This is a genomic window from Dyadobacter sp. HNCC25DJ186, assembly GCF_056895235.1.
Window position 1 is genome coordinate 518,217 of sequence record NZ_JBXHAS010000002.1, and the last position, 57,671, is coordinate 575,887.

Sequence of the window (57,671 nt, forward strand, 5' to 3'; positions counted from 1 at the left end):
CATTCGTCTTTTTTAGAATTATTAAGAAAATTAACAAATATTAATGTGATTTAACACGTTGACATAGAGTAGTTAACCAGTTTTTATTAAAACTCCGTGGAACATTTTTTGGTGGTTTGCTCTGAATAATTGAAATTTGGCACTGGTAACTCAAACAATTCATGGGCAAAGTAATTGCAATTGCAAACCAAAAAGGCGGAGTAGGTAAGACTACTACTGCAATTAATCTCGCTGCCAGCCTGGCAGCATTAGAATTTCGTACCCTTATTATTGACGCAGATCCGCAGGCGAATTCAACCTCAGGACTGGGATTTAATCCTCAGGAAATGCAGAACAGCATCTACGAATGTATGGTAGAAGATGTGCGTACGAGCGAGGTGATATTGGAAACAGATTTTCCTAACCTCAATCTATTGCCTTCGCATATAGATCTTGTCGGGGCGGAAATAGAGATGATCAATCTCAAAAATCGTGAGCAGCGCATGAAAGATGCGATTGCCGAAGTACGTGACGATTATGATTTCATCATCATTGATTGCTCGCCTTCGCTCGGTTTAATAACGATTAATAGTTTAACAGCGGCAGATTCAGTCATTGTACCTGTTCAATGCGAATATTTTGCATTGGAAGGTTTAGGGAAACTTCTGAACACCATCACCATCATTCAGTCACGGTTGAATACAAACCTTGCGATTGAAGGCATTCTTTTAACCATGTACGACCTGCGTTTACGTCTGTCTAATCAGGTGGTTAATGAAGTAACCAGTCATTTTGAATCGTTGGTATTCAATACAATTATTCCCCGAAATATTCGCCTGAGTGAATCGCCAAGTTACGGTATCCCTGTTTTGGCGCAGGATGCAGACAGCAAAGGTGCCATCAGTTATCTTAATTTGGCCAGAGAAATCCTGACTAAAAACGGATTGCTGTCTACGGATGCACATCAGGGAGTTAATTGATCAATTGTATCTAGGGGAGATCATAGCGCAGAATGGAAACAAGCAATAAAAATAAAAAAATGACCGGTCTGGGTCGCGGCCTCGGAGCATTGTTGCAGGACTCGGACAAGGTCAATAATACGCCGCGCCCAAACACGAGGCCGTCTTCAATGGATGCTGTCGGGTCCATGAACGAAATCGAGCTGGACCAAATTGAAGCAAATCCTTACCAGCCAAGGACAAAGTTTGATCAGGAAGCGCTTCAGGAATTAGCAGATTCGATTCGGGTGCAGGGCATTATCCAGCCGATTACCGTCAGACAACTAGGTCCGGACCAGTACCAGCTGATTTCTGGTGAGCGGCGTTTGCAGGCATCCAGGTCTCTTGGCATGTTGCGTATTCCTGCTTATGTGCGTACCGCTAATGACCAGCAAATGCTGGAAATGGCGCTTATCGAAAATATCCAGAGAGAAAATCTTAACGCTATTGAGATTGCATTAAGTTATCAGCGACTAATTCTGGAATGTAATTTAAAACAGGAAGAGCTCGGTATCCGCGTCGGTAAAAACCGGACAACGGTCAATAATTATATCCGTCTTCTGAAATTGCCGCCTGTGATTCAAGCTGCCCTACGCGATAACCGGATCAGTATGGGACACGCACGTGCGATTATCACAATTAACAGCGATCAGATTCAGTTAAAGATTTTTAATAAAATTATTGAAGAAGGCTGGTCGGTGCGAAAGGTAGAAGAAGAGGTTCGGAAACTTGGTATGATGAGCAGCATGTCTTTTGAAACAAAAAAACCTGTTGCGCTCAATCAGGAAATAAAGTCATTGCAATTTCAACTGTCTTCGTTTTTTGGGGCGAAGGTTTCTGTAAAAAGCAGTGATGACCACAAGGGCGAAATCAAAATTCCTTTTGGTTCGCAGGATGAATTGAAAAAGATTTTGGAAACATTGAAATTCGAGGGGAAGGCTTGAAAAAGTGGTTTTTAATCGGCATTGTTCTTTTTATCTCAGGTAGAGGAAATGCTCAGACTGTCAGACCGGATAGTGAAAAGGGAAAAGCCGTTAAAATCGTAGTTTCCGATACGTCAGCGATTGTGAAAGGGGATACGTCATTGTTAAAAACTGACAAAAAATGGGTTCCTAATCCTAAAAAAGCTACTAAATTGGCAGCTATTTTGCCTGGATCCGGTCAGATCTATAACCGGGATTATTGGAAGGTTCCATTAGTTTATGCAGCTTTTGCAGGTGGTACCTGGACGGCAATTTATTGGAATGTTCGGTATCAGGATTTCGTAAGAGGATATAAAACCTTTTATAACCTTGATAAAACAAGTGCAAAATATGGTCAGCTGAAAGATGGCGTAACGTCCGATACCCGCTTACCGGTATTCTATCGTGGAGGTATCTTAAATGGAGAACGGGTTGATTCACTTGCTTTGACAGTCGATCAGGTAAGAAGAGAAAAAAATCGGTACAGACGTTTTCGCGAAACGGCGATTGTTTTCACCGTCGCACTTTACGCACTTTCCATTATCGAAGCAAACGTGGCCGCACATTTGAAAACTTTTGATTTGTCGGAAGATTTGTCTTTGAGAGTAGCGCCAAAGGTGCAACAGCCAAATATGACCAGACCGACACCCGGAGTTAGTTTGGTCTTTAATTTTAAGAAATAGATTATTTTTTAACGTATTGATTGGAATTTAAGTTTTTAAAATGAAAATATTATTGCTGGGTTACGGTAAAATGGGTAAAACAATCGAAAAGATTGCTCTTGAAAGAGGCCACAGTATTGCCGGGAAAATCGATCTTCAAAACAGGTCCGAAATGGACGCTTTGGAAAAAGATGATGTTGATGTTGCCATAGAATTCAGCTCGCCGGAATCAGCTTATTCAAATATTACCTATTGTCTTAAAAAAGGATGGCCAATCGTATGCGGGACAACGGGTTGGCTGGAACACCGGACAGAAATTGAGCAGTTATGTAAAGATGAACAGGGATCATTTTTCTATGCTTCCAATTACAGTATCGGCGTTAATCTTTTTTTTCGCTTGAATCGTCATCTCGCCAAATTGATGAATGGCCAGGGATATCAGGCTTCCATGACTGAAATTCACCACATTCATAAACTTGATGCGCCAAGTGGCACTGCGATTACCCTTGCGGAAGGTGTGGCGGCTGAGAACAAAGTGATTCAAGGGTGGAAACTTGCTCCGGAAATGGAAGGTGGCTTTATCACGATCACTGCCGAACGGGAAGGGGAGGTTCCGGGTACACATATCATACGGTATGAGTCAGACGTGGATACGATTGAAATTTCGCATACCGCTCACAACCGGGCCGGTTTCGCGCTCGGCGCCGTGGTTTCAGCTGAATGGTTACCTGGAAAACAAGGTGTATTTGGTATGGACGATCTCTTAAAAAATTTAGATTAATACACGTAACGCTCAATAATTCTAATATGGCTTTTGATAAGGGAACAAACTCTGGCACATCACCAAAAAATAAAAAATCGGCAGTTCGGGAGTGGTTTGACTCTGTCCTTTTTGCAGTAATTGCAGCCACACTTATCCGCTGGCTGTTTTTTGAAGCATTCACAATTCCTACGCCTTCTATGGAGAACAGCCTTTTGGTTGGCGACTTTTTGTTTGTAAGTAAATTGCACTACGGCACGCGTACGCCAAAAACTCCTTTGCAAGTACCATTAACGCACCAGACTATCTGGGGTACAAATATTCCTTCCTACACCGATGCTATTCAATTACCTCAATTTCGACTACCCGGTTTCAGTGATGTAAAACGTGGCGATGTGGTCGTGTTTAATTACCCGCCGGAACTACAACATCCGGTTGATTTAAAAACCAATTACATTAAAAGGTGTATGGGACTCCCCGGAGATAAACTGGAAGTTCGGGATCTTCAGGTATTTGCAAACGGAAAAGCCGTTGAAAATCCTGTAAGAATGGAAAATGAATATTTTGTTGCAACGACAACAAGTGTTAATGAAGCGAAAGTTTTCAAGGATAATGGAATTTCAGAATACAATTCTTACCAGGAAACCTTTAACGATACCATCGCCAGTAACGATCAATCCGGTTACCTGGTTTTTACAACGGTTGAATTGGCGGCAAAATTGAAAACTTATGATTTCGTTAAAGGAGTTACTTTGGTGAAGGCTTCAAAAGAAATAAGTGAGCCTATGTTATATCCAAACTCTCAGCTCTTCAAATGGAACCGCGACAATTATGGCCCGATCACAATTCCTGCGAAAGGTATGACAGTTCAGCTTAATGCCGAAAACATTGCTTTGTACGGACCAGTAATAAAAAATTATGAAGGTAACGAAGCAGTTGAGCTGGAAGAAAACAGTATAAAAATCGCAGGTAAAGCAATTACGACGTACACTTTCGATCAGGATTATTATTTCATGATGGGAGATAACCGCCACAACTCTGCGGATTCTCGCTACTGGGGATTTGTTCCAAAAGATCATATTGTTGGAAAAGCGGTGTTTGTATGGATGTCGATTGATCCTGCACCTACCAGTTTCTTCGGTAAAATCAGATGGAGCAGATTGTTCCGCGTGATTAACTAAAGAATATCGAATGTACAGAAAGGGAAGGGATGTTAAATGCATTTCTTCCCTTTTTTATTATATTATCATGTTATATAATAAAATTATATATAGTTGTTTGTTTATTATAATGATTTGTTGCAATATTGTGATCAAAATATAGCAATCATGATAACCTTTCCTAAAAAAGATACTATCGCCGAAGCAATCAATAGAAAGAAAACGAAGTCTGCGTTTCGGGAGTGGATGGATTCTGTTTTTTTTGCCGTCATCGCTGCAACATTAATCAGATGGCTGTTTTTTGAAGCCTTCGTGATTCCTTCATCCTCTATGGAGCACACGCTTTTGGTTGGCGAGTATCTTTTTGTGAGCAAGCTACATTATGGAACCCGTACGCCAATCACACCGCTACAAGTTCCGCTTACGCACCAGACCATCTGGGGAACTGTTATACCTTCTTATCTGGAATGGATAAAATTGCCTGAAATGAGACTGCCAGGTTTTTCTGATGTGAAAAGAGGTGATGTTGTTGTGTTTAATATCCCCTCTGAAAATCCGGGTGTTTATCAGAAATACAGCAACGTGTTACCAAATTTGAAACCGCATCCGATCGATCTGCGCACAAATTATATCAAAAGATGTGTAGGGCAGGCAGGAGATCGATTGGAAATTAGGGATGGCCAGGTTTATGTAAACGGAACAGCGGGTAAAAACCCAGCCGGTATGCAAAGTGATTATTTCGTTTCATCCGGCACAGCAATTAATGAGTTGAATATTTTCAGAAAAAACGGAATTACTGAATATTCTCCATATACGGAAACCTTTGACGATACCTTATCAGGCAATGATGAGAATGGATACATTGTGAAAACCACGGCGGAAACGGCTGAAAAATTAAAATCCTACGATTTTATAAAACGAGTTCAATTGTCTGTTTCGCCAAAAGGGGTGAAAGAAAGTTATCTCTTCCCAAATGCCGATTTCCTTGCTTGGAACAAGGATAACTATGGACCCATTGTTGTGCCAAAACAAGGAATGACAATTGAATTAACCGCTGCAAACATTGCCCTGTATGGCGAGATAATTCAATTTTTTGATGGAAATCAAAATGTAACTAATAACGATGGGGTATTAAGTCAGGCGGGGATTCCGATTAAAAAATACACATTTAGGCAGGATTATTTTTTTATGATGGGAGATAACCGTCACAACTCTGCCGATTCACGCTATTGGGGGTTTGTACCAAAAGATCACATCGTTGGAAAAGCGGTATTCGTATGGATGTCAATTGATCCTGATCCTTTGCGTTTTATAGACAAGATTCGCTGGGAAAGGTTGTTCAGTGTGATTAATTAAGCAAAAAAGCTTCCCGGGCCGGGAAGCTTTTTTGATATTTCACAACTAAATATTAGTCTTCTTGTGAGAAGATTAATGCGCTGTATGGTGGAATTTCAAGCGACGCGAACTGATGCAGATTATCAAAATCTCCCTGCATCGTATCAATATCAAAAACGCCAAGATTTGAGAATTCCTGATCGTAATAGGTATTGTCGCTATTGAAACGAAGTTTCCATTGGCCCTCTCTTGGGAAACCAACTTTGTAGTCGTGGAAGGTTTCAGTCGAGAAATTCAATACAACGACCACACTGTCTTTTGGGCCGCCATTTTTGTATCTGTGCATCACAATTATTTTTTTGTCATTATCTGCACGTATAATTTGCACGTCCTGGCCTTGTAAGCCTTCGGTTACTCCATACCAGTTTCTGCGAAGATGAATCAAATCACGATGCAGATTTGTGTATCCTGAGAATATTTCCTGTCTTGACCAGTCAAGCGGATCAGTATCTGAAAACCATTTATCTTCTAAAAGTGGTTGTCCCTGGAAGATCATAGGGATACCGGGAGACGTCATTACGAGGGCAACACCCAAAGCAGCCCTTTTTTTAGAATACCAGTTATTGACATCTCCATCGGCGATTTCTTCTGCTACTCTCGCCTGGCCATTTGAAACCTCATCGTGAGATTCTGTATAGATGATCCGCTGGAAAGAATCTGAATTATACCGGCTCGTGATCGCATCCACAACACTTGGAATATTCCGATCCTGATCGTTGGCAGTAATGATGGCGTCTCGCACAGAATGAACAAATTCTGCATCCCATTGAGAACCATAACCCATACCATCGTTTTCGACGGAATTTGTTACCATGTCCAGAGAATGCATATCCTCTGCGATGGTGATGTGATTTGGGAAATTTTCGCTGATGTCTTTGTTAATCCACTGCATCAGGGAGATTCCTTCTTCAAGATCATTGCCAGGATTTCCGTCGGCCTTAACATTTCTGATATAAACAACCATGTCCATACGAAGACCGTCGATGCGGTAATCGCGCAACCACATCATCGCGTTATCGTGTATATATTGTCTAACCTCACCACGTCCAAAATCAGGTCTGGTTCCTCCCCATGGCGTTTCAGCCTTCCAGTCGTTGTAGAAATAAATTCCTCCACCTTCATTTTCAGACCAACCGTCAAATCTCCACAGATCAAGATCAGACGGGCCAAAGTGATTGTAAACAACATCCAAAATAACGGCAATACCGTGTTCGTGTGCAGCTTTTACAAACGCTTTCAAACCGTCAGGCCCGCCGTAGTCAGATTCAATCGCAAATGGATTGGATGGATTATAGCCCCATGAACGGTCGCCGGGAAATTCTGTACAAGGCATAATCTCTATAGCATTAATTCCCAGGCTTTTAAGATAATCCAGTTTTTCGATGGCAGTGTAAAACGTGCCTATCTGATTTTCCTCTTTTACATGGAAAGTTCCTACGTGCAATTCATAGATGACCAGCTCATTCCAGCTTGGCATTACATAATCGACATCTTGCCAATCGTACCTAGCGTGGTTGTAAACTACGCTGTTGCCCACTGAATTTGTTACTTTTAAGGCATAAGGGTCATTACGTTGAAAGTCGCCATTAGGTGTTTTTAAGGAAAACTTGTATTCATCGCCCTCCTTTGAGTTTTCGACCAGGAGACCCCAGTTTCCATTTTCTTCTTTGTGCATTGGGTGGGCTTCCGCATCCCAGTCATTAAATGTTCCGACAATGGAAACACTGTCTGCATTTGGTGCCCATACTCTGTAATGAACTCCTTCCGGGTGGCAGATTGCACCCATCCCTTCAAAATTTTCTATGATGTCGGTATTGTCTGTATTTAGGTTTTCCATGTAGGGATTTGACTTTTTAAATTTAAGATCTGAGTGGCAAAATCCGTGCCACGTATATATCCGGAATTCTTGCCGCGTATATATGTATTTATTATGCCTGGAAAAACTGAATTTTGAATCAATATTTTTTAATTTGCGATTAAAACACACACTACTATGTTGGAATCACCGGAAAGTGAAAAGCTTTGCACACTGGCTTTGGTCAACACACCTGGCATCGGCGCAGTCAGTATACGGCAGTTGATCAGTTACTGCGGAAGTGCTGAAAAAGTATTTAAAGCAGATTACAAAACCCTGATCAAAATTCCGGGTATTGGCGACAAGGTTGCACGGCTTATACTTAAGAAAGACGGCATTGCGGAGGCAGAAAAGGAATGGAACGAATGTGTTAAAAGCGGTGCAGATCTTCATTTTTTCTCTGATAAAACTTATCCCAGTCGGTTGAAATCTCTTTACGATGCACCGGTGATGCTCTATTCAAAAGGTAATTTTGACTATAATCATCATCGTACGGTTGGTATCGTCGGGACCAGGCAAATAACAGACTATGGCAAAAGTGTAACTGAGAGTATCATTAAAGATCTTGTACCTTTTAATCCTGTCGTTGTTAGTGGTCTGGCATACGGAGTAGACATTACAGCGCATAGAGCCTGCCTTAAACATGAATTGGCAACCATTGGCGTTATGGCAAGCGGACTGAACGTAATTTATCCGGCTACACATCAGAAAACTGCCCGTGAGATGCTGGAAAATGGTGGTTTAGTGACGGAAAACGCTTTAAATACCAAACCGGACTTTATGCGTTTTCCGGCGAGGAACAGGATCATTGCAGGATTAAGTGATATCACAATCGTGGTGGAATCTGCGAAAAAGGGTGGAAGTTTGATTACAGTGGAATTTGCGCAAAATTATCACCGGGAGGTATTTGCAGTACCAGGAAATCTGAACAATCCCCAGTCGGAGGGATGTAACCAGTTGATTCGTGAAAACAAAGCTGCAATTTTCACTTCTGTAAATGAAATGGCGGAGGCGATAGGCTGGAATTCGAAGAACAAAGAAAAGGATTTGCGTGTTACAAGTTTGAAAGATGCTGAAAATACGAACCTGGTGTTTGAGGGATTTACACAAGATGAAGGGCAAATTTTATCTCTCCTAAAACAGCAGGGAACTATGCAACTGGATGAATTATCGTGGCAAAGTAGTATGCATCTGAACAAACTGGCAACGTTATTATTAAACCTTGAATTTCAGGGAATTGTTAAATCCTTTCCGGGGAAGAAATACGGATTAATTTGAATGATGATAAAAAGTACGATACAATTAATTAAACAGGGTGAGGGGTTAACCGTTGAATTTAAAAGGACAATTGACAGTCCGTATAAAATTGCCAAGACAATAACATCGTTTGCCAACACTTCGGGAGGAGTTTTACTTGTCGGGGTTGGAGATAATCGTGAATTATTCGGGATAACTTCCGAGCTTAGTGAGCTGGAAAAATTGGAAAAAGCCTGTACGGAATTAATTGACAAAATGGTTCCTGTCAGATTTAAATCCGAAAAGCTCGACAACAGAACACTTTTAAGAATAGAGATCGATGAAAGCCAGGAACGTCCGCATTATGCAATTAATGAGAAGGGTCAGCGCATGATTTATATCAGGGTAAAAGACAAAAGTGTCCCAACATTAAGGCTTTTTATTGAAGGACAAAGCGACTTTGATACCCGAACATTGCTGGATTCGAGGCACGTGAGGACTTTGGTTCAGTATTTAAAGGAATATGATTCTGTTACTGCCAAAGTGTTTTCAAGAATAATAAACATCTCCGAAAAAAGGGCAGAACGCCTACTGAACGATCTTGCGGAGAAACAGGTATTATTGCGATTGAAAAAGGGGAAACCGGAATTGTTCAGTCTAAAATGGGTTGAATAAAGGATATAAATTAAAAAAGGCTTTGAATCGGAAATTCAAAGCCTTTTTTAATACTGTCAATAATTTACTCAATACCCACAAGTTCCAGTTCAAAGATCAGATCCTGACCGGCCAATGGATGGTTTGCATCAAGAAGTACATGTGTTTCTGTAACTTCCTTAACGATAACCGGTATAACCTGACCATTACCATCCTGGTGCATATTTAACGTAATACCAACTTCAAGTGGAATATCAGCAGGAATCTGGCTGCGTTCAAAATTAACGATCATATCTTCATTCAAAGGTCCGTATGCTTCTTCATTTGGAATATGAATTGTTTTTTTATCTCCAACTGCCATACCGGTAACGCCGTCATCGAACCCCTTGATTACTTGTCCGCTCCCCAATAGAAAAGACAATGGTTCACGTCCTGCCGAAGAATCAAACAGTTGGCCATCCGGAAGGGTGCCTGTGTAGTGTACCTGGACAGTATCACCTGCTTGTGCTTGTTTCATTTTGTTAAATATAATGTTTAAAAAATAGATTAAAAGTGATGCTTGTGTATACTCGAAGATCTTTCTTATCAATAAGCTCTTGCAAACACAACGCGTCTCGATGAGGGGTTGCCTGAATAAATACAAACACCTTCTTCCTCTTCGGAATTTAAAGGAACGCAGCGGATAGTTGCTTTAGTTTCTTCTTTAATTTTTTCTTCTGTTTCGGAAGTTCCATCCCAGTGCGCCAGAATGAAACCACCTTTGGTATCTAAAACCTTATTAAACTCTTCGAAAGTATCTACCTTGAAAGTATTTTCTTCGCGGAAAGCAAGGGCCTTATTATAAATTGATTCCTGAATATTATCAAGTAGAGCGCTGATGTGTTCAGTGATTCCGTCCAGTGAAACTGTTTCTTTTGTTTTGGTATCACGGCGTGCGATTTCCACTGTATTATTTTCCAGATCACGAGCACCCATAGCTAAACGAACAGGAACACCTTTTAATTCATATTCAGCGAACTTGTAGCCAGGTTTGTAAGCATCGTTGTTATCAAACTTAACACTGATACCTTTTTTCCTCAGTTCCTTTGTTATCTCGCTCACCTTCTCAGAAATCTGGGCAAGTTGTTCTTCATTTTTATAAATCGGAACTATCACGACCTGAATAGGAGCAAGTTTCGGTGGCAGGACCAATCCGCTGTCATCAGAATGTGCCATAATCAGCGCACCCATCAAACGCGTGCTTACGCCCCATGAAGTACCCCAAACGTATTCGAGTTTTCCTTCCTTATCCTGGAATTTGACATCGAAAGCATTTGCGAAATTTTGTCCGAGAAAGTGGGATGTTCCGGCCTGAAGAGCTTTTCCGTCCTGCATTAGTGCCTCAATGCAATAAGTATCCACTGCACCTGCGAAACGTTCATTGGCTGTTTTTACCCCTTTCACTACCGGAAGTGCCATCCATTCTTCTGCGAATTGAGCATAAATTTCAAGCATTTGTTTCGTTTCAGCAACCGCTTCGGCCGATGTTGAATGCGCAGTATGTCCTTCCTGCCAAAGAAATTCTGTGGTTCTTAGAAATAATCTGGTACGCATTTCCCAACGCACCACATTTGCCCATTGATTTATTAACAGGGGCAGGTCACGATACGACTGAATCCAATTTTTGTATGTACTCCAGATCACCGTTTCCGACGTCGGGCGTACAATTAATTCCTCTTCCAGTTTGGCTTCGGGGTCAACGATCACTCCACCGCCATTCGGGTCGTTTTTTAATCTATAATGTGTTACAACAGCACATTCTTTGGCAAATCCTTCTACGTGAGAAGCCTCTTTGCTTAGATATGATTTTGGGATGAATAAGGGAAAATAGGCATTCTGATGGCCTGTTTCCTTGAACATATCATCCAATGCGCGCTGCATTTTTTCCCAGATAGAATAGCCGTAAGGTTTGATTACCATACAACCTCTCACAGCGGAAGTTTCAGCCAAATCGGCCCTTTTTACAAGTTCATTGTACCATTCAGAGTAATTTTCACTGCGTGTTGGTAAGGCTTTACTCATTCTTCGTAAATATTATGTAATGGAAAGCAGTATGACGGTTTGTCAACTCGCTTTTTTAATCAAGTTGCAAAGATAGTTTTTTATGTTAACTTTGGAATTAATGTCATAATAATGATGTTTTATTAGAGTCTGGTACAAAATTTTATGTATATTAGAGACAACATTATAAACTACAAAGAGCCATGGGGAGCATGAATAACTTAAAATATCTCTCAGTGATGTTACTGTTTGGGGTTGGTGCCTGTACCAACAACCAATATGCATCTCAGGGTGGATATGATGACCTTTACGGAGGGAATCCAAATTCGGGAGAAATAAGACGTGATACACGTGCGAGAAGCGGGCGTTCACAGGAAGAGTTGTCTCGTTCAACCAACCCGGATTATCAGGGGTCAGACGAAGAGCAGCTAGAAGGTAGTGCGGATTATTATGATGATTCGTATCTTTCAGCCAGAGGCGTGCAGCGAAACCTGAATGATAATGTCGGCTACAACGCTGGTTTTACAGATGGTTTTAATCAGGCAACGCGCTTGTCCGGGGCCTATGGATTTAATCCATATTCCAATTTTAACCCGTATTTTGGCGGAAGCGGTCTAAGTCTTGGCTTAGGTTTTGGTTTCGGCAATATGTTTAGAATGAGACCGTCGATTGCGATGGGCTATGGTATGGGAATGGGTTACGGCATGGGAGGAATGGGTTATGGTATGGGTGGCTTCGGTTACTCGCCTTACTCAATGTATGGTTATAGCCCTTTTGGTTATGATCCATTCTACGGTGGTTTTGGTTCAGGACTTTATGGATACGATGCATTTGGGTATGGTTACGGAGGTTATGGTTATGGATACAATCCATGGGCTTACAGCGCGCCGGTTATCATTGTGAATAATACGGATCGTAGAGGTTATGCGAGAACATACGGTAATCGTGTATCTGGTAATGGTGTTAGGTCTTCTGATCGTTACAATTCTAATTTTGTGAATACGCCTCGTTCATCCAATGCAGTTGGTCGCAGCAGCTCCAGGAACTCAGGAGAATACATCGCTCCAAGATCTAATGCGCGTACTTATTCAAACACGGGACGCGGAATTTCTGATGCAACCGGAAATTCGAATGCGAGAACTTATTCAAGAGACAATAGTTCGAATAATGCCAATACTTATTATTCTCGTCCGCGTCAGTCGTCCGGAAGTAATTATTCCGATAACAGCGTGAACACCTACACGCCGCGTTCATCAAGAACGAACAGCAACAATTCGTATAGTGCACCTTCGAGAAGCCAGTCTAATTATTCTGCTCCTTCAAGAAGTACACAAACGTATCAGGCGCCAACCAGAAGTTATAATGACGCGCCGTCAAGAAGTAACAATACGTACAGCGCGCCGGCAAGAACTTACAGTGCACCAAGTTATAGTGCACCAAGTGGTGGTGGAGGTGGTGGACGTTCGTCGTCTTCAAGAGGTCCACGCTGATAATCTGGAATGATTTTTCTTGTTTGAAAATATAATTAGGCCCTGCAAAATGTCATATTTTTGCAGGGCCTTCGTTTAGTAACCAGTATATAAAATAAAAATTACTCTCGCCATGACAAAACCCAAAATTTGGATCGGATTATTTTGTAGTCTAACGGTTTCCGTTCCAACCTTTGCACAATATGCGTCCGATGCTTTCAGATATTCAGAAATTAATCAAACAGGAAGTGCCCGTTTCCAGGGGATTGGAGGTAACCATGCATCCCTGGGTGGCGATCCCAGCTCTATCAGCGGAAATCCGGCGGGACTTGGTTTTTACACGCGATCCGAAGTGAGTTTGAGTCCGTCGCTCACTAATTTTGGTACAAAGTCTTCTTACATCGACAATTCTACTTCTGACAGCAAATCGAACTTTAATATTGCTCAGGCATCCTTGGTTATTACCAGCCAACCCAGTTTTCAGAGAAAATGGAAAAGATCATCGCTTGGGATTTCTTATTCCCGTCAGCAATCTTTTCAGAATAGGTTCAGTTATTCAGGATTAAATAATCGAAGTGCGTATGTAGATAAGGTTATTGACAATGCGAATAACGCCAGTCTTGCTCAATCTACTCTTAATCAGGACTATTTACCCGGGACATCTACCGAGCTACCTTTGGCATATTCTGAGGCAGCCGCTTATTTTGGCATGCAATACATATATCCAACCACGAATGCAGGTCCTCCTTATGCAAGAGATGACAGACAGAGGTCGTCAAATCAATCAGGTGTATTCGATTCAAAAGGGGGCCAGACGCAATGGACTGTGGCTTATGCCGGCAATTATGATGATAAGTTGTATATCGGTGGCTCCGTAGGTTTCACGAGAATCAAGTATGATTATTCACATTCTTTCACGGATACTTATGTTAATCCTACTGTCTTTAGAAACGCAACCCAGTATGATGAATTGTCAGTTTTGGGTAACGGAATTAATGCAACGTTAGGTGTAATTTACAAAGTGTCTCCGATTTTACAATTTGGAGGATCCCTTACTACTCCTACTTTTACCAGAATAAAAAGAGAAACTTTTAATCAAAGCCTATACGCGGAATACATTAGAGGATCAATAGTGGATGATAATGGAAATGATATAGGGCCGATTGAAGACTCGATACCGGTAGCAACAAATGAATTTAGATATTCGATAGTGAGTCCTTTTCGTGGATCTTTGGGGGTTACGCTATTCTTGTCTAATAAAGGTTTTATTACAGGCTCACTTGAATACGTAGGCTATGGGAATATGGGTGTCAGAACGAATTTCTACAATACCAGCGCCGACAACAACGCGTTCCGGGATGATTACAAGGCCGAAATTAAGGATACTTACAAAGGTGCTGTGAATGCACGTTTAGGCGGTGAATATCGCGCTGGGATCTGGCGAGGAAGGTTGGGGCTGGCTTACCTCTCAGATCCATACAAGTTTGAGTCGGATGATATTAAGAGAGATAGACTTCTTTTTTCCGCAGGAGCTGGCGTTCGCAACAGTCGTTTCTTCGCAGATATTTCAGGAACGTACAGTGCTTTTAAAACCAGTTATACTCCTTATGTTTTGAATAACCCCCAGGATTATGCGTCGGCAAGGATTAATAACAATACAGTCAATGTAGTGTTATCAATCGGAACATTTTTCTAAGAAGACACCATACCAAAAAAGCAGAGCTCAAATCGGGCTCTGCTTTTTTTTATAATAATGGCTGAACGATCTGTGTCAACTGTGCCACATCGCTGTCTCCCGATAGCGTATAATCCGCCCGGGAATAAAAGGGGAGCCGTTGCTGATATTTTTGTTCAAGTTCTTTTTCAAGAGAAGCTGCGCCCGACAATAGTGGCCGGTCATCTTTTCCGTGATGCTGGATACGTCTGGCAAGTTTACTGGGGTGAACATCCAGGAAGATACTAATCCCGCTTTTTTTGATAAAATCCATGTTGTCAAAAAAACACGGAGCACCGCCGCCAGTCGCTACAACCACACGGCGATTTTCAATTGTGTTTTTTAAAATACGACTCTCAACCTCGCGAAAATAGGATTCACCCTTTTGACTAAAAATTTCCTGAATTGTCATATTCTGATCTTTCTCGATCAGTTTATCCATATCGACAAAACGATAATTCAAGAGCCGCGCCAGTTTTTTTCCCAAGGTAGACTTACCCGACGAGGGCAGCCCGATAAGAAATATGTTTTTCATCAATTAAATACTCTTGGCGTAATATTATTTCGCTACATCTTCTAAAACCTCCTCCGGCGTCGGGGTGTCATTGTAATGCCATTTTCCCTTCACCGTTCCTTCATTCAAAAGCCACAGACCGGGATTTGAACGGGAAATTGTTTTTAAAACCGTTGCATCGACATAATAGTAAGGGAGCGACAGCTGGTGCCGAGCCAGGAATTCTGTTATTTCAGCACTGCTGGCCGAAGTGAGGACAATCGGCTCAACTCCTTGTTTTTTTACCGCATTAACAAGTTTTTGAATGTCAGGAAAAGCGGCTGTGTTAATATCAGTGAGGTTTTTAATAATCAGGAAAAGTTTTTTGCCCTTAAAAGACTGTTCGGTAAAGTCACCCTCGTCATTCCAGACTCTGAAATCGGTGATTGTTGGTTTTGCGTCTTCATTCATGACAATCATATCTTTGAAAACCATCGTGGTGTCCGTTGGATATTGCTCAAACTCCAACTCTTTACCGCCTTTGGTAAAAATATATTTGTATCTCAAAGGCTCAGAAGGCTTCATTTGGGCCGGGATATTTGCCCCGACACGGTAGGCCAGAAGATCAAATATTGGCAAATGTCTTAGTGAGTAGACAGCAATTCCCAAAGATACCAGTGTTGAAAGAGCAACGATAAAACCGGTTGGCTGCGACTTGAATATTTTTCGTTTATAAATGATAAATACGATCAGAATCAGAAGAAAAATATCCTTTCCAAAGGAAGTCCACGGCGTGAGTTTTATTGCAGCACCAAAACATCCGCAATCAGTAACTTTATTGAAGTATGCAGAGTAAAACGTCAGGAACGTGAAGAATACGATGATCAATAATAAAAGCCAGGAAACTGTTTTTGGTTTATATCCAACGAGCAGTGCAATCCCCAACACAACTTCTGCTGCGCAAAGAAATACGGAAAAGTAAAGTGCAAATGGTATGAGGGCTTCGAAAAAGTGTTGGAAAGCAGAAAAATCTGTTGCAAAAACTTCAAAATATTCTTCGAGTTTATATTGAGTCCCGACGGGATCATTTAGTTTTATTAATCCTGAAAAGATAAATAACAGACCTACAATACCTCTGGAAATGTGCGCAAGAATTTTCATTTAGACAATTTTGTTAGGCAATTGTATTATTAATTTGTTTGAAGGCCGTTTGATTTGATGAGGCAGAAAACCGAATAATTTATAATATCCTGGTACCCCGATCTGACACCTTCGGAAACAAGCGTAAATCCTTCATTATCTTCAATTTGTTTGATTCGAAGTAATTTCATCAGAATAATATCAGTCATCGAACTGACACGCATATCTCTCCAGGCCTCTCCATAGTCATGATTTTTATCGAATAGCAGCTGTCGCACAATGCCAACCTGATTGTTGTAGAGCTGTGTAAGTGCATCGGCGTTAATATCATTTTTGTCGGATCCAAGTTCAATCTGGATCAGGGCCATAACGCAGTAATTAATAATTCCGACAAATTCTCCGGAGATATCATCGTTTACTTTCTGAACACCTTTTTCCTGGATCGTCCGGATTCGCTGTGCTTTGATAAAAATTTGATCTGTTATAGAAGGAATGCGCAAAATACGCCATGAAGTTCCGTAATCTTTGTTTTTTTTTGTAAAAAGATCTTGGCAATACTGAATGATTTCCTGATATTCCGCTTCGGTCGATTTCACGCGTACTTATTATTTTTGGCTTAATTAAATCTTAAAAAGGTATAGCAGGCATATTGGATGGCAGCTCTGAAATCAAAGGAAAGTCCTGGTCGAAAGTATTTGAGCGATAATTTGACCGTCTGTCATTAATTAAGAAAAACACGCTTTTCATTCCAATATCATTGCTATTATATGGCGCAAGTTAGTAAAAAAACGATCAAAATTCAGGGAAGACTACTGGATCTTTCTGTACCAAAGGTGATGGGGATTTTGAATATTACACCAGATTCGTTCTATTCGGGTAGCCGGATGAAGTCGATGGAGGAGGTGACGGATAGTGCCGGGCAAATGCTGGAAGATGGCGCATTGATGCTTGACATCGGCGGTTACTCCACAAGACCGGGAGCGCGCGTAGTGGGGATTGAGGAGGAGCTTGACCGTGTTGTTCCGGTGATAGCGCAGTTAAATAAGTATTTCCCGGAACTTATAATTTCCGTTGATACCTTTCGTTCAAAAGTGGCATACCAGTCTGTATTAAACGGCGCGGATATTATAAATGATGTAGCCGGTGGAAATCTGGACGACGAAATGTACAAGACTGTTGCCGAACTTGGTGTTCCCTATATATTAATGCACATGCGCGGCACTCCGGAAACAATGAGCAAACTCACTGATTATGATGCTCTGATACCAAACGTACTGCGTGAGTTGCAGGGTAAACTGATTCGTTTACGGGATATGGGCGTTGCAGACGTCATTGTTGATCCTGGTTTCGGTTTTGCCAAAACCATTTCTCAGAATTTTTCTTTGATGAAAGATCTGTCAGAATTTCATAGGCTGGGTTGTCCGTTACTGGTAGGAATATCCCGAAAAGGTTTGATTTATAATACTTTGAAAATCACTGCAGCAGAAGCTTTGAACGGAACCACGATTTTGAATACGATTTCTTTACAGCATGGAGCGTCAATTTTACGCGTTCATGATGTAAAACCTGCGGTTGAAGCTGTAAAACTGTGGAAGGCGACTGGTGGTATGAAAGAAAAAATTGTAATTTAGTCTCGAAATAATATTGATTTTATTATGCGTGTTGGTTTTTTGAATGTTAACTGGACTGATATTCTGGATGTATTTCTGGTGTCAATACTTCTTTATCAGATTTATTTTCTTGTTCGGGGCAGTATAGCAAGCAGGGTATTTTTAGGATATTTATTTGTCTATGTATTTTACCTTGTTGTTAAAGGACTTGGATTGGGGCTGCTTACAGCGATTCTTCAATATTTCATGGGTGTTGGAGCAGTGGCACTCATCGTAATATTTCAACAGGAGATTCGCCGTTTCCTTCTCATCATTGGAAAATCTACCATATACACGAATAATGAGTTTCTAAAAAAGATCCTGGGAAATACGGTGCTTGATCTTAAAAACAAAAATCTTAGGGAAATAATCGATGCCAGCAAAACCATCGCGTCAAATTTTAATGGTGCTTTGATTGTTGTTAATAAACGTGATGATCTTGGGAAATTCATTGAAACAGGAGAATTACTGGACGCAAGGGTTTCCAAACCGCTAATAGTTTCTCTTTTCAACCAATATAGTGAACTGCATGACGGCGCTGTCGTTATCGTTGACGGACGTTTAAAAGCTGCGCGTTGCGTGTTGCCCGTCGCTGATGGCGTAGATGTTCCATCCTCACTTGGGTTTCGTCACCGTGCTGCTATGGGAATGAGTGAAGCGACTGACGCTGTGGTGATTGTGATTTCTGAACAAACAGGTAAAATTTCAATTGCAGTGGAAGGTGAATTGCTAAGTAATATACCGGTGGCAGAATTGGAAACACGCGTTGCTGAGTATTTATCGTCGGATGTTCAGCGACTGGTTAAATAGGAATCAAGCTTTTCCTAAATTTATTTCTTACTTAAGTTGCGTTTTTAATATCGTATGCCTATTTTTGCAGACCGATTCTAAGAATTGAAAAATATCATCATTATACAATGGCAAATCATAAATCAGCATTAAAAAGAATTCGTGCCAACGAAACGAAACGCTTGCGTAATCGTTACCAACACAAAACTACTCGTTCTTACGTAAAAAAACTACGTGAAACGACTGACAAAACTGTTGCAATAGAAGTACTCAAAACTGTTTCTTCTATGTTGGACCGTTTGGCTAAGAAAAACATTATCCACAAGAAAAAAGCGTCTAACCAAAAATCGAAATTGGCTAAATTAGTTAATTCGTTGGCGGTAGCAGCATAAGCAGCTTTTTACTAAGATATTTGCCCCGGTAGTTTACTATCGGGGTTTTCTGTTTTATCAGGATAGGTGAATATTGAAATGAATAAAAGTATTTCAGGATAAAGTTGACCTAAAAGATGAAAGGTTAACTGAGATCGAAAAACGGGGCACACCAGCGAGTAAATTTTGTGTATTAAATCTTTTATACTATATATTGCAATCTGTTAAAAGAAACCTTGTGAAACCTGAAAACAGGCTCACAAGGTTTCTTTTAATAATAATCAGTTTAATGTTTATTAAAAACTCAATTATCTAAAACTTTCTTTTTCTATGAAAAAAGTCGCATTATTTGCCGGTTTGGTAGCTATAGGAGCGGTTCCTGCGGTTGCTCAATCGCCTATTAATTTTAACGCGAGAGGCCTGGTGGTTGTTTCTGATGCTGATATGTCAGCCTCTGCGGTAGTTGATGGGAAGCTATTAAGAGACAACACAGCAAAAGATCTGTTAACATCAATCAAATTTCCGATCGAGAGAAGTAAGTCGGTGGGGACAGCGTTGGTTTCGAACTCAGCGCTGGGATCGGGAAAAACAATGGCAGTTCCGGCAACGGGCGGGCTTGCCTACGTATTGGAAAGTCGGTTACGTCCGGATGACGGCGTTGCAGAATACAAAGATGCGGCGTTGGAATTTCCGGCAGGAGAAAAACTTTTTGTCGTAGATATTACAAATTTGGCGGCACCCAAAGCGAAGTTCGGTTTTCCGGTTGGGAGATATCCCACAGCAATCGACATTAACAAAAACGAACTGATCATTTCAACGCGCCAGCCAGGAAAAGACTTGGTTTTTATTGAATCTGCGCCGGATGGAAAGCCTGCAAGATTTCTAAATTTGCCTTCTGGTATTGATTCGACAAATAAAATTGTTGATGTGACATGGCACCCATCTGGTGACTTTATTGCCTTTACGCTAGGAACAACCCACGAGGTAGGGCTGTATAAAGTGATTCGTGAAGCTGGCAAATTGAAAAACGTCGAGCTTGTGGGTAAGCCTGTCGTCGTTGGAACCGAGCCCGGTTTTGGGAAATTTTCGCCTGATGGCAAACATTACTTTGTTGTAGATTCCAAAGGTGCGGCTGGTAAAGCTACGGGCGAAGGTGAATTGTTTGTGGTTGACTTCTCGATGGACGGAGCAGTGGAACACAAAATTGCCAGCAAAACTGCCATTGGCGTGAATACGGGTTCTTTTGCAATCAGCCCTGATGGTACTTCTCTGGTCACTGTAAATGCTGCTAAGAGTGGTAGCCCTTGGTCAGAAGCGGGTGCAGCGACGGGTGCTTCATTGAGCCTTTATAAACTGGCTGCTGATGGCGCATTAACAAAAGTTTCAGACTACCCATTTGAAGGCATCTACCCTCAGAGTGTAGCTTTTGACAAGGACGGATCAAACCTCGCTGTTTCTGTTTACGAATATCTTGACTATGGAAATGGGACAGGCGGTGTTGAGTTCTGGACCGTCACGAAAGGCGATGCACCAGTGTTGAAAAAACAAGGTGCCAAGGTAAGTGTGGGAAAAGGAGCGCATACGTTACGCGTTATCCCTTGATCTGATACCAAATAAATTAAGGAAGAGGCCGGTGTTCCATCGGCCTCTTTTGTTTGGGAAGTTTATAGAAACTCAGGATATCCTAGTTTTCTATCATAGATTATCCCTCTAATTTTCGTAATTTTGCACTTTCATTCATAAAATCAATTTTAAGATGATTACGGTTCAGAACGTATCCTTGCGGTACGGCAAAAGGGTGTTGTTTGATGAAGTAAATATAAAGTTTGTACCTGGAAACTGTTACGGGATTATAGGAGCGAATGGCGCAGGTAAATCAACATTTTTGAAAATTCTTTCAGGCGAAATCGAAGCTCAGACAGGTTTGGTAAGCATGAATCCCGGAGAACGGATGACTTTCCTGAAACAGGATCAGTTTGAGTTCGACGCATATACAGCCATGGATACAGTGATTTTGGGACACGAACGTCTTTATAAAATCATGAAGGAGCGTGAGGCCATCTATGAAAAAGAAGATTTTACAGATGCTGACGGTGAAAAAGCCGCAGACCTTGAAGCCGAATTTGCTGATTTAAATGGCTGGGAAGCTGAAACAGAAGCTGCGCAATTATTAAGCGGTTTAGGGATTGGTGAGGAAACGCATGGTACCCTCATGGGTGATTTGAATACGAATATTAAAGTTCGTGTTCTGTTGGCACAGGCACTGTTTGGAAATCCGGATGTGCTGCTTCTGGATGAACCTACCAACAACCTTGACGTAGAGATGGTGTTGTGGCTGGAAAACTTCCTTGCCGACTTCAAAAATACGGTGATTGTTGTTTCTCACGACAGACACTTCCTGGATGAAGTTTGTACGCATATTGTCGATATTGATTTCAGTAAGGTTCAAATGTTCTCGGGTAACTATTCATTCTGGTATGAATCCAGCCAATTGGCGATGAAACAACGTCAGGATCAGAATAAAAAATCCGATGACAAACGTAAAGAACTTGAAGAATTTATTCGTCGTTTTAGCGCAAATGCATCTAAATCCAAACAGGCGACTTCTCGTCAGAAATTGTTGGAAAAGATAACGATTGAAGATATTAAGCCATCATCACGTAAATATCCTTACATCGCTTTTAAGTCAGAACGTGAAGTTGGAGATCAGATTTTATCTATTGACGGGCTTTCTAAAAAGACTGAGGATGGAGTGACATTGTTTAACAACATGAGTTTCAGCGTTAACAAAGGAGATAAAATTGCCTTTGTGAGTCGCAATACTTTGGCTATCAGTGCATTTTTTGACATTTTAAATGGTGAACAAAAAGCGGACAAAGGAACTTTCAACTGGGGCGTTACAATTACCAAGTCGTATTTCACAAAGGATCCAACATCCTTTTTTGATGTCGACTTAAATTTGGTGGATTGGCTTCGTCAATATTCGGAGGAAAAAGATGAAAGTTTTATTCGCGGTTTCTTAGGCCGTATGCTTTTCTCCGGAGAAGAATCGCTTAAAAAAGCAAAAGTGCTCTCAGGAGGAGAAAAAGTTCGGTGTATGTTGTCTCGAACGATGCTCTCAGGCTCCAATGCGCTGATCATGGATGACCCGACTAACCACCTTGACCTTGAATCAATCACAGCATTGAACAACGGTTTGATTGATTTCTCTGGTTGTCTATTGTTCTATTCTCATGATCACCAGTTCGTACATACGATCGCGAATCGTATCATCGAAATTGGACCAAAAGGAATTTTGGATAAGCTGATGTCTTATGATGATTTCCTTAAAGACGAGACTGTTAAAGCACAGCGGAACGCTTTGTACTAGTATATTGATAAAACATAAAAACAGCGGCCATCAAATTTTTGATGGCCGCTGTTTTTATAAATAAGTTTACTGATTATTCTTTTGTAAATCCGTATTGCTTCAAAACTTCCTCTGGTGGCCCGGACCACATATTCGGCGTATTCCCAACATAACCAATGTCATCGATACCAATTTTAGTGGTGTAGAATCCGGATGCCGTAAGATTTCTCATCAAATTGAAAAATGCAACACCTTGACTATAAATAGGTTTAGCATTTTCAGGATAAGCGATATCGTCAACGATTTGAATTCTTTGTGCCGGCGTAAGAAGTGTAAAAGTTTTCTGGAAACGCTTGCTCGACTCACGGTCCAGCCACTTCAAACCACCGCGCATAGGTACCTGATGCTGGGGCATATCCTTCACGATAAATTCAATAAAGGCCGGAACTCCTGCATCGGACGCGCTTCCGGATTTCGAATCAGCTGGAATAATGATGTCTGCCAAAACTTTGATTGTCGCTAACTCTGAAACTGTGAAGAACTTTTCCTTCATCAGCCGGGCATCGCGAATTGCTTCCTCTTTCTGGCGTCCTCCCGGAATTTTAAGAGGAGTTTCCGGCGGCAATTGACTTTCAATTTCCCGCGCTTCTGCAAGGGTTTCCTGCGGGTTCATCGCCGCAAATCCCAGGGAGCTCAGTGTTAATGCTTTTAATGAATCTCTGCGTTTCATCTTTCTATAATTTAAACCACGACGACGTGACTATTATATATTCTTTTGTTTGATCTGTTCAATGATGTGGTCCGATGCTCTCCATGACAATGCAAGAATCGTCCATGTTGGGTTTTTATCCGCCTGGGATACGAAAGATCCTCCATCTACAACATATACGTTTTTAGCATCATGCGCTTGTGAAAATTTGTTCAAAGCAGAAGATTTTTTATCATCCCCCATACGAACTGTTCCTACTTCATGGATAATACGGCCCGGAGCAGCGATACCATAATTTGTGTCAGCACCTGGCTTATTTCCCAGCGCAACACCGCCAAGCGCATGGATCATTTCCTCAAATGTCTCATGCATGTGTTTTGCCTGCTTGATCTCGTAGTCTGTCCAGTTATAGTTAAAACGCAAAACCGGAATACCATATTTATCAACGACATTCGGGTCGATCTCACAATAATTATTTACGTTTGGAACTGCTTCTCCACGTCCGGCCATTCCTACATAGGCACCATAGAAGCGGCGATAATCTTCTTTAAGTGAAGCTCCGTAACCTCCGGCCTGTTTGGTCGTTCCGTTAGCAGTCGGATATTTTCCATTTAAACCCTCAATACCAGAACCGAAACCGTAACTTGGCATACCCATACCGCCACCGTATTCGATGTGATATCCACGAGGGAAATCCAGTTTTTTATTATCAAGCCACCAGGGCGTATACACGTGCATACCACCAACGCCGTCTTCGTTGTAACGCTTGCGATCCATCAGATTTGGAAGGAACGCGCTACGTGAAGCACCCGTTGAATCGTGAAGATATTTACCAACAACACCGCTGGAATTGGCAAGTCCACCTTCGTGACGGCTTGATTTGGAGTTTAAAAGCAAACGGGCAGATTCACCAGCACTCGCCGCCAAAACAACAACTTTTGCTTTGATCGTATGCTCCGTAAGTTTTTCGCGGTCGACATACGAAACGCCAGTTGCCAATCCTGAATTAGGATCTGTCAAAATCTCGCGCGCCATCGCGTTGTTAATCAACGTGACATTACCGGTTTTTAATGCCGGAATAACCAACACGGATGAAGAAGAAAAGTCAGCATACGCCTGGCAGGAACGACTGCACTGGCTGCAATAAAAGCAAACGCCACGCTGATCGTTAATTGGTTTAGTAAGGATAGAAAGACGCGATGGGATAACCGGAATATTGGCTGCTTTCCCTGCTTTCTTTAAAAAATGCTCGTGCAAACGTGGCGGAGGCGGTGGCAGGAAAATTCCATCCGGCTCATTATGAATATTTTCAACCGTTCCAAAAACACCGATCAGCTTATCAACCTGGTCATAGTACGGTTTTACGTCATCATAACTAATTGGCCAGTCGTCGCCAAGCCCATCGATGCTGTGTCTTTTAAAGTCATTTGGACCAAAACGCAGAGAAATTCTTCCCCAGTGATTGGTCCGTCCGCCCAGCATGCGGGAGCGAAACCAGTCAAATTTTGTACCATTTTTATGTGTATATGGTTCTCCTTCGAGTTCCCAACCTCCCCATGCAGCATCAAAATCTCCAAAAGGGCGGGTGGTGCTTGCACCGCGGCGAGGAGATTCCCAAGGCCATTTTAATTGGGTAATGTATTTAGGATCAGCCGGATCAAAATATCCACCAGCTTCCAGGAGTGCTACTTTTGCACCAGCTTTTGCAAGCTGATATGCAGCCATCCCGCCTCCTGCTCCTGATCCAATAATGCAGACATCAAAAACAGCAGGTTGTTCTTTAATTTGGAACATAGTCAAGGATTGATTTAGAAAATACTATTTATTCAATAAATATAAACACGTAATGCATAACAGTAGCAGATCTGAAAACTTTTCAAACTAATTTAAAAACAGTCTAAATGGCAGGATATCCAGTTGGCGGTCGCGCAATAAGAAATTTTGACAAAACGATTTAGCAGAATGTTAACATAATATTATTAAGGTGCTATTTGGAAATATTTGGTTAACATAAAAAGCGGTTGTCAAATGACGTTTATAAACGTTTTACTTACCTTTATAGTCTAAAAAAAGAGCATTACATTTTGGCTATCATTGGTAAGGATATAAATCTGGCGAAGGAATTTCTTAGAAAGAATCAGTTAGTTGCGATTCCCACTGAAACAGTATACGGGCTGGCTGGAAATGCGCTCGATGAAAAAGCGGTTTTGTCCATTTTTGAAACAAAAAAAAGACCGTCATTTGACCCGCTGATTGTTCACACGGATTCGCTGGATAAACTACGCGAATATGTAACAGAAATACCTGAACAGGCATATCAATTAGCCGAAAAATTTTGGCCCGGGCCGTTAACGCTATTGCTTCCTAAAAAAGACAATATTCCTGATCTTGTTACATCCGGCCTGGATACCGTGGCGGTTAGAATTCCGGATCATTCATTGACACTCCGTTTGCTGGCGACACTGGATTTTCCATTGGCCGCGCCAAGCGCAAATCCTTTTGGTTATATCAGCCCAACGACAGCCCAACACGTAAATCAGCAATTGGGTGATAAGATACCCTATATTCTCGATGGGGGAGAATGTGGTATCGGGATAGAATCCACAATTATTGGTTTTGTTGATCAAATTCCAACGGTCTATAGATTAGGCGGTCTGGCGATTGAAGATATTGAAAATGTGATCGGTAAAGTGGTTCTGATGTCACATTCTTCATCGAATCCGAAAGCTCCAGGGATGTTAAAGAGTCATTATGCACCCCGAAAACCTTTCTTCTTGAAAGATAGAAATGAGATGCCTAAAACGGATGACGACACTTCGGCGTATCTTTTGTTTGATCATTTTATTGAAGAAATCGATAGAAAAAATCAACGTTTGTTAAGCCCGTCGGGAGATTTGAAGGAGGCAGCACACAATTTATTTGCTTTCCTCAGAGAGCTCGATGCCCAGGCATTCGACCAGATTTTCGCAGAATTTGTTCCAGATCATGATCTTGGAAAAGCCATAAATGACCGTCTGAAAAGGGCAGCAGCGCTTGATTGATTTGTGCTTAACTTTTGAAGAAATAGGAATGGAAATTCATTAAAAAAACCTCATCGGTAGCTCGTGTGATGGCAGTATATAACCAACGAATAAATTCGCTATTGATTTGTTCTTCAGGAAGGTAACCCTGGTCAATAAAAACCGCGCTCCACTGGCCACCCTGGGCTTTGTGGCAGGTGAGGGCGTATGCGAACTTAACCTGCAAAGCATTCAGATAAGGGTCTTTCCTGAGTGCTTCTGAGCGCTCCTTTTTAGATTTAATATCCAAATAATCCTCCAAAACACTTTCATAAAGTTTTCGGTTATCCTCGGAAGATAGGGCAGGGGAAGCCGAATGAAGCGTGTCAAGCATAATTTTCGCTTCAAACTCGGGCTGTTTGTCGTAATCCGTCAGACGCAATACAACGTCCGCGAATCGGAACCCGTGTATTTCCTGAGTTTTTTTAATTTTAAGAAGTTCGACGAAATCGCCGTTAGCGATAAACCCGGCGGGTGAATCTTCATCAAGTACCGAGTAATTATTCCGTACAACCATTAGCCGGTCACCTGCGTCGAGCTCTTCCTCTGAAAAATTAATTTGCCGACGTATATATTCATTGTACTGAACAGCTGATTTATTGGAACGCGTTAAAATAATCGTGTTTTCCTGTCCGTGTTTATCAAAAGCATAACGAAGTCCTTCTTCCAGTTTTTCACCTGTCATCCGGAATGTATCGCGGTACGATTTCGTCGTAATTTGGATGTCCGGCTTTTCATTTTTCAACTGATCACGTAATTCTGTGGCGTTGTACAGGATACCCGATTGCTCGTCCTGGCGCATAACTTCCGTCAATTCCTCTTCAAACACTGACATGTAAAAATTTTTCTCCAGATAAGCCTTGTCCAACGCGGGACTTAACGCCTTTCCGACCGGAGGCAGCTGGGCCATATCACCGATCAGCATCAGCTTATTGCCCGGGTTTTCGAAAACGAACTCAATCAGATCGGCCAAAAGGCTTCGATTGCCATAATCCGCCTCATCACTGATCATCGAAGCTTCATCAATAATAAAAAGTGTATTGTCGTGATAATTTTTTTGCCTCTGAAAAGCCAGGCTTCCTGAGAAGGAATCTGCGGTTTGTTTGTAAATTTTTTTATGGATCGTCAGTGCAATTTTTTCCGAATAATTGGACATTACTTTTGCAGCTCGTCCGGTTGGAGCGAGCAAAACCGATTTTAATCCATAATTCTTCAATACCTGGATCAAGGTGCTAACAATGGTCGTTTTACCGGTTCCGGCATAACCTTTTAATAAAAAGCAGTCACGATAACGTTCCAAACCAGATTCTTCAATTAAAAAATCGTCCGTTTTTGAAAAGAAACGAAGTTGTCCTTTAGTAGGTCTGAACGGAAATTTTTTAACTAGTCTCTGGGACGGTAACATTTGATTCGCTTCCATAATCGCGAAACTACGCGATGGAAAGGGAATATCAAAGTCGACCGCCAGTAACAAAAATATACTTTGATTTTATTGGACTTTTTCTTAGTAAATTCTTATATTAGTTTTCGAGTTCATCTTTTCATCCTAACCTGTAGATCTATGCAAGTATATCAAGTGCTCGCCAACAAGTCCATCGATGCTATTTTCTCAATCACAAAAGAGACAACCGTTTTCCAGGCATTGGAGCTTATGGCCGAAAAAAATATCGGTGCTGTCCTGGTTATTGAAGATGGAGAACTGATCGGTATATTTTCTGAACGTGATTACGCGCGAAAAGTAATCCTGATGGGCCGGGCCTCCCGTGATACACTGATTGGAGATGTAATGACCGACAAAGTAATTACCGTCGAAACGGACCAGAAAATTGAAGATTGTATGCAGATTATGTCTGATAAGCATATCCGCCATTTACCCGTTAACAGAAAAGGCGAGCTTGTAGGAATTATATCTATTAATGATATCGTTTCTGCCATTATTCGCGAGCAGAAAGCTCACATCAAATCCCTTGAAGGTTATATTTCTGGTACCCCATACGCTTGATCAAATATTATTGCAAAAGTCTAATCCCGGGCAATGGTTTGGGAGAGGAGACCTTATTGCTTACAAACTATAAACTTGTCAAACTTGACAGGTTCCTTATATTTGTTGCTGCAATGATAATTTGAATTGGAAGCGGGAAAACAAGCATTACAAAACTTATACGGAAACAGACTGCGTGTACGCGTTTGTGGGATCTGTATACAAGACGATCAAATCTTACTGGTTCGACACACTTCTGTTGGCTCCGAAAATACATTTTGGAGTCCTCCCGGAGGTGGAATGGATTTTGGAGAAAATGCTCCTGCTGCGCTTGTCCGCGAATTTTCGGAAGAGACCGGATTGGAAGTAGAAGTTGGTCGGATGCTTTTTGTAAATGAATTTATTCTTCCACCTTTACATGCGGTTGAGATTTTCTTCAAGGTGGAAATTGTTTCAGGATTTATGGCGAAAGGCTTTGATCCCGAGTTTTCGGCTGAAAACCAGATTCTTCAGGAAGTCCGTTACCTGACTATGAAGGAAATAAAGCAACTTCCCGAAAATCAAGTGCATAATGTATTTCAAAAATGCGAAACCCTGAATGATCTTCTTTTATTGCAAGGATATATAAATAATCAGGATTGAAAACAAGCATAAAATTTATTAAGAATCACTTAAAATCAGATTGTGGCACAAATTGAAAACCAGGCAATTGAAGTAATTCCTACACTTTTAGTGGGGGATAATTCATTTGATGCAGATGCAATACCGTTTTGTACGTTATGCATTGAAGTGGATGAGCGACGCATACGTTTTTGTATCGTCCGGGATGAAAAGATGGAATGTATCTGGCTGGAAGATTATAACTTTGATGTCGTACTGACTCAGGATGAAGTTTTTGAAAGATTAAAAAAGATTTTTACAGGGCATTTGCTGTGGTCATCGAATCATTGGAAAAATGTCCGGGTATCAATTAATTCTCACGCATTTAGTTTAATACCGACGCTGATTTTTGAAAAAGATTCGGCTCCGAGTTATCTGGAATTTGCTTTGGGGCATCCGGTTGACAAGGAGGAACGCGTGTTATATCACGAAATTCCCCTGGTTCACGCGAATAATGTTTTCAGCATTCCGAAAGTTTGGTATGATTGGATGGCGATGCACTTCGAATCGTCAGATATATCGTTTTACCACTTGACAAGTCCATTAATAATTGGTGCGCTGGTAAGTCACGCCGAACACCAGGAATTGAAAATGGTATCTGTTTATCTGGAAAAAGGGTATTTTACGTTGATAGTCACCGAAAGTCAGCAGCTTATCTTGTGCAACAGGTTTAAATATTCCCAACCGCAGGAACTTGCATACATCGTACTTTTTACGCTTAACGAACTGAATTATCTTCCCGAAGAAATGAAAGTTCTTTGTTATGGAGAAGTCAATCCCACATCAGAATCTTTTGAGGAATTGAATAAGTTTTTCCCCAATATTGAAATTGGCAATGGGCCAACGACGCTAAAATATAGCACGCATTGTGGGGATATTCCAGGTCATCGTTATTTCGGCCTGTTTAATACTTATCTGGTGTCGTCTTAATTAAACACACATTGTTTTAATACATAAAATGTGAATAGAATGACTGATTTCGGTTTTTCATTTTACTTATTTAGGTATTATTACTGAGAAATTCAGTAGCTCTCCTGTACTTATAATTTTATGAAGCGAATAGCGTTATTTCCGGGTTCTTTTGATCCTTTTACCAAAGGACATGAAGATATTATTTTAAGAGGATTAAGACTTTTTGATGAAGTTGTTGTTGGTATTGGAAACAATTCCAGTAAGCAACGCTATTTTCCTCTGGATGTAATGAAGGAGTTGATCGAAAAGACATTTGAGAAAGAAGAGAATGTCCGTGTGATCACCTACAATGATCTTACCGCTAGAATCGCGCGGGAAATAGGTGCGAAATTTTTACTGAGGGGGTTGAGAAATACGACTGATTTTGAATATGAAAATGGTATTGCTCAGGTTAACCGTTTCGTATACGAAGAAATCGAGACGGTATTTTTAATAACATCGCCTAACCTTGCTCCGATCAGTTCGAGTATAATTCGTGATCTACATCGATATGGACAGGGAGTGGATGATTTTTTGCCCTATTCGCTTTCAGAATTAAATAAACTTAGGGAGCTGAAAAATTCCGGACTTTAATAGTATTGTCAATAGCCAAAAATACGTCGTTTAGAGCTATTGAATGAATTTATTTTCCTGTAACAGATTTCTTCTCTTCTTTCGCAACCCTGCCTTTTTCCGGATCATATTTCACGAAAATATTAATCCAGATCAATCGCGCCAGCCGGAACATCACAGGGATCAGAATCACGTAGGATATCACGAGTCCTGTCAATACGTAATACATATCCAGGTCCAGGATCAGGACAAAACCGACAAAAAAAGCGACCATCAGACCTACGGATAACGCGTAGCTGACGTACATCGATCCAATGTAAAAACCTGGTTCTCTTGTGAATGACTCCTTGCAATACTCACATTTGTCATTCAGCTTATCGAATTTTTTGAGATTGTAAGGGTTGTTTGTCTGAAAGAAACGACCGGTCTGGCATTTCGGACATGTATTTGTGAAGATGCTATATAATTTCGTGCCTTTAAACATGGAATGTAATCTTAGTGAAAATTGAAAAATCGAGCTGCGCAAATGGTTTGCGCAGCTCAAAGATTTACTGCTCTTTCAGATTCTGAATTTTTTTCAAATGATCAACCACATAACGGATCGAACTGAATGAATTGATCAGGATGGACTTAGCTTCTGTTGGGGTATACCATTCAAGCTTTTCAATTTGCTCTTCTTCCTGCGGACTCATCTTTGAATCATCCAGGCAGTCGAAAAGATACCATTTTGTACGTTTCAGAATACGGCTGTTGTTCATTGTGTACGTATGCCAGGTCGTGCAGATCTTATCGCGGACAAGCGCTTTCACACCCGTTTCTTCCTCTATTTCACGAATGGCCGCAGTTTTGGAGTTTTCTCCTTTATCAAGTTTACCTTTTGGCAGATCCCACTTTTTGCGGCGGTACATAAAAAGCCATTTATCACCTTTCACAACAACGCCTCCTGCTGCTTTAATGACTTTATATAAACCTTTTACTTTTTCTTCCACCTCAGTCTTTTCGCGGGTTGCCATCGTAATCGAGAGCATCTGCTTCGGGATTTCTTTTTCAAGTAAGCCAATTGCCTGAATAGCTGTCGTTGCATTTGCATTCAGAAAAAGAACATGACCTGTGAGCATACTCCGCTGAAGCTTCTCCAATCTCAGGTCAACAATGTGATCAAAATCAGAGGTTTCTGCCGCAGTTAATTGATTTGTCCGTACAATTCGGAAGGGACGGTCGTCGAAAAAAATAGTCATTTGTTGTGGGTACGGATGTCGATGAGCAAAATTAAGTAAAGAGTTTAGTTTAGACAGTGATTATTATTGATAAATTTGCAGTAATAATAAATAATAATTTCTTGGAACTCCTTATCATATTACTTTTAGTGCTTCTCAATGGTATTTTCTCCATGTCTGAGATAGCACTGGTATCATCAAGAAAATCCCGGCTCGAATCCGCAGCGCGCAACGGTGATTCTAGCGCAAAGGCTGCCCTTCATCTTGCAAATTCTCCAAACAGATTTTTGTCGACGGTTCAGATCGGTATTACATTAATCGGCCTTTTGACGGGTATGTACAGTGGTGACAATATCACCTCAGACTTTGAAAAAATAATTACAAACATTCCACTGCTGGAGCCGTATGCCCACAGCCTGGCAGTCGGAACTGTGCTTGTTGCGATTACCTATCTTTCACTTGTATTGGGTGAGTTAGTACCGAAAAGAATTGGCATGGCTAATCCTGAGGCAATCTCAAAGTTCATGGCTCGTCCGATGAACCTGATCTCGGTGGCGACTGCGCCTTTCATTTCGCTGCTGAGTTTTTCAAGTGATTTAATAATCCGATTATTGAATATTAAGCAAAGCGAAAATTCAGTAACGGAAGAAGAAATAAAAAGCCTTATCCAGGAAGGCACGACTGGCGGTGTGTTCGAGGAAATTGAACAGGAAATTGTACATAATGTTTTTCAGCTCGGCGACCGGAAAATTACTTCGCTTATGACGAACCGCCAGGAAATTGTCTGGCTTGATGTGCAAGATACGGTTGAGGAAAACAAGGCAAAAGTTTTAGAATCCAGGCATTCAATTTATCCGGTTTGCCGGGATACGGTGGATGATGTTGTCGGTTTAATTTATATCAAAGATCTGCTCGCAACGGATCTGGAAGCTAAACTTGCTGATTTGACAGATATTTTGCGCGAGCCGGTTTATCTCCCAGAAAGTAACCGTGCATATCAGGCGTTGGAAAAATTCAAGGAGCAGAAAGTTTATTTCGGGATTATCGTGGATGAATATGGCGGACTGCTCGGCGTGGTTACGATGCATGATATCATGGATGCGCTGGTTGGAAATATTTCCGAGGAGGATGAGGAAGAGTCTGAAATTATTAAACGTGACGACGGAACTTACCTGATAGACGCGCAGCTTCCTTTTGATGATTTTATTCAATATTTTGATCTGAACATGCAGGAAGCGGATCGAAAAGAATTTATAGGTTTCAATACGCTGGGCGGCTTTGTGCTTCACGTACTTGAAAATATTCCAAAAACCGGTGAGAAATTTAAGTGGAAGCATTTTGATTTTGAGGTGATTGACATGGATAAAAGTAGAATTGATAAATTACTGGTTACTAATAATAAGAAAGAAGATACCGACGAATAAAATGGCTGAGGAAACCCCAATATCAAGCAGAGTTGCAAAATTACTTTTAGAGGCGCAAGCAATTAAACTAAGTCCTGATAAACCATTTCAGTGGAGCTCAGGTTGGTTATCACCTATTTATTGTGACAATCGTGTGGCATTGTCTTTTCCTGATACGCGTACATTTATTAAGAAAGCGCTGGCTGATTTGATCAGGTCAGAATACCCGGATGTGGATGCGGTTGTTGGTGTTGCCACCGGCGGAATCGCTCAGGGGGCTTTGGTCGCTGACGTTCTGGAACTTCCCTTTGCTTACGTGCGTCCCGAACCGAAGAAACACGGCATGGGAAACCAGATTGAGGGAAGATTGGAAAAAGGGCAGTCCGTAATTATCGTAGAGGATCTGATTTCCACAGGCGGTAGTTCTTTGAAAGTTGTTGATGCGCTTAGAAATGCAGGAATTGAAGTCGCTGGGATGGTGGCTATTTTTACCTATGGGTTCGAGATAGCTGAAAATAATTTTCAAGAAAAGGCCGTTAAGTTAAGCGTACTAAGCAACTATGACGCGTTGATAAGTGCTGCGGTGGAACTGGATTACGTTACCCGGGAGCAGGTTGAAAGTTTGAGCGCATGGCGAATCCAACCTGATCAGTGGGGTAAATAAGATATTTTGTGATCCTCTTGCGAATGACAGGATGATGGAAAATTCCAACATTCTGTCATTCGCTCTTTGTATCACTTAATCATTTATTATATTGTAGAAAAAATTCGAGCTGTTGCATGATTGATGTTTCCTATCCCTATTTTGATACTAATTTAAGCTGGCTTTCTAATAATTTCAGGCTACTCATCGAAGCGAACGACGACACTGTTCCCGTCCGTGAGCGGCTGAAATTTATGGGGCAGTATTCGTATCAGATTGAGGAATTTTTTCGGGTACGGATTCCGAATCTGCTTGCAATGGGCGAGGTAAGCAAGGATATTCGTTCAAAATTAAATGTGTATCCCGAATCACTTTTAGAACATGTATACGAAACCGTTGATAATCAGCTAAGAGAATTTAACGAAATATTGGTTAGCAGGATTTTACCTGCTTTGAACGACCAGGGAATTCACCTGTACTTTAAAGAGTCGTTCGCTCCGGAACATCTGCCCTTTATCAAAAAGTTTTTCATTGATAAGCTGTTTCGGTATTTGCAGCCTGTTTTCCTGGACGGAAGGAGGAACTCTAAAATTACTTTTTTTGAATCTAAAGAGCTTTATCTGGTTATTCAGCTGGTGAGACGAGAGGATCCTGATGATGACTGGTATGCCACTGTCAATATTCCGACGGAACCTTTTGGACGTTTCATTGAGCTTCCCGAGTTGGATGGAAAAAAGCATGTGGCTTTTGTTGAAGATATAATCCGTGAAAACCTGCAGGTTTTATTTCCGGGATATGAGGTGATTGATTCGTACGCTCTGCGTTCTGAAAAAGAAACAGAACTGACGATTGAAGACGAGTATCCGATGATCACTGCTCAGCGGATTTTGAGGCAGCTTGAAAAAAGGAATTTTGTGCAGCCGATGCAGTTCTTTTACGAATCAGGTATGCCACTGTATATGAAGGAATATTTGTCTCATCGAGCAGGGATGCTCATGAACGAATTCCATGAACGCGGGCAGTATATTTACATGCAGGATTTTTTAAATTTTCCTGCGTTTTCAAAAAAGCTTGATTATCCATACCAGAGGCCAATTCTGAATATTGATTTTGAAGAAAGGGAATCTGTTTTTGAATCAATTCAGCGGGCTGATCAACTTCTACATTTACCCTATCATTCGTATGATCCCATCGTTCGGCTTTTCAATGAAGCTGCGATTGATCCTTATGTTAAAGAAATACATGTTTCGTTGTATAAAATCAGTTCTAATTCATTTATTCTCAACTCATTGATTAGTGCTTCGAGGAATGGAAAGCGTGTGGTAACTTATGTTGAACTAAACGCAAAACTGGACGTACATGAGAATATGCAATGGTCCCGGAAAATGCGGGATGCCGGTGTGAAGATAATTTTCAGCGTCCCGGGATTGAAGGTTCATGCCAAGATGGCGCTGATAAAACGCCGTGTTCAGAAAGGGTGGGAGCGGTATGCATATTTGGGTACGGGCGGTTTTTACAGATTAACCAGCCGTGAGTTTGTGGATCATGCCCTGCTGACCAGCCACCGCGAGCTTACTAATGAACTGGAATTGTTGTTTGGATATCTTTATACGCAGGATGAACCTAAAAAATATAAATACCTCCCTTTCAACTTTTTGCAAGTGACCCAGTTCACGATTCAGAAAAAGCTTGTTGATCTGATAGACAGGGAAATCAAAAACTCAAATGCCGGGCTTAAAGCATTTATTACCATCAAATTAAATCAGATTCAGGACCATACTTTGATTGATAAGTTGTATCAGGCAAGCAAGGCAGGTGTTTTGGTTCACGTGATTATTAGCGAAAGCTGTGGCGTAATTCCCGGACTTCCCTCGATTAGTGATAACATTACGGTAAGTCGCCATGTGGATCGTTACATGGAAAATACCAGAATATTTCATTTTGGAAACCGAGGAAATGACGAGATTTTCCTTTCTTCATGCGACTGGACTTATCGCAATCTTCATCGCAGGATAGATGTCTGTTTCCCAATTCTCGACGATGTGCTTAAAGGGCAGATGCGACAGGTGCTGAAAAATTATTTGAACGACAATCAGAAAGCAGTCCGTCTGGATTTATATCAAAATAATTTGAGAATTCCATACGATCCGGCGACTCCGAAAGTTCGGGCTCAGGAAGCCAACTATCGTCTGGCCGAGCGACTTGAAAGAAACGGAGCGGTTCGTAAGGCAGAATAAATATTTTGAGTTTTTTAGAATAAATTTTAGATCGAAAACGTATATTCAACATGGCGTTTTTGAATTAATGAGGCTATACTTTTTGAAAATCCGCTCCTAATTTACCAGTGTTTGACTTCTTATCAGTCCAAAATGTCCTTGAGATGTAAGAAGGTTATGACTATATTTGAAAGTATACAACTGTATCTCAAATAACAAACAGGAATACGAAATATGGGAATAGTAGAGCGAAGAGAACGGCTGAGAACTCAGGTACGTTCCGATATCGTCAAAACAGCCAAAGAAATAGCCCGCGAAGATGGGTGGACCGCCGTTTCGATTCGTAAAATCGCTGAGGTTATTGAATATAGCCCGCCAATTTTGTATGAATATTTTGAAAGTAAGGATAAATTACTTGAAGCGATCAGAGTAGAAGGTTTTGATTTCCTTCAGGCTGAATTCATAAAAATCAAAAGTCATTTCAGAAACCCGGAAAAGCAACTCACAGAGGTTGCGCGTTCTATTTGGGCGTTTGCGGTGCAAAATCCGGAAATATATCAGGTTATGTTTAACCTTGAAGGCGCCTATTGTGATTCTAAACGCGTGTATTCTCAGGCGATGAACATTCGGGACAATCCCGTTTGGGAAATGATCGCTGTGTTACGTCCAAAATCCGGAGAAGCTGTTACAAAAACGTACTATGAGTGGTGGTGCCTGACCTATGGTTTTGTATCGATTACCATGACAACCCAGCCATCATACGCTTTCGCACAGGCGGAACCGATCTATATGGAGGGCGTCAGAAGGTTTATAAAAAGTATTATGTAGCAGAGGTTGTTTGCTGGCGTACTTCCAGTTTGCTTTGGTGATAAACCATCGAATACGGAGGTACGCCATGCACTAGCCAGGCATTACCGCCGATCACTGAATCGTGTCCTATCACGGTATCTCCTCCCAAAATCGTTGCATTGGCATACACCACGACATTATCTTCGATTGTTGGATGCCGTTTTTTTGACGCCAGTGATTTGGAAACATGTGTTGCTCCCAAAGTAACTCCCTGATACAATTTTACATTGTTGCCAATATGTGTTGTTTCGCCGATGACAATACCTGTTCCGTGATCGATAAAGAATGAGTGCCCAATGACAGCATTAGGGTGAATATCGATGCCGGTCTGGCTGTGGGCATATTCTGTCAGCATTCTAGGCAACAGAGGAATGCCACACTTAGCGAAACTATGCGCCACCCGATAAGTCGCGATTGCCGAAAAACCCGGATACAGGGCAATCACCTCTTCCATACTTACAGATGCCGGATCGTTCTCGGTAATTGACTTGGCGTCCTTCAAAAGCATTTCATAAATTTCGGGAATCCCTGCGAAAACGGTATCCATAATTTCTTCCTTATTTCGCTCAAGCTGCGGCATAAGAGGAGTGAGCATACAATCCAGTCTTTTACGCAATTCCAGAAATGCGCTTTGCATATCCTTTGCGCGCTCATTTTGCTGACAATCCTGGCTGATAGGGAATAAAAAATTAATCAACCGTTGAATGAAAAGTCCTGCATCCTGCCTAGATGGCAATTTGTATTGAAAATTGACATTTTGCTCATTCAGTCTTTGAAAAAATAATTCTTGCTGGTGGTCTGTCATTACTCCTTATTTTATTGGTACTGCGTTTTCAGAAAGGACGGCATTATTTTTGTACAGTATATCTTGAACAAAAAATGTTGTATAAAAATTATATTTTGATTAATTCTTTTGAATTTATTGTGGTAAAAATGTTTTTTGCCTAATTTTTAACGTAGATGAAATACCAGCGTGAAGGTATAAATTCTTTGGAACATTACGGAAGCTTATGATTTGTGTTAAACATTTTCGATCCGGCTTAATTATTTTAATTCTGTCGGTTCTTCTTACATCCTGTTTTTCCCGTTACCTGATCTCTGAAAAACAGGTGCGGAAACACTATGCGTCAAAAGCAATTAAGCCCGAGATTAAGATCATAAAAAATGACACGCTTTCCTTATGTGTAGCCAGTGTAGGAGCGGACACGTTACCCATGCTTTTGTTGATTCATGGCGCACCAGGCTCATTGTGGGGTTATATGAATTTGATGGATGATGAAGATCTTCAAAAACATTTTCACATCGTTTCCGTTGACAGAGTAGGATATGGAAAATCTGCGTTGAAAATGAAAAAGAAACGTAAATATGTCACTTCGATCGCTACCCAAGCCAAAGCATTGTTGCCAGTTTTTGAACTAAATCACTCGGATCAAAAGGTCATCGTGCTCGGACGGTCGTATGGCGCCCCGATTGCGGCGAAAATGGTCACATTGGTTCCTGAAAAGGTCAAGGAACTTATCATGGTTTCTCCGGTAATTGATCCTGATAAAGAAAAATTCTATTGGTTCTCAAAATGGGGAAGAAACGCACTTATACAGCTTTTTTTACCAGGTGCCTTTAACACAGCGACGGCCGAAAAATATAGTCATTCGGAAGAGCTCAAAAAGTTGTTGCCCGTATGGCAAAATCTATTGCTGCCCACGACAGTCATACAAGGAGGAAACGATTGGATTGCCGATCCTACGAACATAGACTTTGCTAAAAAACATATTAAAAGTAAGAAAGCGCAGTACATTTTTCTTAATAATGCAGGTCACATGATTACCTACACGCATCTGGATATGATTAAAGAAATGCTGCTGAGAAGCCAGCTTTTTAAAGAAAAAATTTCTGCTATTGACCTTGAAAAGGGTAATTGACCCGGATATATTTGAGTTCTTTTCGCTTTACGTTTCTGAACTGTATAGATCAGTGCCTGGAATAAACTGACCGAAGCAATCTGGTGATTCGGGAATTGACCAGTCAAAATTAATTTAATTGCACTTTTTTGTTTTGCTAGTTTTAAATAATTCTGAATTAGATTACAAAGCGATAAAAATCGGTCAAGTGAGCGAATATTTTTGCATCTTAGATAACAAAAGAAAACGACTAGTCAAAGACCAGCCGTTTGTCTGAATTATTAACCTATGATGACAATTTTTGACACGGATTTTTCCGTGTCAGATTTTGATTCCGAAGGAGATTACAATGCTCCGTCCATCGGATGTCCAGATCCCAGGTCCGGGATACATGTTAGGGCGTTTTGTATAATATTTTTTATTGAGAAAATTATTTACACCAAATCGGACAGTATAGCTTTTTGCAACACGCCACGTGCCATTAAAGTCCCATATACTATATGACGGCACCTTACCTCTTGCACCATTAACGGAAGGCTCCACAGTATTAAGTGCGTCGGAATACAGCTCGCTTACAAAACTATATTGAAGTGTGACAAACAACTTATTATGAGTTAATTGCAATCCATTTCTACTGATCAAGGCTGGAACTCCTTCCAATTTATTTCCTTTCACATCCGCGTTTTCATTATTTACGATGGACTTACCTTTAAGATAGTGCGCATCAAAAAATGAAGTTGAAGTAAAGACGGAAAACTCAGTTTTTGAATTTTTTCGATCACTGCTCGTGATCGGTTTATATTCTGCATATACTTCAATCCCTTTTGTCATGGTATTTCCCGTGTTTGTACGTAGGATATATGCTTTCCCCATGTCATCATTCAGGGCCAAGGTGCCCATTCTGTTTTTGTACAGCATTTGAAAAACACTCAGATCATAAGAAAATACCTGACCTAAACGGCCATTGATTCCTGCTTCTAAATTATATCCGGTCGCATCTTTCAGGTTTTTGTCAACTTGCTCCAAAACAGAGCCAGGAATTATATCCTTGAAAACGACGGGCCTGTATGCTTGTGAAAAACCTGCATAAATTTTACTTTCTGTGGATAGTTTGTATTGAGAACTGATACCGAAAAGCGGAAATTTATGTTTGATACTATTAGGAAGAGATTCCGGCTGATAATATGTGATTGTGCCGGTCATATTAGTGGTGCCGCTTTCTATACGAAATCCTGGCGATACTGTAAATTTCGGGGTGATGTACAAGAGATTTTCGATGAAGAAGGCCACATTGGTTGTTTTCATTTGCAAATCTCTTCCCCATAAAGGATCTGTCAAAGTCAGGTCAAAATCATTTCCTGATGTTCCTTTTCCCAACTGTCGGCGACGCAGATTATTTTTCATCAATTGGATACCACCTGAGATAAAGTTGGGCATACCGGCAATTTTATATTGATGAACGAGCCGTAACTCAGAAGTGAAACTTTTAAAATTGTCAATATCAACCTGCCTCGTTTTATACTGATTGGTTGCCGGATCGATCGCATCGGGAATATTGGCGAATGCATCAAACATTACACTATTCCGGGTTCCGTAAACGCCGGAATTGGTTAAACGAAGTTTGGTATTTGGACTGATTTTCCAGTCCACCACAACGGAAGGAATATAAATATCAGGGTTGAAATAATTTCTTGATCTTGTTGCCTGACGGGAATCCTGCTCAAACATTGCGTCAGTCAATGGTCCGGGGATTTGATAAATATAGGATGACCGGCCTAGCTCAGCCTTAATTTTGAGAGACTTATTGAATTCATAGGTCAAACTAGCAAACTGAGATTCAGCGTCAGATTTGGAGTTTTTTCTATATCCATCCGAGTGTCTCTTCTGGTAATAGGCCGAGTAGGTCAGTTTGCCAACTTTGCCGCTTATTGCGTTGTAAGAGCTGAAAAGTCCGAATGATCCGCCAGAATTGACAGTTTCAAAAGAGAAAGACTTTGTTGTGTCTGCCTGCTTGGTTACATAGTTGATCATACCTCCGAACTGCGCCCCATATTGCAAAGATGCAGATCCCCGGACCAGCTCGATTCGTTCAATGGATTCCATCGCCGGGCTATAATGGCTGGCAGGGTAGCCGTACATATCAGAATTTGTGATGATTCCGTTTTGCCGAATGTTATATTCCCAGGAGCGGTGCGGGTCCAGTCCACGTGTGGAAATGTTGATCTGATTACCGCTTCCATCCATGTCGTATACAAAAACACCCGGAATTTTTGCGAAAATTTGTCTTGCTGTTTTTTCGGAAATGTTAGCATTAACGCCTCCCAACTGGATCACCTCGTTTTTCTTTCCAGCCGGTAACAGGAAATCATGCATGTCGGGCAGGCGCTCAACCTGTATGCTGTTCTTTTTTTCTTCAATAACAACTTCATCCAGTCTGCGGATATCTTCCTTTAAGGTTATTGTCAGATAATTTTTCTGATCAGCGAATGAGCTGATATTTATTTTTTGAGAATGAAAACCAATTGAAGAAATATTCAATGTTTCATCGTTTGAAGAAATATTACTGAATTGAAAAAAGCCTTCACTGTCCGTATTTGTGCCTTTTTTTGTTTCTATAACACGGATATTGACCCCTTCAATTCCGGCACCATTTGTGCCGATAATTCTTCCTGAAATGGAGTTTTGAGAAAAGGATAATGTCAGTGAAAGCAAGATAAGTATACAGGAGAATAGTCCAGTTCTGGCAAGCTGAGAGAGGATATTACTTTTAATTTTAGTAGCGTATATACAATACATAACTGATTAAATGGGGATTTACGATATCACGCACGATCATTTTGCCATTTTTCAAGCAAAACAAACCAGTGAATTATACCAGAATGGTGAAAAAGCCCTAATAGGCAGCGCATAACATGACGCAACCGTTCTGAAGGTTCAGGCTTCTTAAAATTAGTACAACAGGATATTTAGGCCAGATCCGGCGGTGGAGACTGAATACTTCCAGGGGGCGATATCACGCTGGATACGATATATTCAAAGCGTGTAGGCTCGCTCCACTCGAAAAAGTAGAAGATATGTTTACGGCCAATGGCCATGTATTCTTTCAGGAAATTTTTGAGAAGATTTACGGAGTCGCTTTTGTGACTATGGTTGTCGGTTTTTAAACCGTCTTCAAACGTAGAGACAAGCGTCCAGAAACGTTCCCGGGATGTTTGGCTGAATTGACAATGGACATAAAGCGTGTCATTGAAGATTTGTTTGGACATAACTTTATAATACTCGTTGCCCCTGAGAATTTCCTCGTCGGAAGGTTCTGCGCTTTGCCAGTCAGTAAGGTATGGCAGTTGAAGTGGGATTTTCAGGACAATATCGTCAGTACCCGGTGATGTGCCACCTGAACTGGGATTATCTGCCTCCCATATATTATAAATCGAAAAACCCAAAGTATTGAAGATGAGTAACCCGAGAAGTAATATGGAGAGAGGTGTTTTCAAATTACAAATGGTTTACCGCACAACCTTTCTTGTTACGAACTTACCATTTTCATCGGATGCTTTGATAATATAAAGTCCGCTGGTCAGCTGGCGAAGATCAAGTTGGTCTTTCCATTCGACAGTTGGTGAAGTTGTGTTAATTTCTTGTACAACTCTCCCTTCAAGATTTATCAATTGTATTTTTAAGGTTGTGGCGTATTTGCTTTCCACTTTTACAGTCAGATAATCCTGAGTAGGAACCGGATAAGCACTTAGCGCAAGCGTGAGTTCAGAATAGTCTCCGTCGGGGTTTCCAGCTATTAATCCGGTTGTTGTCGCTGGTTGATAAGCAGGAATCTCTACTGTTGGACCATCTTTTTCGATTACCGTGATAATACCTTCACGGTATGTTTCAGAAATTTTAATTCCATCCCTCCACTCATCGATGACAACCGCATAGATGTAAGTACCCAAAGCCTCAGGCGCATTCCAGATTAATTTTTTGTCAATCTGATCAAGGGAAAAAGTCCCCTTTTTTACCACGTCATTGGGGAATATATATTTTTCATCCAGCATCCGTACGCCACAAGTCCCGGGAGAGGGAGCACTTAGTTTTTGTAAATGAGCGGATATACTGTCAGAATCTGAAATCGTTGGTTTCAGATCAATCTTCAAAATCTGTTTTGCGCCGGCTGTTGTAACGGGAGATGATAAGATCGGGGTGCTGTTCGAGAACTGCGTATTGATTACCGTCCAGAGAAACATGGGTGTCGAATCATCATTGTAATTGATGATTCCCATAGATCTGTTATCAATTGCAGATGAAATCTGGAAAAGCCCGGTAGAAGGGTAGGTGTGCGTGACCTCATAAACACCCACAGAAATTCCCTTAAACTCACTAGTCAAAGCGGTCAGACTACTGCGATTGGCAATTGCGGTGCTACCATCTCCAAAACATATCTCAATTGTTTTTTGAGAATCCGTGGCCGGACCGCCTCCAAGTGCATCGAAATAAATCTGGGCAGAGATTCTGTAAGTAAGTCCGGCCAGATTGGTCGCCCTTATTTCACCTCCCAACAAATGCGTTGCAGAAGCGAAAGAGGCTGATATGAGTATAAAGAAAAGTGCTCTGTAAAAAGTTTGCATAAAGAACAGGGTTTTTCGTCAAGAAGTGTATATGTAACTCTTCAACGAAACAAATGAAACAATTCGTATTTGCAATATAGCAGAATTGTTAACTAGATTTCAACCTTATTTTTTCTTTTTAAAATATTAAAAATTTAATGCGCTGATAGCGTTTAATCTAAGTTTCTAGTTTGCGAGATATTTTTTGTTGCACAGTAGAGTTGGCGTGAAATAAACTTTTATCAGTGCTAAGTTTCCTGGTTACAAACCTAAAAATATTGAATGAAAAAATTGCTCGCCGGCATTGCGTTGTATACCGCTTTGTCTTTTAATTTGGTCAATGCTCAGCAGTCCGATACCTGGAAGATTGTTCCGGGTAAAATCACGACGCCCTGGGCAGAAAAAGTAAACGCTTCGGCTCCACATCCGGAGTATCCCCGCCCGCAACTGATAAGGGCAAACTGGGTGAATCTCAATGGGCTTTGGAATTATTCAATTCTGCCGAAGGCTTCTTCTGATGTCAAACCATCGGCTTTTCAAGGGAAAATACTTGTTCCATTTGCTGTTGAATCTGCGCTTTCAGGTGTGGGCAAAACAGTTGGTAAAGACAGTGTTTTATGGTATCAGCGATCAATCACTTATTCTTCAAAATTAAAAAACCAAAGCGTACTTTTAAATTTCGGCGCGGTCGACTGGGAGTGTGATGTATTCGTAAATGGTAAAAAAGCAGGTTCTCACAAAGGTGGATACGACGCGTTTTCTGTTGATATTACCTCATTTCTGGTGAAGGGTACAAATCAGGATATTGCAGTGCGCGTTTGGGATCCTAGCAGTGATGGCCCTCAGCCGCGTGGCAAACAGATAAAAAATCCGAATGGTATCTGGTATACGCCTGTGACCGGCATTTGGCAGACGGTTTGGCTGGAGACCGTTCCGACAAGTTACATTACGTCAACAAAACATACTCCGGATATTGATAAGGAGACAATCACGATAAAGTCTGTCATAAAAAATGCTTTGCCGGACGATGTTGTTAAAATAATCGCTTTGGAAGGGACGGAACAAATCTCTGAGAATGAAGTTTCTCCGGAAGAGGATGCTGTCTTAACTATTAAAAACCCAAAGTTATGGTCGCCGGAAAGTCCGACACTATATGATTTAAAGATTACGCTTGTACGAGAAGGCAAAGTTGTTGACGAAGTAAAGAGTTATTTTGCCATGCGTAAAATTTCCATGAAACCGGATCAGAATGGAATTCAGCGGATGCTTTTAAATAATAAATTCGTTTTTCAGTATGGCCCTCTGGATCAGGGTTGGTGGCCGGACGGCTTATATACAGCACCGACTGACGAAGCATTGAAATTTGATATTGAAAAGACCAAAGAAATGGGTTTCAATATGATCCGCAAGCACGTAAAGGTTGAACCCGCAACCTGGTATCGCCATTGTGATCAACTTGGCATGCTTGTTTGGCAGGATATGCCGAGCGGAGATATGGGAAATCATTGGGAGCCTAACCCGGGCATAACTGGCAATGAAACGGAACGCGACCGGACGCCTGAATCAGAGAATATTTTTAAAACCGAATGGAAGGCGATTATGGATGCGAATCATAATTTCCCATGCATCGTCGTTTGGGTTCCGTTTAATGAGGCCTGGGGCCAATTTAAAACTGGTGAAATTACTAACTGGACGAAGGAATATGACCCAAGCCGCCTGGTAAATAGCGCGAGTGGTGGAAACTTTTTCCCGGTGGGCGACATCATGGATCTTCATCACTACCCTGCTCCGGTTATGCCTCGCCCAGATCTGTTTGGACAGAAACAAGTGATCGTTCTTGGAGAATTTGGCGGACTAGGTTTACCGGTTGATCAGCATACCTGGCAGCAAAAAGATAATTGGGGATACCAGAGTTTTAAAACGAAAGAAGAATTGTATAACAAATACGAAACTTTCATTGATCGTTTCGAACCCTTAATTAAACGAGGCTTATCAGCCGCAGTGTACACACAAACCACAGATGTTGAGGTTGAGATAAATGGTTTGATGACTTATGACAGAAAGGTTATCAAAATGCCGGAAGCTAAATTGAAAGCAATTCACAGCAAATTATATAATCCAACTTGGGGTAATTAATTTTAGTCAACAAATGAAAAAGCCGTTTGGAATTATTCCAGGCGGTTTTTTTTGCTATTCTCCTTTTTTGCATTTAATCAATTCTCTGTGCCAGTAAACTACTTGACGCCGTCTTCTCATTATTTATCCGATTCGTCTACGATTGTCAGCAATTAGTATACTGTTTTCTACAAAATCCAATTAATCAAGGGATTAAAGTGGATGGTATTATATTTTCGGGGATGTGGAGAAATCAAACAACAACAGAGATGAAAAGGAAAGTCATATTATTGTTTTCGAATACTTTATTAGCTTCTGCACTGCTATTAACAGCTTGTAATTCTTCTACTGACAAAGATCGGAAAGAGCTGGCAAATGCGGAAGAGGAGGCTTTGGAAAAGGCAGAAGAGGCGAATAAGATGGTACCTCAGGAAACTGATTCGAGCGACATGAAAAAAGTCAAAGAAGACCTGGAGGAGGCTAGCGAGAAATTGTCAGCAAAGCAAAATGAGTATCTGACTTCATTACGAGAAAAGGAAGGCAAACTGAATGAGCGTTTAAAAAAGAATAATGAGAAATTGGTATCAGCAGATGGGGATACTAAAAAACGCTTGACAGAAAAGCAAGATAAGCTTACCAAAGAACGTGATCAACTTCAGGCTAATATCCTTGAAATACAAAGTCCGATGACAGACAAACAACTGGAAACGGTGCAGAAGGAGATTAATGCTTTAATCGCAGTCATTGACAAGGAACTTAGTGCAGAATAATTTTTTGTCTTAAAAAAAGCAAAAGGCGGCTTCAATAGAGGCCGCCTTTTGCTTTCAACTTTAAAATTATAAGTCCTTAAATAGCTTTTTGCCGGAAGGTATTTCTTTACTTTCAAAAGTTGTCGGTTTCACAATGTTTTTACGGGCCTTGATTTCGACGCTTCTTCTTTTTAGGTAATAGGCCAAAACCATGTAGGCTACGAACATACCAATGTAGATGTAAAGAGAAGCCGTATTTGAAATATCTCCGTGGAAGGCAAAAAACAAAACTGTATTTAAAATCGTAACCATCCACAGGGTGAAGGAAGCCCAAAAATGGTTAAGACCTGAGTCAATAAGGATATGATGCATGTGATTTCTATCCGCAATGAACGGAGATCCGCCCTTTACAATGCGCACGATGAAGACACGCAAGGTATCAAAGATAGGGACGATCAGTAAAACCATTACAATGATGGGAGCGTTGAAATACGCAGTGCTGTCATTTTTATATCCAACATTTAAAGACAAAAATTCGACTGCGAAAATCGAAAGGAGGTAACCGATGATCAACGATCCGGTATCACCCATAAATATCTTGCTCGTTTTGGAAAAGTTAAATCGCAGAAATCCAAGTAGTGAGCCGGACATCGCGAAAGCCAGACATCCAAATGAGAAGTGGTTGTTCAAGATAAACCATATACCAAAACCTACCCCCGCAATCAGACTGATCCCTCCGGCTAAGCCGTCAATTCCATCGATCAGATTGATGGCGTTGATAATGGCTATGAAAATAAAAACCGTAAGCGGAATGCTTACGTAGTAAGGGATTTGGTGAATGCCAAAAATACCATAGAAATTATCAACCTTGAAATTGCCCATCGCCACAAGTATCAGCGATGCACAAATTTGGACCAGCAGTTTCTTTGTAGAATCAAGCGCCAGAATATCATCTTTAAGCCCCAGGAAAAACAGGATAATTACACCAGTCATCGATAAACTAATGAGATTGGAGTCAACTATATTTTCAGAATGCGGCCATAAAAAATAGGCGATCAATGTAGAAGCAAATATGGCAATCCCACCCAATGTTGGAGTTTCCGTCTGATGCGAACTTCTAAATCCTGGTTTTGCTGTCAGATGAAGTAAGTTTGACAGATTGATAATGATCGGAATGGAAATAATAGATAGGAAACACGCAATCAGGAAAGAGAGAATACATTGGTAAACATCGTGATGCACCATACTATTAAATCCTCCCTCGCTTATTATATATGTTGGTAGCTGTAATTCCATATGCTTTGTTACTAATGACCTGATCAAATAATATTTGAATCTGATAGTACTTCAAATTTGACGAATTAATTTGGGAAATAATAACTTCAACGTCCCATCATTGTCAAAATACTTATTTAAAGGCCTTGTGTGATTATTTTAAGGTTTAGTGTGTGTTTTTTGTTAATTGGATTTATAAAAACTGTACAATTTTACGAACAGGTTTTAGCCAAAGGGTGAAAAACCTGGGTGTTAAACCGTTTATTTTCCAGGCTTTTCTATCATTTTTGTTTGCCTCAATCCTGTTTTTATAAGTACTGTTGCTTACACCTCCGGTTCTCATTTTTACCGTTACTTTGGGAACGTATGCAAGCTTTATACCATTCTTGTAAATCATACGTAACATCAACTCATAGTCGGCCGCACTGCCCATATCCAGGCGAAACTTTCCAAACTTATTATAACATTCTTTTTTAACAAAAAATGTAGGGTGGGGAGGCATCCAGCCCATCAGAAAAGAGTTCTGCGTGTATGGGCCCGAGACCCATTTTCGTTTGATTACTGAATTGTCTTGCCCGTCAACGTAATCAAGATCGGCATAACAACCCTCTGAACCTGTTGATTTTAAAGTTTTTGCTATGCTTGATATTACCGTTTGATCTGCGTAGAAGTCATCCGCATTTAAAATACCGATCACATCTCCGGTTGCCAGCTCAATTCCCTTATTCATCGCATCATAAATCCCCTTATCCGGCTCACTTAGAAATTTACTGATCTTGTTGCCATAAGATTCTACAATTTCCTTAGTCCCATCGGTTGAATTTCCGTCGACGATGATGTATTCAATCGAATCATAATCCTGGCTTAACACGGATTCGATACAATGTTTTATGGTCGAAACACCATTGAATACTACGGTTATAATACTTATTTTCAATGTGTTATGTGTCTTGTTTTGATATATGTGCAAGGGTTTCCCTGGTAAATGCCATAAGCTTCCAGGTCTTTTGTTGCCACGGAATTGACGGTTAAAACTGCATGAGAATGAACAGTTACACCTGGACAGACAGTGGAATTTGCACCGATCCAGGCACCAGTACCAATGGTGATAGGCTGGGTGATCAGATCAAATGAACTTTTGGTGAAGTCATGATTTCCAGTCAGTAACATAGCTCCTTGGCTAAGACAGCAGTTGCTGCATAAAGTAACGTTTGTGAGGTTGTCAATCCACACATTTTCACCAATCCAAATGTCGTTTTCAATGGTTAAAAACCAAGGATATTTAATATTCACTTTTGGTTTTATCATTACGTTTTTTCCAATTTTCGCACCGAAGATTTTTAAAACAAATATCTTAATGCTTACGGGTATCGGAAGATGTGTATTGACGAAAATCCTGCCTGCTATAAACCATGAAAGTTGTTTTATTTTACTCCCGGGTTTATACCAGCTGTTATTATAACTTGACAGATTGGTTTGGGCTTTGGAGGTCTTTTCCATATTCTGTCTTAAAATGTGAAACAATACTTTGTTTATCTTTTCCAGCACGCTGATATACCTCAAAAATCTTGGCATCGACCAAAAAGCGGTACCAGAATCCTTGAAGAAAATGCCAGATCAATCCTTTTTTTCCATCCAAAAAACCACCCTTAACAACAAACCGAAAGAGGAAATACATGAACGGGCGTGTGAATAAAGGAAGATTGGCGTATTTGATTTTAAGAAAACGTGTCCGCTGTTCCTGGCTTCCCCAGAATTTCGGCGTTACAGTCTCCTTATTACCAAAGTTATATTTTATATTCAATAAATCAATTACTTCGCGTATTGCATAATTATTATGTTTCTGAGTCCACCAGGTCAGGTTATTCAGGTTGTGGTCAACAATATCATTTTCAAGCTGCGCGGTTGTGCCACTGCTCAGTTTAATATGTTCATCCATCCACAATTCTTCGCAAACCCCAATACCACGCCGCCAGATCCGCAAAAGCCATATCGGATAATATCCGCCGTGATTGATCCACTGATCCATAAAAACCACGCGTCTTTTAACATACAAACCGGTAATGGTTTCAGGCGTTGAAAAAAGTGAAGATTTTAGTTCCTCTGCAAGTTCGGGAGTAATGTATTCGTCGGCATCCATCCGCATCAGCCATTTCGTTTGAAACGGATTGTTTTGGATTCCATAATTAAACTGGAAGGCATAAGACACCCACGGATTTTGAACCACTACCGCACCGAGGCTTTCCGCGATGGCAACGGTGTCATCCGTTGAAAAGGAGTCAATGATGAAAATTTTATCCGTAACCAACAAAAGGCTTTTGATGCAACGCCCGATGTGTTTTGATTCATTATTCGTTAAAATGATGACGGATAAATCAACCATATTTTGGACTCGGATTGTGGGGATTAAGTTGTAGTGTATGTTTTATCTACGCCAAAGGTAATTACATTTTTTTAATTTTCTTGTACTCTTCCAATAATTGGTTTGCTACGACAGCTATATCAAAATTATCAGTTACCATCTTGAAAGCCTGATTTTTTAATTCTTCTGCGTAATTTTTATCTTGCAATATTTTAAGAAGTCCTTTCGCAACGCCGTCACTATTCAAAGGCGTCAGATATGCCGCATTGTATTTTTTGATATAGTCACCAAATCCAACGCGATCAGAAACCAGTGTCGGAACTTTTGAAGTCATGGCTTCCAGGACCGCGATCGAAAAACCTTCGGAATAAGAAGGTAACACAAAAAGATCTGCATCGGAAAGTGCTTCCTTTTTAATTGTATCGGTAAGCATTCCAACAAGCTTAACTCGGTCTTCAAGATTGTTTTTTCTGATGAATTCCTCCGTTTCCGCCTGGTAGCCATCATCAGGGCCCGCTAAAATGAGAACAGCGTCCGGCAATTTCTCGTAAACCTGTTTAAACGCTGGAAGTAGCAGATCCAGCCCCTTTTTTATATTAAGCCGACCCATGAAAAGGATCATCTGCTGTTGAGGTGAAATACCGTGCTTTTTTCTGAAAGTACCTTTCTCAGGCAGAGTTACATACTCCGCAACTTTCATTCCGTTTGGAACAATCACCATATTGGCAGGCCGGTACCCCAAATAACGGATCACATCTTCCTCCTCGTCCGTATTATTGATTTGAATGAGGTCAGCTTTCCCAAGAATTCTTTTTTGGTATAGCGCCGTAACAATATCTTTTTTCCATTTGCTATGCGCAACCGCCCATTTATCGAGCAGACCGTGGATGGTGATGACCAGAGCAGCTTTATGCGGGATAAGAAAAGGAGCCAGGCTTCCGAAATGCCAGATCCCGTGCATGTGAATGATATCATATTCCTGAATGTTTTTTTTCAGAAAATCATACATTTCAATGGAGAATTCGCGGTAAAAGTTACTGATCGGTGTGGTCCGTTTGCATGGAATCAGCCGGGAACCTTCTGGTGCGGGATACATTTTCTCGCCAGGGGTCATCGGACTTAAAATATCCACCTGATGTCCTTGTCTCAACACTTCGGTAGTATGGTCGTAAATAATTCTCGCCGGGCCTCCAATTGCCCATGTATAGGCACAAATATTTAAAATTCGCATAATTATTTGAATAAGGTAACTGAGATAAGTGACGGTTATTTAGAATTTTCGTCAAGTTTCTTATAGCAGGCTACCATTTCTTTTGCTACGTTTTTTGATGAAAATGGTTGTATGAGTTTTAGAGATTGCTGGCCCATCACCGGTATCTTTTCCGGGTTTTCAATAAATGACAACAATGCTGCTTCAAGTGCTAACTGACTTTCGGGATCAAATGTAAATCCGTTTTTTTGATTAACGACCAGATCCTCGGCGCATCCACATTTTTCAGAGACGATAACGGGCATTCCGCAAACCATCGCTTCATTCACCACCAGCCCCCAGGGCTCAGATTTACTTGGCAAAACCAAAACGTCACTGTTTGAAAGCCAGCTTGGGACCTCATACCAGGGAAACCCCCCGGCAAACTTAATGCGATTGTCGGAAAGATAAGAACCAGACAATAATTCAAGCCTTTGTCGCATAGGCCCATCTCCTACGAAAAGCAGATCCCATGGTGCACCTGGTGCTTTTTTACTAACGGATTTATAGGCTTCAATGAGTATTTCCAGGTTTTTTTCCTCTGCAAGCCTGCCGACATAAACGAATTTTCTGTTCCAAGATGAATCAGAAGAAATCCGGGATTTGGCCTCTGTATATTTGTTTCTGATTATGTCTTCATCAATTACCGCAGCATGCCGCACTGCTATCTGCGATTCTTTTACGCCAAGCGACAAAAGATAGCTAGCTGATGATTTCCCAAAACAGAAAAATGCATCGGCACGGTTTACAATCCAGCTTTTTATTTTTTCTTTCAAAGCCGATCTGTTATGGTCCATCGTCGATGACTCCGAAGAAAGTACCACTTTAACCCCTTTCATCCGGGCATAGATCATCAACAAAACTTGCGCGTAATCAAAATAGCCCGTTACGTTTAAAACAGTCGGTTTATAATCGTCGAAAGCTTTTAACAACGCTGGTAATCGCTCTTTAAAGTTTACGGTATCCAGACTTCGATTAAATAAAACCTGGTACGGATAATCGTACTGAAAGTTTTCATCATCTTTCATGACGCTGCGGCTAGCCTCATGTAAGGCGATATGCACAACCATGAAGGTGCTTTCGGGCTGTTCTTTTTTCAAACACTCATGGATTTCAAAAAAGAGCTTTGACTTGTAATGCGCCCATAATTGATTGTGGATAACCAGTACACGCATTATTGCTTCTTATTTAGATAGTCGAGAAAAAGAGGATACAAATTATTAGCCAGAAACACTTGTCCGGTATTGTTGAAATGCACCACATCCATTTTTCTATAAAGCTTGGTCGTGATGCCATAATCAAATTCGTTTACAAGCCGCACCTGATTTTCCTTTGCAAAGGAAATAATTTCATCCCCCTGATCATTAAATTTACCGGCTTCAACTTCTGAAATTTCCGGATGCAAATAGATGAAAAATGGGATGTGATTATCCTTAGCCATCTTCACCAGCTCAGCATAACCTGGATTAAATCCTATCCCGTCCTTGCGGATGCCGCCATCGGAAGGCTTTTCTGATATAATTTTTTCCTCTCTTTTAGCCTCTATTTTAACCGCCAGAGAATCAGTTTTGGGTTTCTGTGCTACGGGATCAATTTCTTTTTGAGTTGAGAAAAATGGAATCCTCGCAGAATAATATTCGATGTAATAAGGATAAAGATACTGATAACGCTCCCAAACTTCGAGAATGGCCGATGGGTACTGTTTGTCAGGCATGTTAGGGTCGATGCCTATGATGCTTTCATGCCCCATAATGTCATGGGCATCGTGACTGCTTGTTACCAGGCAAATGAGTTTGGCTTTAAATAACCCGAACTTTTTCAGATAAGCCGCGATATTGTCTGGGCCCCAGGAACCTGCCGAAATATTTAAAACGCGAACACGTGTATGTAGGGTTGAAGAAAGTCTTTTTTCAAGAAAACTGGATGCAAGGCTATCCTGGTCGGTAAGGCTGCCTCCATTGACAACAGAATCTCCAATTAAAAGTATTACGATGGAATCTGCCGGCGAAAGCGGGTCATTCCGCATCGAAAAATTGTTCGTTTTAACAACATTCCCGAATCTTTTTACTTCTTGATTTGGTGCGTAAATGTATTCAAAATCAGGATCTGAGACGTAAAGAGGAGCGTTGCAAAAACCATATTTATAACGAAGTACAAGCTCCGCAATCCCGGCAACGATTATCAGAAAAATAATAAACCTGAAAATAAATTTTAGCATAAAGTAATTCTAATTTTGCGATGTTCGCTTGTGCAAATTTAGAATTACTTTTTCATATTTGATTTTTTATTGAAATTCACGCCATGATTTCCGCTAAATATCGCAAAACCATCACGTACACCATACTGGGTTTAGTCATATTCTCGTTGCTGTTTTGCAGCGTTATTTTCCCACCTTTCCATGGGTATTACACAACCGATGAGAATTTCGTTGCGGACTCAGGAGTTTTGCTCTGGTATGGCAACACCCCCCGGGGACTGGACTGGCCCGCTGCTCCGCACATGTTGTTTTACTATTTAACTTTTGGCCTTTCTTGTTTCCTTGCAACACTTCAGAACATAGGAAATTTGACCGGTCTGATTTCAATATTTGATATTTTCGATTTACAGGCATATCAATTTTTAACAGATCGCGAACCCTTTATTTTGATTGGAAGGACCGTTCAAATCCTGCTGGTGGGCTTTCTTTTGTATAAAACATCTGTAATTATTTACAGGCGACATCACGATTTGCTTACAGAGCCGGTAAGGCTTTTTCTGCCGATTATTTTCATCACATCGACGCTTGTACTGGACACCTCTCCTGTGCTGAGGCCCGAAGCATTGTCGGGAAATTTGTTTATTCTGCTGGTAGCCCGTATGGTATTCAGCAATTCGCTGACGCAAAAGGAAATCGCAATTTATTCCGGAATTTTTGGTTTGATTCTGGCAGAACGGCTGATTTTTGCATTTTTTATGCCTTTTTTCTTAGGCGCCGTTTTTCTTTTGTCAAACAGGAAAAAGATTCAAAATGTGGCTTTTTCCATATTTATGATCTTTATCGCTTTCGTACTTTTCTGTCCTTTTATTATTACGGATACGCTTGTGGTCATGAAATCTTTCGTAGGAGGTATCATTGCGAAAATTAATGATAAACCGATGGGGACTTTTTTTAACAATGAATACATCGGACAATATCTTACTTCGCCTGTCAATGTCGTGATTCTGGTTTTAGCGTCGCTCGGACTTTTTTTAATGCTGAAAACAGGAAAGGGTATCTATTACTTGCTAATCGGCAATCTGGCAGTTTTCTTGTTTCTCGTACTTCGTTCCTCGTTAATATACGATACACATGTATTACCTGCCGCAGTCGTGACAATGTTTCTGGTAGGTCTCGGTTTGGGATTGTTGGCTGAAAAAATAAATGTGTGGGGTATACGTATTGCCGGAGTATTAATGTTTATCATAGCGTCCGCCCATATTATTTCATCGGTTGAGTATCATGGCAGAGTCCACAAAAGATTAAATATGCACGACGCATGCGCCTGGATTTCGACCTTGCCATCGGAAACAAGAATGCTGGTTAATCCTGAATTTGAATTTTACATTCCAAAATCCGAACAGTGCTTGCTGCGGGAACAGGCTCTGAACAACGATAGCCAGAAGATGATCAAGAAGCTCAATTATTTACTTGGTAGTAAGGCAGGGATGGAAGTGGAAGGGAAAGATCTCCCAATCATTGCAAATGCATTCGCTTTTGAGGACGAACGGCAATATGATTCGGAGTATAAGATATTGTTGAAGTTTACTCCTGATGAAAAAGCAAAAGTTTATGATTATGACGTCTATTTCAACGCGGTTGAGTTGGCGAGCCACAGCATTCAGACAGAACTCGCGTTGCAGGATTTTGAGGATGGAAAATATGAATATTTGGTGACGGAAATATTGCTGGAAGGACATAAACCGATCAAGACATTTAATAAAGAATGGGGAACCTATTATTATGTCTATCAGGGAAAACGTAAATGAAAACATCCCTGTGGTTAATATAATCGCATGAAATATAAGTTATGTACAAAATACCAGTCGTAACGGGCTGGTATTTTTTATGATCATCAATTGACAATGACTTCATCATATTTAGTTAATCATAAGGTAACAATGACGATGCAATTTTGCGCCTTCTAAATCATTGCTCATTGTTTTGACAACTATATGATTAGAATTTTTCCCAAGTTTCAGCAGTTTCAGTAATCGCCGATTGTATTATTTTGGTAAACTTCATTTTTTCAAACGTTTGCACAAAATTTCAAACGTTTGCATTCAAGAGTCGGGTATTTTATATTTTTTATATTAATAATACAATTTGTAAGTTTGAATTTTCCGTCTGCTCAGCACTTGTCAAAACCTTCATTATCAATTTTCACTATCTTAAAAACAAATAATCCACATTATGAGACAAACTCTATTAGTCAGCAAAAGAGGTATCTGCTGTTGTTTCTTGTCCGTCACGGCAGTGTTCGGACTGGACGCAAATGCAGGCACTGCCTTCGCAGAAAAGTTGCGGCGAACACCTCATTTGTCTGTGAGGACATTGAAGGATATTCCGCTTCGGGGAAAGGTAGTTACAGCCAAAAACGAAGGTCTGCCCGGTGTAACCGTTGTGATTTCGGGAATTGATGGTAGTAATAAACAGGGTACCACGACTAATGAAAATGGTGAGTTTTCATTTGCCAGCCTGGAAACGGGAAAAAAGTATAAAATTGATTTCAGTTATATAGGCTTCGAAAAGCAATCCCTGGCGGAATTTGTTTTAACGGAATCCAACAGTGAATCGCTAAATATCACGTTAAAAGAGTCAGCTGCGGATCTGAACGAGGTTGTTGTTGTTGGTTATGGAAGTACAGCTAAAAAGGATATTACCGGTTCGGTAAAATCTTTGAAAAGCGGAGAATTCAATACAGGTATTATAAACTCTCCTGAGCAGTTATTTCAGGGAAAAGTTGCTGGTGTCAATGTTACATCTGCGACCGGCGAGCCTGGTGGAGCAGTGAGCATTACGGTCCGTGGCCCGGGTGGGGTTCGTACTGGAAGCACCCCACTTTTTGTTGTTGACGGCCTTGCTCTGGACAACAGCAGCACGGGTGGTGCGACAAATCCATTAAGTTTTATCAATCCTCAGGATATTGAATCTATTGACGTATTGAAAGATGCGTCAGCGACAGCAATTTACGGAGCAAGAGGAGCAAACGGGGTAATTTTGATCACTACCAAAAAAGGAAAATCAGGCGTTGCAACGGTTAATTATTCCGGAAGTTTTGGTATTTCAAAAATGGCGAAACCTCTTGACATTTTTTCTGCTGACCAATTTCGTACTGAGGTGCCAAAATTAGGTAGTGCCTTAGTCGATGAAAAAGCCAACACTGACTGGCAAAAAGAAATTTCGCGAACTGCTTTTACTCAAAACCATAATGTTTCGCTTGGTGGAGGTACGGACAAGCTTACTTATTATGCTTCGGTAGGTATGCAAAAACAGGACGGGATATTAAAGAACAGTAATCTTGACCGTTATACGGGACGCATAAACCTGAACCAAAAATTACTTAACGATAAGGTTAGCGTTGATATTAATTTGAATGCTACGAACACGAAAAATTCTAGACCTCCGGAAGGCATCGTAGGTGCTGCTATTTCAGCTAATCCTACTTATCCTGCTTATGACGGCAATGGCGCGCCTTTTCAATATGTTGACGGCACTAATCCGCTAATTACGCTGGCGCTTGAAAAGGATTTGACAACGACTAATCGTATTATCGGTAACATTTCGCCATCAGTAACCATTATAAAAGGGCTGGTCTATAAATTGAACTTTGGCATTGATAATTCTACGTCGACACGTGACTTACAATCTCTTGCAAGTACTGTTCCTTTGAACCTGGGGCGGTTAGAAACGAGAGATGTGCGTAACAGTAACAAACTGATCGAAAACTATGTCACTTATACCCTCGACAAAAAAGATCATAGCTTCTCTGCTCTGGTGGGTCATTCTTATCAGAAGATCTCGTTAACCGGAAGGACTTACAGTATCAATAAATTTCCTGTCGGCGGAGTAGAGCCAATTTACAATCCAGGTGTTGGTCAGGATCTTACTCTGGCCATTAACAGACCAACTGGTACAGCGACACGAAATGAGCTGCAATCATTCTTTTCAAGGGTAAATTATGCTTTCAAAGATAAATATCTGGTAACTGCGACGGTTCGTGCGGACGGTTCTTCAAAGTTTGGTGACAACAATAAATATGGTGTTTTCCCATCGTTCTCGTTAGGTTGGAGACTTTCTGAGGAGAGCTTTATGAAAACATCTCCGTTCGCAGATTTAAAACTTCGTGCGGGTTGGGGGCAAACTGGTAATCAGGAAATTCCATCCAAAATTACCCAGGCTTTGTTTACATCGACGATCACAGACAAAACCAGTTATCCGTTGTTTAATACAGGAGCATATCCTGGTGGGAC

Annotated in this window: 51 protein-coding genes (1 of these 51 only partly in view); 29 read left to right on the top strand and 22 right to left on the bottom strand. The window is 40.9% G+C overall.

Going from position 1 to position 57,671, the window contains the following annotated elements:
* Window positions 1-161: 161 nt before the first annotated feature.
* The 6 genes from AC1XUO_RS07120 (at window position 162) to lepB (AC1XUO_RS07145) (ending at window position 5,877) form a co-directional block, all read left to right on the top strand.
* A complete protein-coding gene (locus tag AC1XUO_RS07120) occupies window positions 162-959 on the top strand; it encodes a ParA family protein (protein ID WP_090335931.1) in 798 nt (265 codons plus the stop codon).
* A gap of 32 nt (window positions 960-991) precedes the next feature.
* Entirely contained in the window at window positions 992-1,921 is a 930-nt protein-coding gene (locus AC1XUO_RS07125; RefSeq protein ID WP_483329080.1) for a ParB/RepB/Spo0J family partition protein, read from the top strand.
* Window positions 1,918-2,622, top strand: a complete 705-nt coding sequence (locus tag AC1XUO_RS07130; RefSeq protein WP_483329081.1) for a DUF5683 domain-containing protein — start codon at window positions 1,918-1,920, stop codon at window positions 2,620-2,622. Before AC1XUO_RS07125 ends, AC1XUO_RS07130 begins: the two co-directional genes overlap by 4 nt.
* Before the next feature lie 40 nt (window positions 2,623-2,662).
* Window positions 2,663-3,382 (top strand): 4-hydroxy-tetrahydrodipicolinate reductase, encoded by a 720-nt coding sequence (dapB, locus tag AC1XUO_RS07135; protein WP_483329082.1) that lies wholly within the window; start codon window positions 2,663-2,665, stop codon window positions 3,380-3,382.
* 26 nt (window positions 3,383-3,408) lie between these two features.
* Window positions 3,409-4,542 carry a signal peptidase I gene (lepB, locus tag AC1XUO_RS07140; RefSeq protein WP_483329083.1) on the top strand — a complete coding sequence of 378 codons (1,134 nt, stop codon included), beginning with the start codon at window positions 3,409-3,411 and terminating at the stop codon, window positions 4,540-4,542.
* 147 nt (window positions 4,543-4,689) lie between these two features.
* A complete protein-coding gene (gene lepB, locus AC1XUO_RS07145) occupies window positions 4,690-5,877 on the top strand; it encodes a signal peptidase I (protein WP_483329084.1) in 1,188 nt (395 codons plus the stop codon).
* A 52-nt stretch (window positions 5,878-5,929) separates the two neighbouring features.
* On the opposite strand, the gene AC1XUO_RS07150 is transcribed toward lepB (AC1XUO_RS07145), so the two are convergent.
* Window positions 5,930-7,753, bottom strand: a complete 1,824-nt coding sequence (locus AC1XUO_RS07150) for an alpha-amylase family glycosyl hydrolase (protein ID WP_483329085.1) — start codon at window positions 7,751-7,753, stop codon at window positions 5,930-5,932.
* Between the two features lie 156 nt (window positions 7,754-7,909).
* Here AC1XUO_RS07150 and dprA point away from each other — a divergent pair, with 156 nt between their 5' ends.
* Window positions 7,910-9,049, top strand: coding sequence for a DNA-processing protein DprA (gene dprA, locus AC1XUO_RS07155; protein ID WP_483329086.1), 1,140 nt, complete (start codon window positions 7,910-7,912; stop codon window positions 9,047-9,049).
* On the top strand, window positions 9,050-9,682 hold the full coding sequence (locus tag AC1XUO_RS07160; protein WP_483329087.1) for an AlbA family DNA-binding domain-containing protein: 633 nt from the start codon (window positions 9,050-9,052) through the stop codon (window positions 9,680-9,682).
* 64 nt (window positions 9,683-9,746) lie between these two features.
* Here the strand turns inward: AC1XUO_RS07160 and AC1XUO_RS07165 are convergent, their stop codons facing one another.
* Together AC1XUO_RS07165 and proS are read right to left on the bottom strand one after the other, a co-directional pair.
* Window positions 9,747-10,178, bottom strand: a complete 432-nt coding sequence (locus AC1XUO_RS07165) for an FKBP-type peptidyl-prolyl cis-trans isomerase (protein WP_235150345.1) — start codon at window positions 10,176-10,178, stop codon at window positions 9,747-9,749.
* A 68-nt stretch (window positions 10,179-10,246) separates the two neighbouring features.
* On the bottom strand, window positions 10,247-11,722 hold the full coding sequence (proS, locus tag AC1XUO_RS07170; protein WP_483329088.1) for a proline--tRNA ligase: 1,476 nt from the start codon (window positions 11,720-11,722) through the stop codon (window positions 10,247-10,249).
* Between the two features lie 191 nt (window positions 11,723-11,913).
* On the opposite strand from proS, the gene AC1XUO_RS07175 reads away from it, so the two are divergent.
* Both AC1XUO_RS07175 and AC1XUO_RS07180 read left to right on the top strand, forming a co-directional pair.
* A complete protein-coding gene (locus AC1XUO_RS07175; protein WP_483329089.1) occupies window positions 11,914-13,191 on the top strand; it encodes a hypothetical protein in 1,278 nt (425 codons plus the stop codon).
* Window positions 13,192-13,303: 112 nt separating this feature from the next.
* The gene (locus tag AC1XUO_RS07180) at window positions 13,304-14,866 is read left to right on the top strand and encodes a hypothetical protein (protein ID WP_483329090.1); all 1,563 of its coding nucleotides are present in this window, start codon (window positions 13,304-13,306) and stop codon (window positions 14,864-14,866) included.
* Between the two features lie 49 nt (window positions 14,867-14,915).
* Here the strand turns inward: AC1XUO_RS07180 and AC1XUO_RS07185 are convergent, their stop codons facing one another.
* The 3 genes from AC1XUO_RS07185 to AC1XUO_RS07195 are packed head-to-tail and all read right to left on the bottom strand — an operon-like array spanning window position 14,916 to window position 17,113.
* Window positions 14,916-15,419, bottom strand: a complete 504-nt coding sequence (locus tag AC1XUO_RS07185; RefSeq protein ID WP_483329091.1) for a shikimate kinase — start codon at window positions 15,417-15,419, stop codon at window positions 14,916-14,918.
* Between the two features lie 24 nt (window positions 15,420-15,443).
* Entirely contained in the window at window positions 15,444-16,538 is a 1,095-nt protein-coding gene (locus tag AC1XUO_RS07190; protein ID WP_483329092.1) for a BT_3928 family protein, read from the bottom strand.
* 29 nt (window positions 16,539-16,567) lie between these two features.
* Window positions 16,568-17,113 carry a DUF1599 domain-containing protein gene (locus AC1XUO_RS07195; RefSeq protein WP_483329093.1) on the bottom strand — a complete coding sequence of 182 codons (546 nt, stop codon included), beginning with the start codon at window positions 17,111-17,113 and terminating at the stop codon, window positions 16,568-16,570.
* Between the two features lie 171 nt (window positions 17,114-17,284).
* On the opposite strand from AC1XUO_RS07195, the gene folP reads away from it, so the two are divergent.
* From folP to AC1XUO_RS07220, 5 genes are all read left to right on the top strand, one after another.
* The gene (gene folP / locus AC1XUO_RS07200) at window positions 17,285-18,148 is read left to right on the top strand and encodes a dihydropteroate synthase (protein WP_483329094.1); all 864 of its coding nucleotides are present in this window, start codon (window positions 17,285-17,287) and stop codon (window positions 18,146-18,148) included.
* A gap of 24 nt (window positions 18,149-18,172) precedes the next feature.
* Window positions 18,173-18,976 (top strand): diadenylate cyclase CdaA, encoded by an 804-nt coding sequence (cdaA, locus tag AC1XUO_RS07205; RefSeq protein ID WP_483329095.1) that lies wholly within the window; start codon window positions 18,173-18,175, stop codon window positions 18,974-18,976.
* 107 nt (window positions 18,977-19,083) lie between these two features.
* Entirely contained in the window at window positions 19,084-19,347 is a 264-nt protein-coding gene (rpsT, locus tag AC1XUO_RS07210) for a 30S ribosomal protein S20 (protein ID WP_483329096.1), read from the top strand.
* 309 nt (window positions 19,348-19,656) lie between these two features.
* Window positions 19,657-20,928, top strand: a complete 1,272-nt coding sequence (locus tag AC1XUO_RS07215) for a lactonase family protein (protein WP_483329097.1) — start codon at window positions 19,657-19,659, stop codon at window positions 20,926-20,928.
* Window positions 20,929-21,082: 154 nt separating this feature from the next.
* On the top strand, window positions 21,083-22,696 hold the full coding sequence (locus AC1XUO_RS07220; protein ID WP_483329098.1) for an ABC-F family ATP-binding cassette domain-containing protein: 1,614 nt from the start codon (window positions 21,083-21,085) through the stop codon (window positions 22,694-22,696).
* Between the two features lie 73 nt (window positions 22,697-22,769).
* Here AC1XUO_RS07220 and AC1XUO_RS07225 read toward each other — a convergent pair whose 3' ends face one another.
* Both AC1XUO_RS07225 and AC1XUO_RS07230 read right to left on the bottom strand, forming a co-directional pair.
* Window positions 22,770-23,405 (bottom strand): gluconate 2-dehydrogenase subunit 3 family protein, encoded by a 636-nt coding sequence (locus tag AC1XUO_RS07225; protein ID WP_483329099.1) that lies wholly within the window; start codon window positions 23,403-23,405, stop codon window positions 22,770-22,772.
* Between the two features lie 33 nt (window positions 23,406-23,438).
* A complete protein-coding gene (locus tag AC1XUO_RS07230; RefSeq protein ID WP_483329100.1) occupies window positions 23,439-25,178 on the bottom strand; it encodes a GMC family oxidoreductase in 1,740 nt (579 codons plus the stop codon).
* Between the two features lie 290 nt (window positions 25,179-25,468).
* Here AC1XUO_RS07230 and AC1XUO_RS07235 point away from each other — a divergent pair, with 290 nt between their 5' ends.
* Window positions 25,469-26,425, top strand: coding sequence for an L-threonylcarbamoyladenylate synthase (locus AC1XUO_RS07235; protein WP_483329571.1), 957 nt, complete (start codon window positions 25,469-25,471; stop codon window positions 26,423-26,425).
* 7 nt (window positions 26,426-26,432) lie between these two features.
* Here AC1XUO_RS07235 and AC1XUO_RS07240 read toward each other — a convergent pair whose 3' ends face one another.
* A complete protein-coding gene (locus tag AC1XUO_RS07240; RefSeq protein ID WP_483329101.1) occupies window positions 26,433-27,863 on the bottom strand; it encodes an ATP-dependent DNA helicase in 1,431 nt (476 codons plus the stop codon).
* A gap of 141 nt (window positions 27,864-28,004) precedes the next feature.
* Between AC1XUO_RS07240 and AC1XUO_RS07245 the strand changes: the two genes are divergently transcribed.
* From AC1XUO_RS07245 to coaD, 4 genes are all read left to right on the top strand, one after another.
* Window positions 28,005-28,445: a CBS domain-containing protein gene (locus tag AC1XUO_RS07245; RefSeq protein WP_483329102.1), complete on the top strand. Its 441-nt coding sequence runs from the start codon at window positions 28,005-28,007 to the stop codon at window positions 28,443-28,445.
* Window positions 28,446-28,571: 126 nt separating this feature from the next.
* Window positions 28,572-29,066, top strand: a complete 495-nt coding sequence (locus AC1XUO_RS07250) for an NUDIX domain-containing protein (RefSeq protein ID WP_483329103.1) — start codon at window positions 28,572-28,574, stop codon at window positions 29,064-29,066.
* A gap of 42 nt (window positions 29,067-29,108) precedes the next feature.
* Window positions 29,109-30,014, top strand: coding sequence for a DUF3822 family protein (locus tag AC1XUO_RS07255; RefSeq protein WP_483329104.1), 906 nt, complete (start codon window positions 29,109-29,111; stop codon window positions 30,012-30,014).
* Between the two features lie 120 nt (window positions 30,015-30,134).
* On the top strand, window positions 30,135-30,629 hold the full coding sequence (gene coaD, locus AC1XUO_RS07260) for a pantetheine-phosphate adenylyltransferase (protein WP_090335858.1): 495 nt from the start codon (window positions 30,135-30,137) through the stop codon (window positions 30,627-30,629).
* A 49-nt stretch (window positions 30,630-30,678) separates the two neighbouring features.
* On the opposite strand, the gene AC1XUO_RS07265 is transcribed toward coaD, so the two are convergent.
* Window positions 30,679-31,092, bottom strand: coding sequence for a DUF983 domain-containing protein (locus AC1XUO_RS07265; RefSeq protein ID WP_483329105.1), 414 nt, complete (start codon window positions 31,090-31,092; stop codon window positions 30,679-30,681).
* A 64-nt stretch (window positions 31,093-31,156) separates the two neighbouring features.
* On the bottom strand, window positions 31,157-31,846 hold the full coding sequence (locus AC1XUO_RS07270) for an NUDIX hydrolase (RefSeq protein WP_483329106.1): 690 nt from the start codon (window positions 31,844-31,846) through the stop codon (window positions 31,157-31,159).
* A 101-nt stretch (window positions 31,847-31,947) separates the two neighbouring features.
* Here AC1XUO_RS07270 and AC1XUO_RS07275 point away from each other — a divergent pair, with 101 nt between their 5' ends.
* The 4 genes from AC1XUO_RS07275 to AC1XUO_RS07290 all read left to right on the top strand — a co-directional run bounded on the left by AC1XUO_RS07275 (window position 31,948) and on the right by AC1XUO_RS07290 (window position 36,915).
* On the top strand, window positions 31,948-33,249 hold the full coding sequence (locus AC1XUO_RS07275) for a hemolysin family protein (RefSeq protein ID WP_483329107.1): 1,302 nt from the start codon (window positions 31,948-31,950) through the stop codon (window positions 33,247-33,249).
* Between the two features lies 1 nt (window position 33,250).
* Window positions 33,251-33,892 carry an orotate phosphoribosyltransferase gene (gene pyrE / locus AC1XUO_RS07280; protein WP_483329108.1) on the top strand — a complete coding sequence of 214 codons (642 nt, stop codon included), beginning with the start codon at window positions 33,251-33,253 and terminating at the stop codon, window positions 33,890-33,892.
* A gap of 116 nt (window positions 33,893-34,008) precedes the next feature.
* A complete protein-coding gene (gene ppk1, locus AC1XUO_RS07285) occupies window positions 34,009-36,108 on the top strand; it encodes a polyphosphate kinase 1 (protein ID WP_483329109.1) in 2,100 nt (699 codons plus the stop codon).
* Between the two features lie 213 nt (window positions 36,109-36,321).
* Entirely contained in the window at window positions 36,322-36,915 is a 594-nt protein-coding gene (locus tag AC1XUO_RS07290; protein WP_235150368.1) for a TetR/AcrR family transcriptional regulator, read from the top strand.
* Here AC1XUO_RS07290 and epsC read toward each other — a convergent pair.
* Window positions 36,908-37,741 carry a serine O-acetyltransferase EpsC gene (gene epsC, locus AC1XUO_RS07295; protein WP_483329110.1) on the bottom strand — a complete coding sequence of 278 codons (834 nt, stop codon included), beginning with the start codon at window positions 37,739-37,741 and terminating at the stop codon, window positions 36,908-36,910. The genes AC1XUO_RS07290 and epsC overlap by 8 nt on opposite strands.
* 205 nt (window positions 37,742-37,946) lie before the next feature.
* On the opposite strand from epsC, the gene AC1XUO_RS07300 reads away from it, so the two are divergent.
* A complete protein-coding gene (locus AC1XUO_RS07300; protein WP_483329111.1) occupies window positions 37,947-38,855 on the top strand; it encodes an alpha/beta fold hydrolase in 909 nt (302 codons plus the stop codon).
* A 300-nt stretch (window positions 38,856-39,155) separates the two neighbouring features.
* Here AC1XUO_RS07300 and AC1XUO_RS07305 read toward each other — a convergent pair whose 3' ends face one another.
* From AC1XUO_RS07305 to AC1XUO_RS07315, 3 genes are all read right to left on the bottom strand, one after another.
* Window positions 39,156-41,630 (bottom strand): TonB-dependent receptor domain-containing protein, encoded by a 2,475-nt coding sequence (locus AC1XUO_RS07305; RefSeq protein ID WP_483329112.1) that lies wholly within the window; start codon window positions 41,628-41,630, stop codon window positions 39,156-39,158.
* A 170-nt stretch (window positions 41,631-41,800) separates the two neighbouring features.
* Window positions 41,801-42,328, bottom strand: a complete 528-nt coding sequence (locus AC1XUO_RS07310) for a hypothetical protein (protein ID WP_483329113.1) — start codon at window positions 42,326-42,328, stop codon at window positions 41,801-41,803.
* 12 nt (window positions 42,329-42,340) lie between these two features.
* Window positions 42,341-43,453 (bottom strand): T9SS type A sorting domain-containing protein, encoded by a 1,113-nt coding sequence (locus AC1XUO_RS07315; RefSeq protein WP_483329114.1) that lies wholly within the window; start codon window positions 43,451-43,453, stop codon window positions 42,341-42,343.
* A 261-nt stretch (window positions 43,454-43,714) separates the two neighbouring features.
* On the opposite strand from AC1XUO_RS07315, the gene AC1XUO_RS07320 reads away from it, so the two are divergent.
* Entirely contained in the window at window positions 43,715-45,568 is a 1,854-nt protein-coding gene (locus AC1XUO_RS07320) for a glycoside hydrolase family 2 protein (RefSeq protein ID WP_483329115.1), read from the top strand.
* 248 nt (window positions 45,569-45,816) lie between these two features.
* Window positions 45,817-46,317 (top strand): hypothetical protein, encoded by a 501-nt coding sequence (locus tag AC1XUO_RS07325; RefSeq protein WP_483329116.1) that lies wholly within the window; start codon window positions 45,817-45,819, stop codon window positions 46,315-46,317.
* Between the two features lie 66 nt (window positions 46,318-46,383).
* Here AC1XUO_RS07325 and AC1XUO_RS07330 read toward each other — a convergent pair whose 3' ends face one another.
* The 7 genes from AC1XUO_RS07330 to AC1XUO_RS07360 all read right to left on the bottom strand — a co-directional run bounded on the left by AC1XUO_RS07330 (window position 46,384) and on the right by AC1XUO_RS07360 (window position 53,400).
* Window positions 46,384-47,592: an MraY family glycosyltransferase gene (locus AC1XUO_RS07330; RefSeq protein WP_483329117.1), complete on the bottom strand. Its 1,209-nt coding sequence runs from the start codon at window positions 47,590-47,592 to the stop codon at window positions 46,384-46,386.
* Window positions 47,593-47,764: 172 nt separating this feature from the next.
* Window positions 47,765-48,508: a glycosyltransferase family 2 protein gene (locus AC1XUO_RS07335; protein ID WP_483329118.1), complete on the bottom strand. Its 744-nt coding sequence runs from the start codon at window positions 48,506-48,508 to the stop codon at window positions 47,765-47,767.
* A complete protein-coding gene (locus AC1XUO_RS07340) occupies window positions 48,505-49,071 on the bottom strand; it encodes a WcaF family extracellular polysaccharide biosynthesis acetyltransferase (RefSeq protein WP_483329119.1) in 567 nt (188 codons plus the stop codon). Before AC1XUO_RS07340 ends, AC1XUO_RS07335 begins: the two co-directional genes overlap by 4 nt.
* Window positions 49,028-49,954, bottom strand: a complete 927-nt coding sequence (locus AC1XUO_RS07345) for a glycosyltransferase family 2 protein (protein ID WP_483329120.1) — start codon at window positions 49,952-49,954, stop codon at window positions 49,028-49,030. The genes AC1XUO_RS07340 and AC1XUO_RS07345 overlap by 44 nt, the downstream gene beginning before the upstream one ends.
* A 61-nt stretch (window positions 49,955-50,015) precedes the next feature.
* The gene (locus AC1XUO_RS07350; protein WP_483329121.1) at window positions 50,016-51,164 is read right to left on the bottom strand and encodes a glycosyltransferase; all 1,149 of its coding nucleotides are present in this window, start codon (window positions 51,162-51,164) and stop codon (window positions 50,016-50,018) included.
* Between the two features lie 35 nt (window positions 51,165-51,199).
* Window positions 51,200-52,357, bottom strand: coding sequence for a glycosyltransferase (locus AC1XUO_RS07355; RefSeq protein WP_483329122.1), 1,158 nt, complete (start codon window positions 52,355-52,357; stop codon window positions 51,200-51,202).
* Window positions 52,357-53,400 carry a hypothetical protein gene (locus tag AC1XUO_RS07360; RefSeq protein ID WP_483329123.1) on the bottom strand — a complete coding sequence of 348 codons (1,044 nt, stop codon included), beginning with the start codon at window positions 53,398-53,400 and terminating at the stop codon, window positions 52,357-52,359. Before AC1XUO_RS07360 ends, AC1XUO_RS07355 begins: the two co-directional genes overlap by 1 nt.
* 83 nt (window positions 53,401-53,483) lie before the next feature.
* On the opposite strand from AC1XUO_RS07360, the gene AC1XUO_RS07365 reads away from it, so the two are divergent.
* Together AC1XUO_RS07365 and AC1XUO_RS07370 are read left to right on the top strand one after the other, a co-directional pair.
* On the top strand, window positions 53,484-55,187 hold the full coding sequence (locus AC1XUO_RS07365) for a hypothetical protein (protein WP_483329124.1): 1,704 nt from the start codon (window positions 53,484-53,486) through the stop codon (window positions 55,185-55,187).
* 424 nt (window positions 55,188-55,611) lie between these two features.
* On the top strand, window positions 55,612-57,671 hold the 5' portion of the coding sequence (locus AC1XUO_RS07370; protein ID WP_483329125.1) for a SusC/RagA family TonB-linked outer membrane protein. The gene runs 1,009 nt beyond the window's last position; the window shows 2,060 of its 3,069 coding nt (coding positions 1-2,060); its start codon is at window positions 55,612-55,614; its stop codon lies beyond the right edge, outside the window.

Excerpts from the sequence above, each read along its gene's own strand:
- AC1XUO_RS07120 (WP_090335931.1), top strand. The coding sequence starts at position 162 with ATGGGCAAAGTAATTGCAATTGCAAACCAAAAAGGCGGAGTAGGTAAG.
- AC1XUO_RS07125 (WP_483329080.1), top strand. The coding sequence starts at position 992 with ATGGAAACAAGCAATAAAAATAAAAAAATGACCGGTCTGGGTCGCGGC.
- dapB (WP_483329082.1), top strand. The coding sequence starts at position 2,663 with ATGAAAATATTATTGCTGGGTTACGGTAAAATGGGTAAAACAATCGAA.
- lepB (WP_483329083.1), top strand. The coding sequence starts at position 3,409 with ATGGCTTTTGATAAGGGAACAAACTCTGGCACATCACCAAAAAATAAA.
- lepB (WP_483329084.1), top strand. The coding sequence starts at position 4,690 with ATGATAACCTTTCCTAAAAAAGATACTATCGCCGAAGCAATCAATAGA.
- AC1XUO_RS07150 (WP_483329085.1), bottom strand. The coding sequence starts at position 7,753 with ATGGAAAACCTAAATACAGACAATACCGACATCATAGAAAATTTTGAA.
- dprA (WP_483329086.1), top strand. The coding sequence starts at position 7,910 with ATGTTGGAATCACCGGAAAGTGAAAAGCTTTGCACACTGGCTTTGGTC.
- AC1XUO_RS07160 (WP_483329087.1), top strand. The coding sequence starts at position 9,050 with ATGATGATAAAAAGTACGATACAATTAATTAAACAGGGTGAGGGGTTA.
- AC1XUO_RS07165 (WP_235150345.1), bottom strand. The coding sequence starts at position 10,178 with ATGAAACAAGCACAAGCAGGTGATACTGTCCAGGTACACTACACAGGC.
- proS (WP_483329088.1), bottom strand. The coding sequence starts at position 11,722 with ATGAGTAAAGCCTTACCAACACGCAGTGAAAATTACTCTGAATGGTAC.
- AC1XUO_RS07175 (WP_483329089.1), top strand. The coding sequence starts at position 11,914 with ATGAATAACTTAAAATATCTCTCAGTGATGTTACTGTTTGGGGTTGGT.
- AC1XUO_RS07180 (WP_483329090.1), top strand. The coding sequence starts at position 13,304 with ATGACAAAACCCAAAATTTGGATCGGATTATTTTGTAGTCTAACGGTT.
- AC1XUO_RS07185 (WP_483329091.1), bottom strand. The coding sequence starts at position 15,419 with ATGAAAAACATATTTCTTATCGGGCTGCCCTCGTCGGGTAAGTCTACC.
- AC1XUO_RS07190 (WP_483329092.1), bottom strand. The coding sequence starts at position 16,538 with ATGAAAATTCTTGCGCACATTTCCAGAGGTATTGTAGGTCTGTTATTT.
- folP (WP_483329094.1), top strand. The coding sequence starts at position 17,285 with ATGGCGCAAGTTAGTAAAAAAACGATCAAAATTCAGGGAAGACTACTG.
- cdaA (WP_483329095.1), top strand. The coding sequence starts at position 18,173 with ATGCGTGTTGGTTTTTTGAATGTTAACTGGACTGATATTCTGGATGTA.
- rpsT (WP_483329096.1), top strand. The coding sequence starts at position 19,084 with ATGGCAAATCATAAATCAGCATTAAAAAGAATTCGTGCCAACGAAACG.
- AC1XUO_RS07215 (WP_483329097.1), top strand. The coding sequence starts at position 19,657 with ATGAAAAAAGTCGCATTATTTGCCGGTTTGGTAGCTATAGGAGCGGTT.
- AC1XUO_RS07220 (WP_483329098.1), top strand. The coding sequence starts at position 21,083 with ATGATTACGGTTCAGAACGTATCCTTGCGGTACGGCAAAAGGGTGTTG.
- AC1XUO_RS07225 (WP_483329099.1), bottom strand. The coding sequence starts at position 23,405 with ATGAAACGCAGAGATTCATTAAAAGCATTAACACTGAGCTCCCTGGGA.
- AC1XUO_RS07230 (WP_483329100.1), bottom strand. The coding sequence starts at position 25,178 with ATGTTCCAAATTAAAGAACAACCTGCTGTTTTTGATGTCTGCATTATT.
- AC1XUO_RS07240 (WP_483329101.1), bottom strand. The coding sequence starts at position 27,863 with ATGGAAGCGAATCAAATGTTACCGTCCCAGAGACTAGTTAAAAAATTT.
- AC1XUO_RS07245 (WP_483329102.1), top strand. The coding sequence starts at position 28,005 with ATGCAAGTATATCAAGTGCTCGCCAACAAGTCCATCGATGCTATTTTC.
- coaD (WP_090335858.1), top strand. The coding sequence starts at position 30,135 with ATGAAGCGAATAGCGTTATTTCCGGGTTCTTTTGATCCTTTTACCAAA.
- AC1XUO_RS07265 (WP_483329105.1), bottom strand. The coding sequence starts at position 31,092 with ATGTTTAAAGGCACGAAATTATATAGCATCTTCACAAATACATGTCCG.
- AC1XUO_RS07270 (WP_483329106.1), bottom strand. The coding sequence starts at position 31,846 with ATGACTATTTTTTTCGACGACCGTCCCTTCCGAATTGTACGGACAAAT.
- pyrE (WP_483329108.1), top strand. The coding sequence starts at position 33,251 with ATGGCTGAGGAAACCCCAATATCAAGCAGAGTTGCAAAATTACTTTTA.
- ppk1 (WP_483329109.1), top strand. The coding sequence starts at position 34,009 with ATGATTGATGTTTCCTATCCCTATTTTGATACTAATTTAAGCTGGCTT.
- AC1XUO_RS07290 (WP_235150368.1), top strand. The coding sequence starts at position 36,322 with ATGGGAATAGTAGAGCGAAGAGAACGGCTGAGAACTCAGGTACGTTCC.
- epsC (WP_483329110.1), bottom strand. The coding sequence starts at position 37,741 with ATGACAGACCACCAGCAAGAATTATTTTTTCAAAGACTGAATGAGCAA.
- AC1XUO_RS07300 (WP_483329111.1), top strand. The coding sequence starts at position 37,947 with ATGATTTGTGTTAAACATTTTCGATCCGGCTTAATTATTTTAATTCTG.
- AC1XUO_RS07305 (WP_483329112.1), bottom strand. The coding sequence starts at position 41,630 with ATGTATTGTATATACGCTACTAAAATTAAAAGTAATATCCTCTCTCAG.
- AC1XUO_RS07315 (WP_483329114.1), bottom strand. The coding sequence starts at position 43,453 with ATGCAAACTTTTTACAGAGCACTTTTCTTTATACTCATATCAGCCTCT.
- AC1XUO_RS07320 (WP_483329115.1), top strand. The coding sequence starts at position 43,715 with ATGAAAAAATTGCTCGCCGGCATTGCGTTGTATACCGCTTTGTCTTTT.
- AC1XUO_RS07325 (WP_483329116.1), top strand. The coding sequence starts at position 45,817 with ATGAAAAGGAAAGTCATATTATTGTTTTCGAATACTTTATTAGCTTCT.
- AC1XUO_RS07330 (WP_483329117.1), bottom strand. The coding sequence starts at position 47,592 with ATGGAATTACAGCTACCAACATATATAATAAGCGAGGGAGGATTTAAT.
- AC1XUO_RS07340 (WP_483329119.1), bottom strand. The coding sequence starts at position 49,071 with ATGGAAAAGACCTCCAAAGCCCAAACCAATCTGTCAAGTTATAATAAC.
- AC1XUO_RS07345 (WP_483329120.1), bottom strand. The coding sequence starts at position 49,954 with ATGGTTGATTTATCCGTCATCATTTTAACGAATAATGAATCAAAACAC.
- AC1XUO_RS07350 (WP_483329121.1), bottom strand. The coding sequence starts at position 51,164 with ATGCGAATTTTAAATATTTGTGCCTATACATGGGCAATTGGAGGCCCG.
- AC1XUO_RS07355 (WP_483329122.1), bottom strand. The coding sequence starts at position 52,357 with ATGCGTGTACTGGTTATCCACAATCAATTATGGGCGCATTACAAGTCA.
- AC1XUO_RS07360 (WP_483329123.1), bottom strand. The coding sequence starts at position 53,400 with ATGCTAAAATTTATTTTCAGGTTTATTATTTTTCTGATAATCGTTGCC.
- AC1XUO_RS07365 (WP_483329124.1), top strand. The coding sequence starts at position 53,484 with ATGATTTCCGCTAAATATCGCAAAACCATCACGTACACCATACTGGGT.